This window comes from Rhizobium sp. BK316, from assembly GCF_014193695.1.
GTDB lineage: Bacteria > Pseudomonadota > Alphaproteobacteria > Rhizobiales > Rhizobiaceae > Rhizobium.
The window spans coordinates 57,672-114,376 of the sequence record NZ_JACHZR010000002.1 but is presented as its reverse complement, the minus strand read 5'-3'; the positions used below and the strand labels follow the sequence as shown (position 1 = coordinate 114,376).

The 56,705-nt window shown below is 61.1% G+C and carries 55 protein-coding genes, 1 other RNA gene and 1 pseudogene (2 of these 57 cut by a window edge); 43 read left to right on the top strand and 14 right to left on the bottom strand.

Annotated elements, in window-relative coordinates; genetic code table 11:
- The 7 genes from FHT87_RS09060 to FHT87_RS09030 all read left to right on the top strand — a co-directional run.
- Positions 1 to 399 carry the 3' portion of a hydrolase gene (locus tag FHT87_RS09060; protein ID WP_183801238.1) on the top strand. Its footprint begins 174 nt before the window's first position, so the window shows 399 of its 573 coding nt (coding positions 175-573); the start codon falls outside the window, past its left edge; it ends in the stop codon at positions 397 to 399.
- A 216-nt stretch (positions 400 to 615) separates the two neighbouring features.
- Positions 616 to 1,623 (top strand): penicillin-insensitive murein endopeptidase, encoded by a 1,008-nt coding sequence (mepA, locus tag FHT87_RS09055; protein WP_183802640.1) that lies wholly within the window; start codon positions 616 to 618, stop codon positions 1,621 to 1,623.
- Between the two features lie 104 nt (positions 1,624 to 1,727).
- Positions 1,728 to 2,108, top strand: coding sequence for a methylglyoxal synthase (locus FHT87_RS09050; RefSeq protein ID WP_183801235.1), 381 nt, complete (start codon positions 1,728 to 1,730; stop codon positions 2,106 to 2,108).
- Between the two features lie 28 nt (positions 2,109 to 2,136).
- Entirely contained in the window at positions 2,137 to 3,153 is a 1,017-nt protein-coding gene (locus tag FHT87_RS09045) for a glucokinase (RefSeq protein WP_183801232.1), read from the top strand.
- Positions 3,154 to 3,305: 152 nt separating this feature from the next.
- A complete protein-coding gene (locus tag FHT87_RS09040; RefSeq protein ID WP_183801229.1) occupies positions 3,306 to 5,093 on the top strand; it encodes an ABC transporter ATP-binding protein in 1,788 nt (595 codons plus the stop codon).
- Between the two features lie 17 nt (positions 5,094 to 5,110).
- Positions 5,111 to 5,935 (top strand): 4-hydroxy-tetrahydrodipicolinate reductase, encoded by an 825-nt coding sequence (dapB, locus tag FHT87_RS09035; RefSeq protein WP_183727558.1) that lies wholly within the window; start codon positions 5,111 to 5,113, stop codon positions 5,933 to 5,935.
- A 22-nt stretch (positions 5,936 to 5,957) separates the two neighbouring features.
- The gene (locus FHT87_RS09030; protein ID WP_183727556.1) at positions 5,958 to 6,593 is read left to right on the top strand and encodes a 2,3-bisphosphoglycerate-dependent phosphoglycerate mutase; all 636 of its coding nucleotides are present in this window, start codon (positions 5,958 to 5,960) and stop codon (positions 6,591 to 6,593) included.
- A gap of 52 nt (positions 6,594 to 6,645) precedes the next feature.
- On the opposite strand, the gene phnF is transcribed toward FHT87_RS09030, so the two are convergent.
- Positions 6,646 to 7,383 carry a phosphonate metabolism transcriptional regulator PhnF gene (gene phnF / locus FHT87_RS09025; protein WP_183801226.1) on the bottom strand — a complete coding sequence of 246 codons (738 nt, stop codon included), beginning with the start codon at positions 7,381 to 7,383 and terminating at the stop codon, positions 6,646 to 6,648.
- Between the two features lie 117 nt (positions 7,384 to 7,500).
- Between phnF and phnG the strand changes: the two genes are divergently transcribed.
- The 15 genes from phnG (at position 7,501) to FHT87_RS08950 (ending at position 20,131) form a co-directional block, all read left to right on the top strand.
- Positions 7,501 to 7,977: a phosphonate C-P lyase system protein PhnG gene (phnG, locus tag FHT87_RS09020; protein ID WP_183802637.1), complete on the top strand. Its 477-nt coding sequence runs from the start codon at positions 7,501 to 7,503 to the stop codon at positions 7,975 to 7,977.
- Positions 7,977 to 8,585, top strand: a complete 609-nt coding sequence (phnH, locus tag FHT87_RS09015) for a phosphonate C-P lyase system protein PhnH (protein ID WP_183801223.1) — start codon at positions 7,977 to 7,979, stop codon at positions 8,583 to 8,585. The genes phnG and phnH overlap by 1 nt, the downstream gene beginning before the upstream one ends.
- Positions 8,586 to 8,589: 4 nt before the next feature.
- Positions 8,590 to 9,696 carry a carbon-phosphorus lyase complex subunit PhnI gene (locus tag FHT87_RS09010; protein WP_183801220.1) on the top strand — a complete coding sequence of 369 codons (1,107 nt, stop codon included), beginning with the start codon at positions 8,590 to 8,592 and terminating at the stop codon, positions 9,694 to 9,696.
- Complete coding sequence (locus FHT87_RS09005; RefSeq protein ID WP_183801217.1) at positions 9,693 to 10,568, top strand: alpha-D-ribose 1-methylphosphonate 5-phosphate C-P-lyase PhnJ; 876 nt, start codon at positions 9,693 to 9,695, stop codon at positions 10,566 to 10,568. Before FHT87_RS09010 ends, FHT87_RS09005 begins: the two co-directional genes overlap by 4 nt.
- A complete protein-coding gene (gene phnK, locus FHT87_RS09000; RefSeq protein ID WP_183727541.1) occupies positions 10,565 to 11,341 on the top strand; it encodes a phosphonate C-P lyase system protein PhnK in 777 nt (258 codons plus the stop codon). The genes FHT87_RS09005 and phnK overlap by 4 nt, the downstream gene beginning before the upstream one ends.
- 12 nt (positions 11,342 to 11,353) lie before the next feature.
- A complete protein-coding gene (gene phnL / locus FHT87_RS08995) occupies positions 11,354 to 12,064 on the top strand; it encodes a phosphonate C-P lyase system protein PhnL (protein WP_183801214.1) in 711 nt (236 codons plus the stop codon).
- Entirely contained in the window at positions 12,061 to 12,678 is a 618-nt protein-coding gene (locus tag FHT87_RS08990) for an acetyltransferase (RefSeq protein WP_183727537.1), read from the top strand. The genes phnL and FHT87_RS08990 overlap by 4 nt, the downstream gene beginning before the upstream one ends.
- A gap of 118 nt (positions 12,679 to 12,796) precedes the next feature.
- Positions 12,797 to 13,642: a phosphonate ABC transporter ATP-binding protein gene (gene phnC, locus FHT87_RS08985; protein ID WP_183729146.1), complete on the top strand. Its 846-nt coding sequence runs from the start codon at positions 12,797 to 12,799 to the stop codon at positions 13,640 to 13,642.
- An 87-nt stretch (positions 13,643 to 13,729) separates the two neighbouring features.
- The gene (gene phnD / locus FHT87_RS08980) at positions 13,730 to 14,638 is read left to right on the top strand and encodes a phosphonate ABC transporter substrate-binding protein (RefSeq protein WP_007813929.1); all 909 of its coding nucleotides are present in this window, start codon (positions 13,730 to 13,732) and stop codon (positions 14,636 to 14,638) included.
- A 66-nt stretch (positions 14,639 to 14,704) separates the two neighbouring features.
- A complete protein-coding gene (gene phnE, locus FHT87_RS08975; RefSeq protein ID WP_183801211.1) occupies positions 14,705 to 15,670 on the top strand; it encodes a phosphonate ABC transporter, permease protein PhnE in 966 nt (321 codons plus the stop codon).
- A 7-nt stretch (positions 15,671 to 15,677) separates the two neighbouring features.
- Positions 15,678 to 17,024 carry a phosphonate ABC transporter, permease protein PhnE gene (gene phnE, locus FHT87_RS08970; protein ID WP_183801208.1) on the top strand — a complete coding sequence of 449 codons (1,347 nt, stop codon included), beginning with the start codon at positions 15,678 to 15,680 and terminating at the stop codon, positions 17,022 to 17,024.
- A gap of 138 nt (positions 17,025 to 17,162) precedes the next feature.
- Entirely contained in the window at positions 17,163 to 17,858 is a 696-nt protein-coding gene (locus FHT87_RS08965; protein ID WP_183801204.1) for a DUF1045 domain-containing protein, read from the top strand.
- Between the two features lie 13 nt (positions 17,859 to 17,871).
- On the top strand, positions 17,872 to 19,011 hold the full coding sequence (locus tag FHT87_RS08960) for an alpha-D-ribose 1-methylphosphonate 5-triphosphate diphosphatase (protein WP_183801201.1): 1,140 nt from the start codon (positions 17,872 to 17,874) through the stop codon (positions 19,009 to 19,011).
- Complete coding sequence (phnN, locus tag FHT87_RS08955) at positions 19,011 to 19,607, top strand: phosphonate metabolism protein/1,5-bisphosphokinase (PRPP-forming) PhnN (RefSeq protein ID WP_183802634.1); 597 nt, start codon at positions 19,011 to 19,013, stop codon at positions 19,605 to 19,607. The genes FHT87_RS08960 and phnN overlap by 1 nt, the downstream gene beginning before the upstream one ends.
- 11 nt (positions 19,608 to 19,618) lie before the next feature.
- A complete protein-coding gene (locus FHT87_RS08950) occupies positions 19,619 to 20,131 on the top strand; it encodes a GrpB family protein (RefSeq protein ID WP_183801198.1) in 513 nt (170 codons plus the stop codon).
- Positions 20,132 to 20,146: 15 nt separating this feature from the next.
- Here FHT87_RS08950 and FHT87_RS08945 read toward each other — a convergent pair whose 3' ends face one another.
- On the bottom strand, positions 20,147 to 22,528 hold the full coding sequence (locus FHT87_RS08945) for a DNA translocase FtsK (RefSeq protein WP_183801196.1): 2,382 nt from the start codon (positions 22,526 to 22,528) through the stop codon (positions 20,147 to 20,149).
- Between the two features lie 275 nt (positions 22,529 to 22,803).
- Entirely contained in the window at positions 22,804 to 25,803 is a 3,000-nt protein-coding gene (polA, locus tag FHT87_RS08940; protein ID WP_183727521.1) for a DNA polymerase I, read from the bottom strand.
- A 425-nt stretch (positions 25,804 to 26,228) separates the two neighbouring features.
- Between polA and FHT87_RS08935 the strand changes: the two genes are divergently transcribed.
- The gene (locus FHT87_RS08935) at positions 26,229 to 26,645 is read left to right on the top strand and encodes a MarR family transcriptional regulator (protein WP_183801193.1); all 417 of its coding nucleotides are present in this window, start codon (positions 26,229 to 26,231) and stop codon (positions 26,643 to 26,645) included.
- A gap of 2 nt (positions 26,646 to 26,647) precedes the next feature.
- Here the strand turns inward: FHT87_RS08935 and FHT87_RS08930 are convergent, their stop codons facing one another.
- Positions 26,648 to 29,032, bottom strand: a complete 2,385-nt coding sequence (locus FHT87_RS08930) for an EAL domain-containing protein (RefSeq protein WP_183801190.1) — start codon at positions 29,030 to 29,032, stop codon at positions 26,648 to 26,650.
- Positions 29,033 to 29,217: 185 nt separating this feature from the next.
- Between FHT87_RS08930 and FHT87_RS08925 the strand changes: the two genes are divergently transcribed.
- From FHT87_RS08925 to FHT87_RS08900, 6 genes and pseudogenes are all read left to right on the top strand, one after another.
- The gene (locus FHT87_RS08925; RefSeq protein WP_183727516.1) at positions 29,218 to 30,606 is read left to right on the top strand and encodes a M20/M25/M40 family metallo-hydrolase; all 1,389 of its coding nucleotides are present in this window, start codon (positions 29,218 to 29,220) and stop codon (positions 30,604 to 30,606) included.
- A gap of 464 nt (positions 30,607 to 31,070) precedes the next feature.
- Positions 31,071 to 31,493 (top strand): annotated as a pseudogene (locus tag FHT87_RS08920) (SH3 domain-containing protein); the annotation flags it as partial.
- 501 nt (positions 31,494 to 31,994) lie between these two features.
- Complete coding sequence (locus tag FHT87_RS08915; RefSeq protein ID WP_183727514.1) at positions 31,995 to 34,304, top strand: transglycosylase domain-containing protein; 2,310 nt, start codon at positions 31,995 to 31,997, stop codon at positions 34,302 to 34,304.
- A 305-nt stretch (positions 34,305 to 34,609) separates the two neighbouring features.
- On the top strand, positions 34,610 to 36,520 hold the full coding sequence (gene dnaK, locus FHT87_RS08910; RefSeq protein ID WP_183727512.1) for a molecular chaperone DnaK: 1,911 nt from the start codon (positions 34,610 to 34,612) through the stop codon (positions 36,518 to 36,520).
- A gap of 81 nt (positions 36,521 to 36,601) precedes the next feature.
- Positions 36,602 to 37,732, top strand: coding sequence for a molecular chaperone DnaJ (dnaJ, locus tag FHT87_RS08905; protein WP_183727502.1), 1,131 nt, complete (start codon positions 36,602 to 36,604; stop codon positions 37,730 to 37,732).
- Positions 37,733 to 38,038: 306 nt separating this feature from the next.
- Positions 38,039 to 38,245, top strand: a complete 207-nt coding sequence (locus FHT87_RS08900; RefSeq protein ID WP_183727500.1) for a hypothetical protein — start codon at positions 38,039 to 38,041, stop codon at positions 38,243 to 38,245.
- A gap of 32 nt (positions 38,246 to 38,277) precedes the next feature.
- Here FHT87_RS08900 and FHT87_RS08895 read toward each other — a convergent pair whose 3' ends face one another.
- Positions 38,278 to 38,643 carry a helix-turn-helix transcriptional regulator gene (locus FHT87_RS08895; protein ID WP_183727498.1) on the bottom strand — a complete coding sequence of 122 codons (366 nt, stop codon included), beginning with the start codon at positions 38,641 to 38,643 and terminating at the stop codon, positions 38,278 to 38,280.
- A gap of 275 nt (positions 38,644 to 38,918) precedes the next feature.
- On the opposite strand from FHT87_RS08895, the gene FHT87_RS08890 reads away from it, so the two are divergent.
- The 4 genes from FHT87_RS08890 (at position 38,919) to FHT87_RS08875 (ending at position 41,611) form a co-directional block, all read left to right on the top strand.
- Complete coding sequence (locus FHT87_RS08890) at positions 38,919 to 39,119, top strand: hypothetical protein (RefSeq protein ID WP_183727496.1); 201 nt, start codon at positions 38,919 to 38,921, stop codon at positions 39,117 to 39,119.
- Between the two features lie 76 nt (positions 39,120 to 39,195).
- The gene (recF, locus tag FHT87_RS08885; protein ID WP_183801187.1) at positions 39,196 to 40,320 is read left to right on the top strand and encodes a DNA replication/repair protein RecF; all 1,125 of its coding nucleotides are present in this window, start codon (positions 39,196 to 39,198) and stop codon (positions 40,318 to 40,320) included.
- A complete protein-coding gene (locus FHT87_RS08880) occupies positions 40,317 to 41,141 on the top strand; it encodes a molybdopterin-synthase adenylyltransferase MoeB (protein WP_183801180.1) in 825 nt (274 codons plus the stop codon). Before recF ends, FHT87_RS08880 begins: the two co-directional genes overlap by 4 nt.
- Positions 41,138 to 41,611, top strand: a complete 474-nt coding sequence (locus tag FHT87_RS08875) for a GNAT family N-acetyltransferase (protein ID WP_183801177.1) — start codon at positions 41,138 to 41,140, stop codon at positions 41,609 to 41,611. Before FHT87_RS08880 ends, FHT87_RS08875 begins: the two co-directional genes overlap by 4 nt.
- Before the next feature lie 120 nt (positions 41,612 to 41,731).
- Here FHT87_RS08875 and FHT87_RS08870 read toward each other — a convergent pair whose 3' ends face one another.
- Positions 41,732 to 42,733 carry a D-glycerate dehydrogenase gene (locus FHT87_RS08870; RefSeq protein WP_183727488.1) on the bottom strand — a complete coding sequence of 334 codons (1,002 nt, stop codon included), beginning with the start codon at positions 42,731 to 42,733 and terminating at the stop codon, positions 41,732 to 41,734.
- Between the two features lie 177 nt (positions 42,734 to 42,910).
- Here FHT87_RS08870 and FHT87_RS08865 point away from each other — a divergent pair, with 177 nt between their 5' ends.
- Entirely contained in the window at positions 42,911 to 43,453 is a 543-nt protein-coding gene (locus FHT87_RS08865) for an SH3 domain-containing protein (RefSeq protein WP_183727486.1), read from the top strand.
- Here the strand turns inward: FHT87_RS08865 and FHT87_RS08860 are convergent.
- Positions 43,446 to 44,438 (bottom strand): adenosine kinase, encoded by a 993-nt coding sequence (locus tag FHT87_RS08860; protein WP_183801174.1) that lies wholly within the window; start codon positions 44,436 to 44,438, stop codon positions 43,446 to 43,448. The two genes, FHT87_RS08865 and FHT87_RS08860, sit on opposite strands and share 8 nt — an antisense overlap.
- 404 nt (positions 44,439 to 44,842) lie before the next feature.
- Between FHT87_RS08860 and FHT87_RS08855 the strand changes: the two genes are divergently transcribed.
- Positions 44,843 to 45,790 carry an AEC family transporter gene (locus FHT87_RS08855; protein ID WP_183801172.1) on the top strand — a complete coding sequence of 316 codons (948 nt, stop codon included), beginning with the start codon at positions 44,843 to 44,845 and terminating at the stop codon, positions 45,788 to 45,790.
- 56 nt (positions 45,791 to 45,846) lie between these two features.
- On the opposite strand, the gene FHT87_RS08850 is transcribed toward FHT87_RS08855, so the two are convergent.
- Entirely contained in the window at positions 45,847 to 46,419 is a 573-nt protein-coding gene (locus FHT87_RS08850; protein ID WP_183727480.1) for a cytochrome c family protein, read from the bottom strand.
- A gap of 154 nt (positions 46,420 to 46,573) precedes the next feature.
- Here FHT87_RS08850 and FHT87_RS08845 point away from each other — a divergent pair, with 154 nt between their 5' ends.
- Entirely contained in the window at positions 46,574 to 47,329 is a 756-nt protein-coding gene (locus FHT87_RS08845) for a 3-deoxy-manno-octulosonate cytidylyltransferase (RefSeq protein ID WP_183727478.1), read from the top strand.
- A 12-nt stretch (positions 47,330 to 47,341) separates the two neighbouring features.
- Positions 47,342 to 48,196, top strand: coding sequence for a prephenate dehydratase (locus FHT87_RS08840; protein ID WP_183727476.1), 855 nt, complete (start codon positions 47,342 to 47,344; stop codon positions 48,194 to 48,196).
- A gap of 73 nt (positions 48,197 to 48,269) precedes the next feature.
- On the opposite strand, the gene FHT87_RS08835 is transcribed toward FHT87_RS08840, so the two are convergent.
- From FHT87_RS08835 to FHT87_RS08815, 5 genes are all read right to left on the bottom strand, one after another.
- Positions 48,270 to 48,638, bottom strand: a complete 369-nt coding sequence (locus FHT87_RS08835; protein WP_183727474.1) for a VOC family protein — start codon at positions 48,636 to 48,638, stop codon at positions 48,270 to 48,272.
- 139 nt (positions 48,639 to 48,777) lie between these two features.
- A complete protein-coding gene (locus FHT87_RS08830) occupies positions 48,778 to 48,999 on the bottom strand; it encodes a hypothetical protein (protein WP_183727472.1) in 222 nt (73 codons plus the stop codon).
- 71 nt (positions 49,000 to 49,070) lie between these two features.
- Positions 49,071 to 49,766, bottom strand: a complete 696-nt coding sequence (locus FHT87_RS08825; RefSeq protein ID WP_183729140.1) for a YafY family protein — start codon at positions 49,764 to 49,766, stop codon at positions 49,071 to 49,073.
- A gap of 61 nt (positions 49,767 to 49,827) precedes the next feature.
- Positions 49,828 to 50,787: an NAD(+) diphosphatase gene (nudC, locus tag FHT87_RS08820; protein WP_183727470.1), complete on the bottom strand. Its 960-nt coding sequence runs from the start codon at positions 50,785 to 50,787 to the stop codon at positions 49,828 to 49,830.
- Positions 50,784 to 51,194 carry an HIT family protein gene (locus FHT87_RS08815; RefSeq protein ID WP_183801169.1) on the bottom strand — a complete coding sequence of 137 codons (411 nt, stop codon included), beginning with the start codon at positions 51,192 to 51,194 and terminating at the stop codon, positions 50,784 to 50,786. The genes nudC and FHT87_RS08815 overlap by 4 nt, the downstream gene beginning before the upstream one ends.
- An 89-nt stretch (positions 51,195 to 51,283) precedes the next feature.
- On the opposite strand from FHT87_RS08815, the gene ffs reads away from it, so the two are divergent.
- The 4 genes from ffs (at position 51,284) to FHT87_RS08795 (ending at position 54,302) form a co-directional block, all read left to right on the top strand.
- An RNA gene (gene ffs, locus FHT87_RS08810) (signal recognition particle sRNA small type) lies at positions 51,284 to 51,381 on the top strand.
- 44 nt (positions 51,382 to 51,425) lie between these two features.
- Positions 51,426 to 53,294, top strand: coding sequence for a DNA polymerase III subunit gamma/tau (locus tag FHT87_RS08805; protein WP_183801166.1), 1,869 nt, complete (start codon positions 51,426 to 51,428; stop codon positions 53,292 to 53,294).
- Between the two features lie 19 nt (positions 53,295 to 53,313).
- Positions 53,314 to 53,637, top strand: a complete 324-nt coding sequence (locus tag FHT87_RS08800; RefSeq protein ID WP_183727464.1) for a YbaB/EbfC family nucleoid-associated protein — start codon at positions 53,314 to 53,316, stop codon at positions 53,635 to 53,637.
- A 53-nt stretch (positions 53,638 to 53,690) separates the two neighbouring features.
- Positions 53,691 to 54,302, top strand: coding sequence for a LysE family translocator (locus FHT87_RS08795; protein WP_183729137.1), 612 nt, complete (start codon positions 53,691 to 53,693; stop codon positions 54,300 to 54,302).
- Between the two features lies 1 nt (position 54,303).
- Here the strand turns inward: FHT87_RS08795 and FHT87_RS08790 are convergent, their stop codons facing one another.
- Positions 54,304 to 54,921: an MOSC domain-containing protein gene (locus FHT87_RS08790; protein ID WP_183727462.1), complete on the bottom strand. Its 618-nt coding sequence runs from the start codon at positions 54,919 to 54,921 to the stop codon at positions 54,304 to 54,306.
- A 57-nt stretch (positions 54,922 to 54,978) separates the two neighbouring features.
- On the opposite strand from FHT87_RS08790, the gene recR reads away from it, so the two are divergent.
- Entirely contained in the window at positions 54,979 to 55,584 is a 606-nt protein-coding gene (gene recR / locus FHT87_RS08785; protein WP_112542843.1) for a recombination mediator RecR, read from the top strand.
- Positions 55,585 to 55,757: 173 nt separating this feature from the next.
- Positions 55,758 to 56,705 carry the 5' portion of a lytic murein transglycosylase gene (locus tag FHT87_RS08780; RefSeq protein ID WP_183801163.1) on the top strand. Its footprint extends 324 nt past the window's final position, so 948 of the gene's 1,272 nt are visible here — the first part of the coding sequence; it begins with the start codon at positions 55,758 to 55,760; the stop codon falls past the right edge of the window.

The window sequence follows — 56,705 nt, the reverse complement described above, 5'->3', positions numbered from 1 at the left end:
TCCCCGGACTATGCCGATGCTGTCAACCAGCCGGTGGACGAACCGGCGGTTTTCCCCGAAGGCGGTCTTTCGGAGGCCGCGCTTGCGGCACCGGTGGAAATCGCTGCGCTCGCAGCCGATGTCCATATCGTCAAGCATCAGTGGAGCGCCTTCTACGGCACCGAGCTGGACCTCCAGCTTCGCCGCCGCGGCATCAAGACCGTGATCCTGACGGGCATCGCCACGAATTTCGGCGTCGAGGCAACGATCCGCGATGCATTTGCCCATAATTACGGTGTCATCGCCGTCGAGGATGCGATGAGCTCCTTCACCGCCGAGATGCACGCGCTGTCCTGCGAGCGCATCCTGCCGCGCCTGTCGCGCGTGCGCAAAACCGCGGAGGTTCTTTCCAACGCGTGACGCTGCGGCGATCCGTCCCCGCGCCGCCTGCCAAAACATCGATTCACCAAAATTGCTTTTCACGGTAGATTCGATTGCAAATCACTTCGGCAGGCGCGGCAAGGAAACGGCATGGCATTCAGCTTGGTTCAGGCTTTCAAGGCCCAGACTCTCAGAACTCTCGGCAAACTGACGCTTGGTTTCAGGACGTTTGGCAAGCTGACGCTTGCCGGGGCAATGGGCGCAAGCCTTGTCGCCGGCGATGTCGGCGCACAGCAGAAGACGCCGAGCCCCGGCAGCGCCAAGGCGATTTTCGGTTCCGAGAAACTGCCGACGCAGGGGCCGGCGCAGCCGATCGGCTTCTACGCCAAGGGCTGCATGACCGGTGCCGAGGCGCTGCCGACCGACGGGCCGACCTGGCAGGCGATGCGCCTGTCGCGCAACCGGCGCTGGGGCAATCCGGCGATGATTTCGCTTCTGGAAAAATTCTCGCAGGATGCGCGCACCAAGATCGGCTGGCCCGGCATCCTCGTCGGCGATATCGCCCAGCCGCGCGGGGGGCCGATGGCCAACGGCCATGCCTCGCACCAGATCGGGCTGGATGCCGATGTCTGGTTTACTCCCATGCCCTCGCAGCGCATGAGCTACGAACAGCGGGAAGACCTGCCCTTCACCACCATGTTGCAGAAAGACAAATTTCTGACCGTCGACCCGAAAGTGTGGAGCAAGCAGCGGGCGGAACTCCTGATGCTGGCGGCAAGCTATCCGCAGGTCGAGCGCATCTTCGTCAACCCGGCGATCAAGAAGAAAATGTGCGATACCTGGACGGGCGACCGCACCAATCTCGGCAAGCTCAGGCCCGTATACGGGCACGATTCGCATTTCCACATCCGCATGAAATGCCCTGTTGGTGCCAAGGGCTGCACAGGGCAGGCGCCGGTGGCGGCCGGCGACGGCTGCGACAAGTCGCTCGCCTGGTGGTTTACGAAAGAGCCGTGGGCGGCACCGAAGCCGAGTGCAAAGCCGCCGAAGCCGCCGCGTGAGGTCATGGTCTCCGACCTGCCGAAGGCCTGCTCTGCCGTTGTCGATGCCCCGTCCGTCGCCTCTACGGAAGCCGGGACCTATGGCGGCCCTTCCGCGGCGAGCGCGCTGACGGCAGCCCCGGCGGCGGCACCCCCTGTCGATACCGGCAGCGCGCTTCCTTCCGTCGGCCCGGTTCCGAACGACAAGCCGGTCGTGCAATAGGCTTGATAGGCTGAACAGGCGGGCGGGCGGCTGTCTTTCAAATCACAAACGCCTGGTGTAGAAGCGGTCAAATCGATTGAATTACGCGCATGGAGAACCCGTTCATGGCCGGCGACAAATGCCTCGCATTGATTGCGCATGACCAGAAGAAGGACGAGATGGCGGAGTTTGCCCGCCGCAACAGGGATCTCCTCGCCCAATGGAAAATCGTCGCCACCGGCACGACGGGCGGGCGCGTGCTCGACGCGGTTCCCGACCTTCACGTGACGCGGCTGAAGAGCGGCCCGCTCGGCGGCGACCAGCAGATCGGCGCACTGATCTCTACCGGCGAGGTCAGCGCCCTGATCTTCTTCGTGGACCCGCTGACGCCGATGCCGCATGATGTCGATGTGAAGGCGCTGATGCGGCTTGCGATCGTGTACGACATTCCGATGGCGCTGAACGAGTCGACAGCCGAAAAGCTTCTCCCTACCCTCAACGCCTGATTTCTCGGGCTACAGCACGGAACCGGCCATGACTGCATCCTCTACTCCTTTGCCCTTTCCGATCCTGATCGGCGACATCGGTGGCACGAATGCCCGCTTCTCCATCCTGACGGATGCCTATGCGGAGCCGAAGCAGTTTCCCAATGTGCGCACGGCCGATTACGAGACGATCGACGAGGCGATCCAGAAGGGTGTGCTCGACAAGACTTCCGTGCAGCCGCGCGCCGCGATCCTTGCCGTCGCCGGCCCGATCAAGGCCGATGAAATCCCGCTGACCAACTGCCCTTGGGTGGTGCGCCCGAAAAGGATGATCGAGGGCCTCGGCCTCGTTGATGTGCTCGTCGTCAACGATTTTGAAGCGCAGGCGCTGGCGATCGCGGCACTTTCCGACGACAATCGCGAACGCATCGGCAACGCTTCGGGTGACATGGTGGCCTCCCGCGTCGTTCTCGGACCCGGCACCGGCCTCGGCGTCGGCGGTCTGGTCCATACCCAGTCGACCTGGATTCCGGTTCCGGGCGAAGGCGGGCATGTCGACCTCGGGCCGCGCAGCAAGCGCGACTATGAAATCTTCCCGCATGTCGAGACCATCGAGGGCCGCATTTCGGCCGAGCAGATCCTTTGCGGCCGCGGCATCGTCAATCTTTACCGCGCCATCTGCACGGCCGACGGTATTGAGCCGACCATGAGCGACCCGGCGGACATCACGTCGCATGCGCTCGTCGGCAGCGACAAGGTCGCCGTCGAAACCGTCTCGCTGTTTGCCACCTATCTCGGCCGCGTGGCGGGCGATATGGCGCTGGTGTTCATGGCCCGCGGCGGCGTCTACCTGTCGGGGGGCATCTCCCAGAAGATCCTTCCGGCACTGAAAAAGCCTGAATTCCGGGCCGCATTCGAAGACAAGGCGCCGCATTCGGCCTTGCTGCGCACGATCCCGACCTATGTCGTGACGCATCCGCTGGCTGCTCTTGCCGGGCTTTCTTCCTATGCACGCATGCCTGCAAACTTCGGCCTTTCGACGGATGGACGGCGCTGGCGAGCCTGAGCCTGAAGCATAGTTTCAAGGCGTTAGAGCGCCCTTTGCGCGCCCCGATGGGGCGCACGGCGCTCTAGCCAAAGCCCCCTCAACTCTTTATAGAGCCCGCGCATATGCGCGCCGCGCCTGTGGCATGCAGCCCCGAGACAGGAAGCCTATTTTTGGAAGCCGCCGACAGCAGAAAGCCACACGTCAACAGCGATACCGTGACCGGAATCCTGAAACGCATCATTGCGGAAAACGGCCGGGACCATCTCTGGGGCTATGTTTTCGCGATCTCCTGCCTTGTCATCGTGGCACTTTCGACGGCATTTACCGCCTGGATTATGCGGGCGATCATCGATGAGGCCTTCGCCAACCGGCGCGCGGACGTCGTCTGGATCATCTGTCTTTCCATTTTCATCGCCTTCATGCTGCGCGGTTTTGCGAGCTACGGACAGGGTGTGGCGCTGTCGCGGATCGGCAACGACATCGTCGCGCGCTACCAGCGCCGGCTCTATTCGCACCTGATGACGCTTTCCGTCGGCTACTTCAACGAGGCGCGCTCGGCCCAAATCGCCGCACAGGTCAGCCAGAATGTCAGCGGCATCCGCGACGTGCTAAACCTCACCATCACCTCGACGGTGCGCGATCTCCTGACCTTCGTCTCGCTGATCGGCGTCATGGTGCTGCAGGATCCGCTGCTGAGCCTTGCCGTCTTCATTCTGGCGCCGCCGCTGCTTTATGCACTGCGCTACGTTTCCAAACGCCTGCGCTCGGCCACCCGCGAGGCCGTCGACCTCAACAGCCACGTTCTCGGCGCCATGCAGGAGACGATCCAGGGCATTTCCATCGTGAAGGCCTTCACGATGGAAGAGGCGCTGGAGAACAAGGTCAACAAGCTGATCGGCGCCGCCGAGGGCCGGGCAAACCGCATCGCGCGGCTTTCCGAGCGTACCTCGCCGCTGACGGAGAGCTTTGCCGGCTTTGCCGTCGCGAGCGTGCTTGCCTATGCCGCCTATCGCTCGATCTATCAGGGCGTACCGCCAGGCGCCTTCTTCTCCTTCGTCACGGCATTGCTTCTCGCTTACGATCCGGCCCGGCGCCTTGCTCGCCTGCAGGTGCAGATGGAGCGCGCCGTCGTCAACGCCCGGATGATCTACGAACTGCTCGACATGGAACCGCGCCAGCGCGACCTGTCGGATGCCAAGCCGCTTGTTGTCACCGAAGCGAAGATCGAATTCCGCAACGTCTCCTTCGCCTATGGCAATGAAAGCGTGCTTGACGGCGTGACGCTGACGGCCGAAGGCGGCAAGACGACGGCGCTCGTCGGTCCTTCGGGCGCCGGCAAATCCACCGTCATCAGCCTCATTCCGCGCTTCTACGATCCGAAGGAAGGCGAGATCCTGATCGACGGACAGGATATCGCCCATATCACCAAGCAGTCGCTGCGCCGGCAGCTCGCCTATGTCTCGCAGCAGCCCTATCTCTTCGAAGGCACGATCCGCGACAATATCCGTTACGGCCGTCCGGAAGCGACCGACGAGGATATCGAGAAGGCGGCGCGGCTTGCCTATGCGCATGACTTCATCCTCGCGCAGCCGCAGGGCTACGATACGCCCGTCGGCGAAAACGGCGTGACGCTTTCCGGCGGCCAGCGCCAGCGGCTTTCGATCGCCCGTGCGCTGGTGCGCAACGCGCCGATCCTGCTTCTCGACGAGGCGACCTCGGCACTCGATACGGAATCGGAAGCGGCCGTGCAGAAGGCGCTCGACGAAGCCATGACCGGCCGAACGGTCGTCGTCATTGCTCATCGGCTTTCGACCGTCGTGCGCGCCGACAAGATCATCGTGATGCAGCAGGGCCGTGTCGTCGAAGAAGGCAATCACGAGACGCTTGCGAAGGTCAGCAACGGACTTTACGCTCGCCTCAACAATCTGCAGAGGCCTTCGGCTTCTGATTCATACTGATCGGGATATGGACTGACATGAGCTACGCTGCGATGAAACTGGTGGTGGTTGGAGCAGCGGGGCGCATGGGTCAGACGCTCATCCGTCTCATCCATTCCATCGACGGTGTGACGCTGCACGCAGCGATCGAGCGTCCCGGCTCGCCCTTCATCGGCACGGATGCCGGTGAAATCGCCGGGCTCGGAGCAACCGGCGTCATTGTCGGCGACGATCCGCTGTCAGCATTCCTGCATGCCGAGGGCGTGCTGGACTTTACCTCGCCCGCCGGCTCCATCGAATTTGCCGGTCTCGCTGCGCAGGCCCGCATCGTTCATGTCGTCGGTACGACCGGCTGCTCGCAGGAGGACGATCAGAAGATTGCGGCGGCCGCGCGCCATGCCCGCATCGTCAAATCTGGCAATATGAGCCTCGGCGTCAATTTGCTCAGCGTCCTCGTGCAGCAGGCCGCACAGGCGCTCGACCCGGCCGACTGGGATATCGAGGTTCTCGAAATGCATCACAAGCGCAAAGTCGATGCGCCCTCGGGTACGGCATTGCTGCTCGGCGAGGCGGCGGCGAAGGGCCGCAACATCGATCTTGGCTCAAAATCGGTACGTGTGCGTGACGGCCATACCGGCGCGCGGGAAGCCGGCACGATCGGCTTTGCGACATTGCGCGGCGGTTCCGTCATCGGCGAGCATTCCGTCCTCTTTGCCGGCGAAGGCGAGACCGTCACTCTGTCTCACAGTGCGACCGACCGTTCGATCTTTGCGCGTGGCGCCATCAAGGCAGCCCTTTGGGCGCGCGACAAGAAGCCGGGGCTCTATTCCATGCTCGACGTTCTCGGGCTTTCTTCCCATTGACCATTTCTCGGAGGCATTTTTCATGAGCGGTACCCTCGTCCTCGTTCGTCACGGCCAGAGCGACTGGAATCTCAAGAATCTCTTCACCGGCTGGAAGGACCCCGATCTGACCGAGCTCGGCATCCAGGAAGCCACGGCCGGCGGCCAGGCGCTTGCCGACTACGGCATCAAGTTCGATATCGCCTTCACCTCTGCGCTGGTGCGCGCCCAGCACACGCTGAAGCTCGTCCTCGACAAGGTCGGCCAGCCCGATCTCGAGACGATCCGCGACCAGGCGCTGAACGAGCGCGACTACGGCGATCTCTCCGGCCTCAACAAGGATGACGCGCGTGCCAAGTGGGGCGAAGAGCAGGTGCATGTCTGGCGCCGCTCCTATGACGTTCCGCCTCCGGGCGGCGAAAGCCTGCGCGACACCGGCGCCCGCGTCTGGCCTTACTATCTGACGGAAATCCTTCCGCGCGTCCTGCGTGGCGAAAAGGTGCTGGTCGCCGCGCACGGCAATTCGCTTCGTTCGCTCGTCATGGTTCTCGACAAACTCACCCGCGAGCAGGTTCTGTCGCTCAATCTCGCGACCGGCGTGCCGATGGTCTACAAGCTGAAGGCCGATTCCACCGTCGCTTCCAAGGAAGTGCTCGGCGACATGTCCGGCGCGCACTGATCGCGATCAGGCATCGATAGAGTTCAAGGCCGGGTTCGCGGCCTTTTCATTTTCAGTTTTCGATGGTGAACTGGACGCGATCGGCGGCAAAACGGCTGATCGAATATTGCACCGGCACGCCCTCCAGATCGGTGTTCAGTGCCTTGGTGATCAGGAGGACCGCACCCGGCGTCAGTCCCAGATCGGCGATATCGCCGGAATCGGCGTGAGCGGCAGTGATCTCCGTCGTGGCGCGCACATAATCCGACAAGCCGAGGGCGACAAAGGCCTTGGTGATGGATCCCGCCGTCCGGTAGGCTTCGCCGATACCGGCAAAGCGCGCGGCCGGGAACCAGCTCGTGGCGCGGGAAACCGGACGTTTATCTGCTTCGCGCACCGTTTCCAGCCGGATCACCGGCGTGCCTTGCTCCAGGTGCAGCCAGCGGGCCACCTCTGAATCCGCCTCCTCCTCGGCATGGCCAAGCAGGAGCGAGCGCGTCTCGCGCGCCTGATCCCTGATACCATCGGTGAAGCGGGTGCGGCGGCTGATCGGAAAATTCAGGCGTTCCTTGCGCTCGATCAGCGTGCCACGACCCTGCACCGCGCGTACGATGCCCTCCTGGGCAAGCGCGGCGAGCGCGCTGCGCACGGTATGCCTGTTGACCCCGAACTGCAGCGCCAAGACCGTTTCCGGCGGCACCATGCCCGTTTCGTCATAGGTCCCGCTGCCGATTGCCTCGCGGATCCTGTCGGCGATCTGCCGCCAGAGCGCCACGCCCGTCTGCCGCTGCACCTGCTTTATTCCTGCCATTGCACCCCACCCAGCCAATTCGGGCGCGCCGTGTCACACGCTTGTCACTTCGCCGATTTAGGGATAGGTATAGCTTGTATGGTTGTCTATATCAATAGACATTTCGAGGAAAAGATGATGGCGACAGCGGAGAAGACAGAAGCGGCAGTGCAGGCGGAAGGCGGGCGCAAACGCACCGTCGATCTGCTCGCCCGTGCAGAAACACAGGAATTGCTGGCAGCGTGGGATGCGCTGGCGGAAAAGCCGATCGTTCAGCCGGTGCGCGGCCCGGAGACCGGCCTCGTCATGGTCCGCGGCCGCGTCGGCGGCGGCGGCGCGCCCTTCAATCTCGGCGAAGTGACGGTGACGCGCGCAACAGTGCGCCTCGCCTCCGGCTCGGTCGGTCACGCTCAGGCACTCGGCACCGACCGCGAGAAGGCACGGCTTTCGGCGATCTTCGACGCGCTCTGGCAGGAAGAGGCGACCAGGGGCTTCGTCGAGGAAAGGCTGCTGTCGCCGATCGCCCGGCGGATCGCCGACGATAACAATCGCAAGGCGGAAGAAACGGCTGCGACCCGCGTCGACTTCTTCACCATGGTTCGGGGAGAAGATTGATGAGCGCCAAGACCGATGTTCTGACCGGCGGCTTCGCTGAGCCGGTTTTCAATGCGCAGAGCGTGTTCAAGATGCTGATGGACGGCATGGCGCGGCCCGGCACGATCCAGTCTGTCGCACCTGACGTTACACCGCCGGCCCCACTCGGCATCGCCGCCGGCGCGATCGGCCTGACGCTTTGCGACCATGATACCTCCGTCTGGCTTTCTGCAGGGCTCGCCAAGTCGGCAGTTCCGGAATGGCTCGGCTTCCATGCCGGCGCACCCCTGACCGCCGAAAAGGCTGAAGCGCGCTTTGCCTTCGTCGAAGCCGGCATGACGCTTTCCACTTTCGGCCTGTTTGCATCAGGCACGCAGGAATATCCCGACCGTTCCACGACTGTCGTGATCGAGCTTGCCGACCTCGAAGGCGGACGCCGGCTCGCTTTGATGGGTCCGGGTATCCAGAGCGTGACCGAAATCGCGCCTGTCGGCCTGCCGGAAACCTTCCTGCGCCTCTGGACGGAAAACCGCGCACTCTTCCCGCGCGGCGTCGACATCGTGCTGACGGCGGGCAAGCGTTTCCTCTGCCTGCCGCGCACCACCAAGATCACAGCAACGGAGATCTGAGCTCATGTATGTTGCCGTCAAGGGTGGCGAGGCCGCCATCGCCAATGCCCACCGCCTACTCGCCGACCGCCGGCGCGGTGATCGCTCCGTGCCTGCCATCGGCATCGAGCAGATCGTCGAACAGCTGGCGCTCGCCGTCGACCGCGTCATGGCCGAAGCTTCCCTCTATGACCGGACGCTCGCCGCACTTGCCGTGCGCCAGTCGCGCGGCGACATGATCGAGGCGATCTTCCTGCTGCGCGCCTATCGCACGACGCTGCCGCGCTTCGGTTATTCGAAGCCGCTCGATACGGCCAATATGCAGATCGAGCGCCGCATCTCCGCGACCTACAAGGACCTTCCGGGCGGCCAGCTGCTCGGCCCGACCTTCGACTACACGCACCGCCTGCTCGATCCCTCGCTACTTTGGGACGAGGCCGTGGAAGAGCCGGCGCAGCGCGAGGCGGAGAGCGGCCGCGTCATACGCGTTTCCGAAATCCTCGGCCAGGAAGGGCTGATCGAGAACGACGGCGAACTCCCCGAGGACCACGAGACGGGCGACCTGACGCGCGAACCGATGGAATTCCCGATGACCCGCGATCTTCGCCTGCAGGCGCTTGCCCGCGGCGACGAGGGTTTCCTGCTGGCGCTCGGCTATTCCACCCAGCGCGGCTATGGCCGCAACCACCCCTTCACCGGTGAGATCCGCATCGGCGAGGTCGAGGTGGAATTCGACGTGCCGGAACTCGGCTTTGCCGTTTCGCTCGGCACGATCCAGCTTACCGAATGCCAGATGGTCAACCAGTTCAAGGGTTCGGCCAAGGCTCCGCCGCAGTTCACCCGCGGTTATGGCCTCGTCTTCGGCCAGAGCGAGCGCAAGGCGATGGCCATGTCGCTGGTGGATCGCGCGCTGCGCGCCGAAGAGCTCGGCGAGGACATTACCGCGCCGGCGCAGGACGAGGAATTCGTCATTTCCCATTCCGACAATGTGCAGGCGACCGGTTTCGTCGAGCACCTGAAGCTTCCGCACTATGTGGATTTCCAGGCCGAACTCGACCTCGTCCGCCGCATGCGCCGCGAATTCGAAGCCGCCCGCAACAGCGGCGAGACCCAAAAGGAGGCCGCCGAATGAGTGATCTCGCCACCTACAATTTCGCCTATCTCGACGAACAGACCAAGCGCATGATCCGCCGCGCCATCCTGAAGGCGATCGCCATTCCCGGCTATCAGGTGCCCTTTGCCTCGCGCGAAATGCCGATGCCTTATGGCTGGGGCACCGGCGGCGTGCAGGTGACTGCCTCGATCATCGGACCCGACGACGTCCTCAAGGTCATCGACCAGGGCGCCGACGACACGACGAACGCCGTCTCCATCCGCGCCTTCTTCCAGAAGGTCGCCAATGTCGCGGTCACGACGCACACCAAGGATGCGACGATCATCCAGACGCGTCACCGCATCCCCGAGGAGAAACTCGCAGAAGGCCAGGTGCTCGTCTATCAGGTGCCGATCCCGGAACCGCTGCGCTTCCTCGAACCGCGCGAGACCGAGACACGCAAGATGCATGCGCTCGAGGAATACGGCCTCATGCATGTGAAGCTCTACGAAGATATCGCCCGCAACGGCCGTATCGCCACAACCTATGCCTATCCGGTCAAGGTTCACGGCCGCTACGTCATGGATCCCTCTCCGACGCCGAAATTCGATAATCCGAAGATGCACAGGTCGGACGCGCTGCAGCTTTTCGGCGCCGGCCGCGAAAAGCGCATCTATGCCGTGCCGCCCTATACCGATGTCGTCAGCCTGGACTTCGAGGACCATCCCTTCGAAATCCAGCGCTTCGGCAAGCCCTGCGCGCTCTGCGGCGCCGAGGACGTCTATCTCGACGAGGTGATCCTCGACGACAAGGGCGGGCGCATGTTCGTCTGCTCCGATACCGACCATTGCGAAGACCGCCGCGCACACGGACATGCCGGCGAAATGCTGGCCCGGGAGGCTGCAGAATGACCGAAACACCGCTCCTCAAAGTCAACGACCTCTCGAAGTTCTACGGCAACCGCATCGGCTGCCGGAATGTCTCCTTCGAGCTGTGGCCGGGCGAAGTGCTCGCCATTGTCGGCGAATCCGGCTCGGGCAAGACGACGCTGCTGAACTGCATCTCCACCCGGCTGATGCCGACCACCGGCAGCGTCGAGTACCATATGCGCGACGGCAACTACCGCGACCTCTACCATATGAACGAGGCCGAGCGCCGCTTCCTGATGCGCACAGACTGGGGCTTCGTGCACCAGAACCCGGCCGACGGACTGCGCATGACGGTGTCTGCCGGCGCCAATGTCGGCGAGCGGCTTATGGCGATCGGCGACCGGCACTACGGCAAGATCCGCTCCACCGCCATCGACTGGCTGAAGCGAGTCGAGATCGATACCGGCCGCATCGACGACCAGCCGCGCGCGTTCTCCGGCGGCATGCGCCAGCGCCTGCAGATCGCCCGCAACCTTGTCACCGGCCCGCGTCTCGTGTTCATGGACGAGCCGACCGGTGGTCTCGACGTTTCGGTCCAGGCGCGTCTTCTCGATCTGGTGCGCAGCCTCGTCAACGATCTCGGGCTGTCGGCCATCATCGTCACGCACGACCTCGCCGTCGCCCGCCTCCTCTCCCACCGCATGATGGTGATGAAGGATGGCTTCGTCATCGAGCAGGGTCTGACCGACCGGGTGCTGGACGATCCGCGCGAGCCCTACACCCAGCTCCTCGTTTCCTCGATCCTGCAAGTTTAAGAAAGAAGAACCATGGCAACGCCTCTCGTCGCTTCAGAAGTCGCCAAGAGCTTCACCATGCACCTGCGCGACGGCATCAAGCTGCCTGTCGTCTCCGATGTCTCCTTCTCGGTGGCTTCGGGCGAATGCGTCGTGCTCGGCGGCCCCTCGGGCATCGGCAAAAGCTCGCTGCTCAAGATGATCTACGGCAATTATGCCGTCGATACCGGACAGATCCTCATCGACCACAAGGGCAAGATCGTCGATCTCGCCACCGCCGATCCGCGCACCATTCTCGATGTACGGCGCCAGACGCTCGGCTATGTCAGCCAGTTCCTGCGCACCGTACCGCGCGTGGCGGCACTCGATGTGGTCGCCGAACCGCTGCTTGCACGCGGTGAAGCTGCCGCAAGCGCCAGGGAAAAGGCCGCGGCACTGCTCGAAAAGCTCAACCTGCCGGAAGCGCTCTGGCAGCTGCCGCCCGCCACTTTCTCCGGCGGCGAGCAGCAGCGCGTCAACATCGCCCGTGGCTTCATCACGGACCATACGATCCTGCTGCTCGACGAGCCGACCGCCTCGCTCGACGCAAAGAACCGTGCCGTCGTCGTCGGCATGATCGAGGAAAAGAAGAAGGCGGGCGTCGCGCTGCTCGGCATCTTCCACGACGAGGAAGTGCGCGAGGCCGCCGCCGACCGCATTCTCGACGTTCAGCAATTCTCCCCGCGAAAGGCAATCGCAGCATGAGCCGCAAGCTGGGCATCGAGCCCTATTTCCACGAGACCGCCTCGGTCTCCAATTCGACCTTCGGCCGCTATACGGAAGTTTCCGAGCGCTGCCGCATCAGCGAGGCGGAGTTCGGCGACTATTCCTACATCATGCAGGACGGCTCCATCTGGTGCGCGACGATCGGCAAGTTCGTCAACATCGCCGCTGCGGTGCGCATCAATGCGACCAACCATCCGACCTGGCGCGCGACGCTGCATCACTTCACCTACCGCGCCGTCGACTACTGGCCGGATGCCGACATGGAGAGCGAATTCTTCGAATGGCGCCGCTCCAACCGGGTCGTCATCAGCAATGATGTCTGGATCGGTCATGGCGCCACGATCCTGCCCGGTGTGACCGTCGGCAACGGAGCCGTCATCGGCGCGGGGGCCGTCGTCTCGAAGGATGTCGCTCCCTACACCATCGTCGGCGGCGTGCCTGCCAAGCTCATCCGCGAACGCTTCCCGAAAGAGATCGGCGAGCGCATGGACAGGCTTGCCTGGTGGGACTGGGAACACGACCGGCTGCGCGACGCATTGCCTGATTTCCGGGCACTTGGGGCTGAAGACTTCCTCTCCCGCTACGGCGGCTGAGCTGAATATTGCGGCGCAGAGTTTTGTGACAGGACTTACACAAAACTGACACGCGAGGTTCATGAAGCGGGACTAATGCGATCCCATAAGCAAGCCTGAAATGCGAGGGAAGAGCATGATGTTCGAACTGAAGAATGTCACACGCCGGTTCGGAAAGAAGCTCGCTGTCGACTCCGTGACGCTGGACATTCCTCAGGGCCAGATGGTCGGCATCATCGGCCGTTCCGGCGCCGGCAAGTCCACGCTCCTGCGCATGATCAACCGCCTGCAGGAGCCTTCCTCCGGCACGATCCATTTCGGTGGTGTCGAGGTTTCCGGCCTTCGCGGCCAGGCGTTGCGCAACTGGCAGCGCGACTGCGCGATGATTTTCCAGCAGTTCAACCTCGTGCCGCGTCTCGACGTGCTGACCAACGTCATGCTCGGCCGTCTGAACCATCGCTCGACGATCCTTAGCCTGCTCAACGTCTTCAGCCGCGAAGAGCGCATCCACGCGATTGCTGCATTGGAACGTCTCGGCATCGAGCAGACGGCGCTGCAGGCGGCCGGTACGCTCTCGGGCGGCCAACAGCAGCGCGTCGCCATAGCACGCGCGCTGATGCAGAAGCCGAAGATGGTTCTCGCCGACGAGCCGATCGCCTCGCTCGACCCGCTGAACGCCAAGATCGTCATGGACGCCCTGCGTGACATCAACGAGCGCGAAGGCATCACCGTCATCACCAACCTGCACACGCTCGATACGGCCCGCAACTACTGCGAACGCATCGTCGGCATGGCTGGCGGCCGCGTCGTTTTCGACGGAAAACCGTCCGAACTGACCGCCGAGGCCGTGAAGGAAATCTACGGCACGGACAAGGACGGCGCGGGCATCGACGAGACGATGACCTCGACCGCGATCAACATGGTTCCGAAAGGAGCCGAAAACCAATCCGCCGGCAACCAACCGCTGGCGCTGGCCGGTCTGTGAGAGGGACGGCCGTGATCGAATGCCCGCGTCAAGGGCAGATTTCTTCGTAACAGACGACCGGGCGCCCGGTCATTCAGGAGAGAACCCATGTTGAAGAAAGCACTTTTTGCGGCTACGGCGATCCTGTCGCTCGCAGCCGGCGCGGCCAATGCCGCTGACCTCAAGGAATTCCGCGTTGGCATCCTCGGCGGCGAAAACGAAACCGACCGCCTGCGCAACTATGCCTGCCTTGCAGACCACCTGAAGCAGGAATTCGGCTTCGAGAAGGTTTCGCTCTTCCCGGCTGCCGACTATGACGGCGTTATCCAGGGCCTCCTCGGCGGCACGCTCGACTTCGCCGAACTCGGCGCTTCCGGCTACGCATCCGTTTACATCAAGGACCCGAAGGCTGTTACGCCGATACTGACGACGCAGCAGAAGGACGGCTCCACGGGCTACTACTCGATCGGTCTCGCCCTGAAGTCTTCCGGCATCAAGACGATCAAGGACGCCAAGGGCAAGAAGCTCGGCTACGCTGATCCGGACTCCACCTCGGGCTACCTCGTTCCGCTGACGCAGATTCCGAAGGACACCGGCATGCCGAACGACAAGTTCTTCGCTTCCACGCAGTTCAACGGCGGTCATGAGAACAACCTTCTCGCCGCCTATGACGGCAAGGTTGACGTTGCTGTCGACGATAGCTCGGGTATCGGTGACTTCAAGGACGGCTACACCTCCGGCACCTTCCGCAAGGAAGTCGACAAGGGCGCCGTCGACCCGAACAAGCTGGTCGAAGTATGGCGTTCGCCGCTGATCCCGAACGGCCCGCTCGTCGTTCGCAACGCTCTCGGCGAAGAGTGGCAGAAGAAGCTCACTGCCTTCTTCACGGCCCTGCCGGAGAAGGACCACAAGTGCTTCGCAGCCATCGAAGGCGGCGACTACAAGGGTTACGCCCCGGTCAAGCACGACTTCTACAACGCAGTCGTAGAAGTTCGTAAGGCTGCTATCGGCGGCTGATTGCGCCATCCGTATACGGGGCGGCCGGCAACGGCCGCCCTTTTCTTGTGACCAGGCGAGGCGTTCATGACTATTGCCGATACACAGCCGCATGTGCCGATGCAGAGCACGAAGGAAATCGCCACCGCTTGGGATAGGATGATCGCCAGGCGGCGTTTCTATACCGCCCTTGGTCTGGTGATCCTCATCGTCGCCTTCGTCAGCTCCGTGCGCTTTGCCGACGAGAGCAATGCCGGTCACTTCTTCGAGCGCCTGCCGCATCTCTTCGATTTTCTGAGCTGGCTCATTCCCAAAGACTGGACCGATGTCTGGCGCGCGCTTTTCGATATTGCGAGCCCGAATGACAAGGGCGGCGAGGAATTCAATTTCGCCAATGGCCGCGTCTATGTCTGGGGCAGCTTCTACATTCCGGAATATTTCGAGCTGATGATCATCACGATCAATATCGCGCTCGTCTCGACCATCATCGCCTTCATCTTTGCCGTTCCGCTCAGCTTCTTTGCCGCACGCAATCTCACAAAGAACTGGCCGCTGCGCATCTTTACCAAGCGCATCATGGAATTCCTGCGCGCCTTCCCGGAAATCGTCATCGCCGGCCTGTTTTCGGCGATCCTCTCGATCGGACCGGTAGCCGCCATCATCGCGATCACGCTCCATACGATCGGCGCACTCGGCAAGCTCTTCTACGAAGTCGCCGAAAACATCGACATGAAACCGGACGAAGGCATGCGGGCCGTCGGCGCGAACTGGCTGGAGCGCGTGCGTTTCGCCGCGCTGCCGCAGGTCATGCCGAACTATGCGTCCTATGCGCTGCTGCGTCTCGAGATCAACGTGCGCGCATCGACCATCATCGGCGCCGTCGGCGGCGGCGGTATCGGTGAAGAGCTCAAGCTCTCCATCTCCCGTGGTTTCGGCGCCAAGACCGTGGCGCTCGTGCTGCTGCTCTTCGTGACGATCGTCGCGGTCGACCAGTTCTCCGCCTGGCTGCGCCGCCGTCTCGTCGGCGAACACGCCTTCCTCCTGCAACATTGAGGCCGCCATGACGGTAATCGACGCAAACCGCATGCATGAGATCGAAACGCGCTATTCGGAATGTTTCCACCGGTCCTTCCGCCAACGTTTCGGCGGCCTTCTGATCGTGCTTACGACCATTCTTTACGGCATTTATGCCGTCTGGTTCTTCGACCTGCCGAAGCTCATTGCCGAAGCCCACTGGGAACGCTTCGGCATCTATATGAGCCAGTGGATCAGCTATGACGTGCAGCCGGAATTCCGTATCCAGGACGATGGCACAATCCAGACGCGCTATCCTCGCTTCTCACCGCTTGGCGACGATCCGCATCCGGATTGGCTGAAAACCAATGCAGATGGCAGCATCACGGTTCTCGTCAGCGGCAGCGGTCGCACGGTGACGGTCAGCAAGAGCCAGACGACGATCGTTGCCCATGGCATGACGGTGCCGGTCGATGTTTCCAGCGGCGCGCCGAAAGTCGTCGGTCCGGTTCCGGGCTGGATGACGGTCTATGATGACAACGTGCTCGCCAATCTCGGCTTTGCAGGGGATGTCAGCATTTCCGTCGACCGTGTGAAGGTGCGCAAGCGCTTCATCGGCTGGGCGAACTTCGTCTTCGATACGCAGTCGCCCTTCTTCGACAAGCCGGCAAGCGAGGTCATCAGTCTCATCGTCTCCGGCCCGCGGATCCATCCCGATCAGTCGAACCTGTCGCTCGCTTTCGACAATATCTGGAACAACAGCGAATGGCAGCATGGCGACGTCTGGACCAAGCTGTTCCAGACGATCGTGATGGCCTTCCTCGGCACGCTGCTCGGCTCGCTTGCCGCCTTCCCGCTCGCCTTCATGGCGGCGCGCAACATCACGCCGAACAGGTTCCTCAATCAGGCTCTGAAGCGCTTCTTTGATTTCCTGCGCTCGGTCGACATGCTGATCTGGGCGCTTTTCCTAACGCGCGCCTTCGGCCCCGGCCCGCTTGCCGGTTCCGGCGCCATTTTCCTCACGGAGACGGGCACGCTCGGCAAACTTTACTCGGAAGGTCTCGAGAATATCGACAACAAACCGCGTGAAGGCGTGAAGTCGACGGGCGCCTCGACCGTGCTGGTGCATCGCTACGGCATCATGCCGCAGATCGTTCCCGTTATCGTCAGCCAGACGCTCTATCAGTGGGAATCGAACGTGCGCGGCGCGACGATCATCGGCGCCGTTGGCGCCGGCGGTATCGGTCTCAAGCTCTGGGAAGCCATGCGCACCAATTCCAATTGGGAAAACGTCGCATACATGGTCATCCTGATCCTGATCGTCGTCTTCCTGTTCGATACCGCATCGAATGCGCTGCGCCATCGCCTGATGGGCACCAAGGCGGGACACTAAGCCCGATCAAAAGATGATGACTGCCTGCCGTCATCATCATTCTGTCATGGAAATCTTTTAGCCGGAGCGTGCTTGCGGTTCACCGCCAAATCACTGCACATTGCTCTCCCCGTTCGGACGATCTCCAGGATAAAAGCCTTGCGCTACGCTCTCTATTTTTCGCCGTCTAAGGATCATTCCCTGACGGATGCGGCCTCTGTCTGGCTCGGCCGCAATGCCTTTACCGGCGAGACCTATCCTGCACCCGAATACAAGACATTGCCGGCAAACGAACAATTCGAACTGACGGCCGATCCGCGCCGCTACGGTTTCCACGCGACGATCAAGGCGCCCTTCGAGCTTGCCTCCTCCGTGACCGAAAAGGATCTGATGACGGTTGTCGAAGATTTTGCCGCCAACACGCCTGCCTTTGAAATCCCGGAGCTGGTGCTCGGCCAGCTTGGTCGCTTCTTCGCGCTTGTGCCCGGTTCGCTGCATCAACCGCTTCAGGATTTCGCGGCAAAGGTGGTAAAGTCTTTCGAGCCATTCCGGGCGGCACTCTCCGAGGCCGATATTATCAGGCGCAAACCGGAAAGGCTCTCCGAGAGCCAGCGCAATAATCTCATGCGCTGGGGCTATCCATATGTCATGGATGACTTCGGCTTCCATATGACGCTGACCGGCCAGGTGCCGGAAGAGCGCGCGGACGTGATGAAGGCGATCCTGACGGAGCGTTTCGCAGCTTTCACCGGCAGGCCGCTTCATATTTCCGGCCTTGCCGTCTTTAGCGAGGAGGCGCGCGGCGCGCCTTTCAAAGTCCACACATGGCTGCCTCTTGCTGGCGCCAGAAGCTGAAAGATTTTTTGACATGAGCAAAGAAACCGTTCTTTCAAACGCCCGTATCGTTCTCGAGGACGATATTCTTTCGGGTTCCATTCTGATCCGCGACGGCAAGATCGCCGACATATCGGAAGGCAATTCGGTAGCCGGCGAAGATTTCGAGGGCGATTACATCATTCCCGGTCTCGTCGAGCTTCATACGGATCATCTGGAGGGCCACTATTCACCGCGTCCTGGCATCCGCTGGAACAAGACGGCGGCCATACAGGCTCATGACGCACAGATCGTCACCTCGGGCATCACCACGGTCTTCGACTGCCTGCGCATGGGCGCGGATGAAGACGGCGGCTTCGAGCATGGGGAGATGCGCGAGATGGCCGACGCCATCCAGTCCGCCGAAAAGGAAGGGCGCCTGCGCGCCGAGCATCTCATCCATCTCCGTTGCGAGGTTTCGGCCGACAACGTGCTGCAGCACTTCGCCGATTTCGAGAACGATCCCTATGTCCGGCTCGTCTCGCTGATGGACCACGCGCCCGGCCAGCGCCAGTTCCAAACAATGGACCAGTACATCTTTTACTATCAGAAGAAGCGCGGTCTTTCCGACGAGGAATTTGCCCGTTTCTGCGCCAGACGCATCGCCGAGTCCGATCGCAATTCGACACCAAATCGCGACGCGATCTCCAAGGTCTGCGCCGAACGCGGCATCACCGTCGCAAGCCATGACGATGCCACATCTGCCCATGTCGATGAGGCGATCGAAAACGGCGTGCGCCTAGCCGAATTCCCGACCAGTATTGACGCAGCCCGGCTGTCGCATGAAAACGGCATGAGCGTTCTGATGGGCGCACCGAACATCGTGCGCGGCAAATCGCACTCCGGCAATATCGCCGCACGCGATCTGGCGCAGCTCGGCGTTCTCGACGTGCTTTCGTCCGATTATGTGCCGCTCAGCCTGCTGCATGCGCCCTTCATTCTTGCCGACGAGGTTGAGGGCATTACCTTGTCGAAGGCAATTGCAATGGTGACGGCAACGCCGGCGCGCACCGTCAGCCTCAACGATCGCGGCCGCATCGAAACCGGCCTGCGTGCCGATCTCGTCCGCGTTCACCGTTCGCATGGCGTGCCGGTGACGCGTTCCGTCTGGCGCGAAGGACGCCGTGTCGCATGATGATGTCACACGAGCCCCATCCGGGCGCCGGTGCCGAACGTGGCATCATGGTCGTCGTCGTCGGTCCGAGCGGTGCCGGCAAGGACACGCTGATGAACCTTGCCGCCCGGCATTTCGATCGCCGGGAGGACGTGCATTTTGCCCGCCGCGTCATCACTCGCGAAGGCGATGCCGGCGGGGAGGATCACCTCGCCGTTTCGGATGCGGGATTCGCATCGATGGAGCAGTCCGGTGCCTTTGCCGTGTGGTGGGAGGCGCATGGTCTCAAATACGCCATTCCGGCAGAAGTTTCCGTCTCGCTCGCCAGGGGCCACATTGTCGTTGCGAACGGTTCGCGTTCGGCGCTGCACCGTTTCCAGGCTGCCTTCCCGCGGCTGAAGGTCATCAATGTGACGGCCCGCCCGGAAGTGCTGGCCGGCCGCCTGGAAGCGCGCGGCCGCGAGACGCACGAGGACATCATGGCCCGCCTCGCCCGCGGCCCGCTGACGGTGCGCGGCGACTACGATGTCGTGGAACTCGACAACAGTGACTCGCTGGAAAAGGCCGAGCGCAAGATGATCGACATCCTGGATGGTTTCCTGAAGGAAATCGTCTGAACGAGACAGGGATGAGAATGGCCATTCGTGTCGTTGACTATGATCCGGAATGGCCGTCTCTCTTCCGTCAGATCGTCGGCGAGCTTAAGCCGATTCTCGCCGATCTCACCCCCGTGTTTCATCACGTCGGCAGCACGTCCGTCCCCGGACTGGCGGCCAAGCCGAAGATCGATCTGCACGCGGCCTTTGAGAATGCGGATGTGCTTCCCGAGGCGATCGAACGTGTGCAATCGCTCGACGCCTACACCTTCCATGGCGACAAGTACCAGCAGCAGACCTGGACCTTCACCAGCGGCAAGGGCTCGTACGGTGCGCGGCTCTATCTATGCACGACTGACAATGCCGTGCTGCGAGACCGGATCGCGTTTCGCGATTATCTGCGTTCGCATCCGGAAAGAGCAAAGGCTTATGCCGCTCTCAAGCTAAAGCTCATGGGCGAGGCCAATGGTGACTGGGATTATTATACCGGCGGCAAGCGCGACTTCGTGCTGAAGACGCTGCGGCTGGCCTTCGAGGAAGGGTAACCAGCCGCGCTCCGATTATTCGTTGTCACCGCGCCCCGAGACGATCTCGCGTTTGCCGACGTGATTTGCCGGGCCGACCAGCCCTTCCTTTTCCATGCGCTCGACCAAGGAGGCGGCTCTGTTATAGCCGATGCCCAGACGGCGCTGGATGTAGGACGTCGAGCACTTCTTGTCGCGCATGACGACCTTGACGGCCTGCTGGTAAAGCTCGTCTCCATCCTCGGCGCCCATGGCGCTCTTGTCGAAGACGGCGCCGTCCTCTTCATCCTCGGCTTCTTCGTCCTCGCCGGCCGTGACCGTATCGAGATATTCCGGCCGGCCCTGCGTCTTCAGGTGTGCCACGACCTTCTCGACCTCCGCGTCGGAAACGAAGGGGCCGTGGACACGGGCGATGCGGCCGCCGCCCTGCATGTGCAGCATGTCGCCCTGGCCGAGCAGTTGTTCCGCGCCCTGTTCGCCGAGGATCGTGCGGCTGTCGATCTTCGAAGTCACCTGGAAGGAAATGCGGGTCGGGAAGTTCGCCTTGATCGTGCCGGTGATGACATCGACCGATGGACGCTGGGTTGCCATGATGAGATGGATACCGGCGGCACGCGCCATCTGCGCCAGACGCTGGATCGCGCCTTCGATCTCCTTGCCGGCAACCATCATCAGGTCGGCCATTTCGTCGACGATGACGACGATATAGGGCATCGGCGCAAGGTCCAGTTCCTGCTGCTCCTCGATCGGCGCACCGGTGCCCTTATCGAAGCCGGTCTGGACCATGATGTGGATGGTCTCACCCTTCTCGCGGGCCAGGGAGACGCGGCCATTGTAGCCGTCGATGTTGCGCACGCCGAGGCGCGACATCTTGCGGTAACGCTCTTCCATCTCGCGCACTGCCCACTTCAGCGCCATGACGGCCTTCTTGGGATCAGTGACAACAGGTGTCAGCAAGTGCGGAATGCCGTCATAGACAGAGAGCTCCAGCATCTTGGGATCCACCATGATGAGGCGGCATTGCTCGGGGCTCATGCGGTAGAGTAGCGACAGGATCATGGTGTTGATGGCGACGGACTTGCCCGAGCCGGTCGTACCGGCGACCAGGAGATGCGGCATCTTGGCAAGCTCGGCGATCACGGGTTCGCCGCCGATCGTCTTGCCGAGGCCGAGCGCCAGCTTGTAGCCGCTCTTGTCGAAATCCTCGCTCTCGATCATTTCGCGGAAATAGACGGTCTCGCGCGTCGCATTCGGCAGTTCGATGCCGATGACATTGCGGCCGGGGACGACAGCTACTCGGGCGGACAGGGCCGACATGGAGCGGGCGATATCATCCGCAAGACCGATGACGCGGGACGACTTCACGCCCGGCGCCGGCTCGAATTCATAGAGTGTAACGACCGGACCTGGGCGGACATGGATGATCTCACCCTTGATGCCGAAATCCTCCAGCACGCTTTCCAGGAGGCCGGCATTCTGCTCCAGCGTTTCTTGCGACATGATCTCGCCGAGCCGCTCCGGAGGCTCCTGCAACAGGGCACGTGGCGGGAATTCGTAGCCGGAAGCGTCGACCTTATCGACGACAATGCGTGACGGCCGAACCGGGGATAGGACCGGCGCTGCAACCGCGACACGCGGCGCGGGCGGCAGATCCGGCTGCGGCTGCACCACCGGGCTCTGGGCGACCAGCGTCTCGCTGGTCGGCGTCTCGGTGATCGGGGTCTGGGCGACCGGAGGCTGGGCGACGGATGCTATGACAGCCGGCGGACGAGCGGTTCTGACCGGGGCAGCGGCAACGGGTGCGCGCGGCATTACCGGCGCCGGATTATGCCGGCCCGGACGCCATTCCATGATCCGGAAGCGCGAGGTGATCGATTCAGGTTCGGCCTGCGGCAATGCGATGACTGGGGCAATGACCTGAACACGCGATGGCTCGGCATCGGTCTCCTCGAACGCCATGACTTCCCAGAAAGCAAAATCCGAAATGGAGGAAAGCTCGGACGCTGCGCGCAGCGCAGTTTCGACAGGCGCTGCGGCAGCGGGCTGCAGCTGAGGTTCCGGCTGCGGCGCGACGATCGGTTCGGCCACTTCGGGCAGATAGATATCGAAGGGTACGTTCACCGTGATCGGCGCGCGCATCTGCGGTGCTGCTGAGGGTTGCGGCGCTGCTACGGCCTGCGGGGGTGGTGCAACGACCTCCGCACGAACCGGCTCTTCCGGCGCGCGGCGCTTGCTGATCAACGTTTCCGGTGTGCGGGTGAAGCGGACGTTCGGGGCGAGCGAGAAATTGCTCTGCCAGAGCGGCGGCACCGGCTTTTCGCCTTCATATTCCACGGGGGCATTTTCCACGCGATGTTCAGCTTCCAGTCCGGAAGAGAAATCTCCGGCATCCGTCAAATTGGTTCTGGGAAAACGCATGCGACAGCTACTCACTCATGCCTAGTAAATTCGGACATCCTTCCGGATAGAAAATGAAGGTTAATAAGTTCCTTCCAGCCGTTCCGTTCCGGGACGGCTAAAAAGATGAAACATCATCAATTTCAGAGACTTGCTAAGAAAGGAAAAATCTTTTGCCGAATGAGACAAAGCACCCAAAGCGCGTCGCGATCTTTCAGATTCGCTTGCCGCACTTTGGGGTTTCGTTTTCGCATGTCGTTACCGCAAAACCGCGACACACTTTTGCGCGACATGCCTTAGTGCGCTTCGTCCCAATTGGTGGCAGCGCGTGCGTCGACCCGAAGCGGCACGCGCATTTCCAGCGCCGGCGAGGCGGCGTTTTCCATGACCGAAACGATTGTCGGCATCGCCTTTTCGACATCCTCGTCTTCGACCTCGAAGATCAATTCGTCATGCACCTGCAAGAGCATGCGCACCCGATCGGCAAGGCCTGCCTCGGCGAGCGCCGGCTCGATCTTGATCATGGCGCGGCGGATGACGTCGGCGGCCGAACCCTGGATCGGCGCGTTGATGGCAGCACGTTCGTTGAAGGCGCGGACGGAAGGATTGGACGAGCGAATTTCCGGATAATTGATTCGGCGGCCGAAGATCGTCTCGACATAGCCCTTGTCGCGGGCCATCTGCTTGCGGCTTTCCATGTAATCGCGGATGCCGGGAAAACGTTCGAAATACTTCTTGATATAGTCGCCGGCTTCCGAGCGCTCGATGGAAAGCTGGTTGGCGAGACCGAAGGCGGAAATACCGTAGATGATGCCGAAGTTGATCGCCTTGGCGCGGCGGCGCACCTCGGCCGGCATGCCCTCGACGGGAACGCCGAACATTTCGGAGGCGGTCATGGCGTGGATGTCGATGCCGTCTTCGAAAGCGCGCACGAGCTGCGGGATCTCAGCGACATGAGCGAGCACGCGCAGCTCGATCTGGCTGTAGTCGGCCGAGATCAGCTTGTGGCCGGGCGATGAAATGAAGGCCGTGCGAATCTTGCGGCCTTCGGCGGTGCGGACCGGAATGTTCTGAAGGTTCGGCTCCGAGGAGGAAAGGCGGCCTGTCGTCGTCGATGCCAACGAATAGGAGGTGTGCACCCGCTTCGTTTCCGGATGGATGTAACCCGGAAGCGCATCCGTATAGGTGGATTTCAGCTTGGTGAGCTGGCGCCAGTCAACGATCTTGCGGGGCAGCTCGAAGCCGGCCGCCGCCAGGTCTTCCAGCACGCTTGCCGAGGTCGACCATTGGCCGGTCTTGGTCTTGCTGCCGCCGGCAAGGCCCATCTTGCCGAACAGAATGTCGCCGAGCTGCTTGGGAGAGCCGATGTTGAACCTCTCGCCGGCAAGCTGATAGATTTCATCCTCGAACCTGGCTGCACCCTGAGCCAGTTCGCCCGACAGGCGCGACAGAATCTGGCGGTCGACCGTGATGCCGCGTTCTTCCATGCGCGCCAGAACAGATACGAGCGGACGTTCCAGACGCTCATAGACACGCGTCAGCTGAGTAGCTGCAAGGCGCGGCTTCAGCACCATCCAGAGGCGCAGCGTCACGTCGGCGTCTTCGGCGGCGTAGTGGGTCGCGCGCTCGATATCGACGAGGTCGAAGGTGACGTTCGACTTGCCGGAGCCGGCAACATCCTTGTAGGCGATCGGTGTGTGGCCGAGGAATTTTTCGGACAAGGGGTCCATGCCATGCGCGCCGGTGCCGGCGTCGAGCACGTAGGATATCAGCATCGTATCGTCGAAACTCTTCGTCTCGATGCCGTAGCGCTTCATCAGCAGGTAGTCGTATTTCAGGTTCTGCGCCACCTTGAGGATCGATTCATCCTCCAGCAGCGCCTTCAGTCGCGACAGCGCATCGCCCATCGGGATCTGGTTATCGGCAAGGCCGCCGCCGAGCAGGTCGCCAACGCCCGTCTTGTGGCCGATAGGTACATAGGCGGCGCGGATGCGTGTGCCTGTCGGATCGGCAGTGTTATCGGCAATCGCCAGGGAGAAGCCGACGAGTTCGGCCTGCATCGCATCGAGCGAGGTCGTTTCCGTATCGAAGGCGACGAGGCCGGTGTCCCGCGCGTCGGCGATCCACCGATCGAGGGTCGCAAGGTCGCGGATCGTCACATAGGAGGAATGGTCAAACGGCAGGGTCGCAAAGGCCTCCGCGCGCGCCTTGGCAAGATCGGCCGGCGCAAACGTGCCTTCGACCGCAGTTTTCGCCTTTGCACGCGGCGGAACCGCGACGGCTTCGCCACTTACGTCAGGGACAGCGCCCGCGACAGGCTCCGGCTCGGCTGCATCGAGATCCGGGCCATGCGCTTCCGCACCCCATTCGATCTTCACGAAGGCAGGCTCGATCTCGCTGGCATCGCAATTGCAGACTTCCGCGACACGGCGCGTCAGCGTCGTGAACTCCATGGTCTTCAGGAAGCCGATCAGCTTGGGGCCGTTCTGCGGCTCCAGGATGAGCGCGTCGAGGTCAAGCTCCAGCGGCACGTCGGTGCGCAGGCGCACCAGCTCGCGGGAGAGCTTTGCCTTGTCGATGTTTTCGAGAATCGTCTGGCGACGCTTTTCCTGCTTGATCTCGTGGGCACGCTCGAGAAGCGTATCGAGATCGCCATATTCGGCGAGAAGCTGGGCGGCCGTCTTGGGACCGATGCCTGGAATGCCCGGAACATTGTCGACGGAATCGCCGGTCATGGCCTGCAGGTCGATCATCTTTTCCGGCGGCACACCCCATTTCTCGATGACATCGGGGATGCTGATCTGCTTGTCCTTCATGCTGTCATACATGTGGACATTGGTCGTGACGAGCTGCATCAAATCCTTGTCGGAGGAGACGATCGTCACGTCGGCGCCGACGGCTTCGGCTTGGCGGGCATAGGTGGCGATGATATCGTCGGCTTCGAAACCTTCCGTCTCGATGCAGGGAAGATTGAAGGCGCGCGTCGCCTCGCGGATCAGGCCGAACTGCGGCACCAGCTCTTCGGGCGGCGCCGAACGGTTCGCCTTATACGCGTCATAGAGATCCTTGCGGAAGGTCTTCGACGAATAGTCGAAAATGACGGCAAGATGGGTCGGCGTGGCGGCCACATCGGTGCTGCGTGCATCTCTCAGCAGCTTCCAAAGCATGTTGCAGAAACCCGAGACGGCGCCGACCGGCAGGCCGTCGGATTTGCGCGTCAGCGGGGGCAATGCATGAAAGGCCCGGAAGATGAAGCCCGAACCGTCGACAAGGAAGAGATGATCGCCTTTTTTCATGGCAGCATGGATAGCGCGGCGGTTCTTCGAGGTCCATATAAACTTGGTTGTGCAAAAAGATTCCGCCTCACCAAACTGTTACCAATTTGTAATAGGCGGTTTTTTCCCTTTCCCTTGAAAAACCACAATCTCAATCACAAATCTGGCTTACCGGCGTTTGATCGCGCCGCGGGTCTGATAGCCGGCTTGTCCCCCGCCCGCGTCAGGCTTGGACAAAGGCCTCATCCCCCTCTCCGGGCCTTTGTCCTCATTTTCAAGCCGCCATGGCCTTCCTCCAGGCCGTGGCGGTTTTGTTTTTTCAGCCATTCGCTGCAGCACTCAAAAATTAAGGGCTTCGTTCCTATGTTTTGATGGATCGTATGCGATTTGTTACATTGTCTACTGCACGATTTTGAGCCTAACTTACAATCATGGGATTTAATCGAATGGAATCCGGCGCCTACCTTGCCAGCCAGCTGGCCAAGGGTTTTGCCCGCTCGCTGCATCAGCGCGCGGCAGGGCTCGGCTTTTCTCCCGGCCAGTTCCCGATACTTCTAGAGCTTTGGGCCGAAGACGGGCTGACCCAGAAGCAGCTTCTGGAGCGCGTCGATATCGAGCAGGCGACGATGGCCAACACGCTCTCGCGCATGGCGCGTGACGGGCTGATCGAACGGCGCCCGCATCCCACCGACAAGCGCGCCCAGCTGATCTTTCTGACCGAGAAAGCCAAGGCGATGGAAGCGGAAGCCATCGATACGGCGCGCGAGGCCGATCTTGCCCTATTCAAAGGATTCCGGGCCTTCGAGCGGGAACTGATGCTCGAATATATCCGGCGCCTCATCAACAACGCAAAGGCGCTCTAAGCTCACTCCGCGGCGGCGGGGCGGCGCGTGGGTTTTTCCGTCTGCGCATCGACATGCTCCGAGAGAAAGTTTTCGGGGGTGGCGAGCTTGATGCTCGGCTCGATATCGGGCTTGCCGAGCAGCAGCCCCTGCACCTGGGTACAGCCTTCCTCAACGACGATCTGACGCTGCATTTCCGTTTCCACGCCCTCAGTGACGACGGGCATGCCAAGACTGTGCCCCAGACCGATGATGGCCCGCACGATCGAGCGGGCGCCTGCATCATGTTCCAGAACGCCGGTGAAACTGCGATCGACCTTGATCTTGTCGAAGGGGAAAGAGCGCAGGTTGGACAGCGATGAAAAGCCGGTGCCGAAATCATCCATGACGATGCGCACGCCGAGACCGCGCAAGCGCTGAAGTGTGTTCATGACCCGGTTGCGATCACGCACGAGTGCGGCTTCGGTGATCTCCAGCTCCAGCCGTTCCGGCGCGAGGCCCGCTTCCTTCAGAATCTCAGCCACTCGTTCGCAGAGATTGGGCAGCAAAAACTGTACCGGGGAGACATTGACCGCAATCGTCAGCGGCTGCGGCCAGCGGGCCGCCTCCATGCAAGCCTCACGCAGGATCCATTCGCCGAGCTGGACGATGGAGCCGCTTTCCTCGGCGATCGGAATGAAGATTTCCGGTTCGCTCATGCCGTGGCATGGCCTGTTCCAGCGCATGAGAGCTTCGTAACCGTTGATCTCGCCGCTGCGCGCGTCGAGAATTGGCTGATAATTGACGTGAAGCTGCTTGCGGTTGATGGCGTGGCGAAGCTCGTGCTCGATCTGGCGACGGGTACGCACCGACTCGTCCATTTCCGCATCGAAGAAGCAGGCTGCACCACGCCCTGCATGTTTGACGCGATAGAGGGCGGTATCGGCGTTGTTGCAAAGCTCTTCGGCAGATTTTCCATCTGCAGGATACAGCGCAATGCCGATGCTGGCGCCGACGGCCGTCGGATCGCGGGCGGTATCCATCTCGGCCGCGAATTCATCGATGATGCGGCGTGCCAGACGGCGCGCCGCATCGGGCTGCCGCTTGCCCGGCTGGATGACGGCGAATTCATCACCGCCAAGCCGCGCGATCGTATCGTCATGATCGACGCAGCGTTTGAGGATCGAAGCAACCTTGCGCAGGATGCGGTCGCCTTCGGCGTGGCCGAAAATATCGTTGACGGCCTTGAAGCGATCGAGGTCGATGCAGAAGACGGCAACCTGCGCCCGCTTGCGCTCCGCGACCTGCAGAGCCTGGCGAATGCGGGTGTCGAAAAGTAAACGGTTCGGCAGGTCCGTCAGAACATCGTAATGGGCGAGATGCTCGATCAGCTCTTCGGCGCGTTTACGCTCGGTAAGGTCACGAACGACGAGAACATCGCAATGGCGCCCGCGATAGACGATCCGCCGCGTGACGACCTCGACAGGGATTTCCCTCTCGTCTTTGACGATCAGCAGCATTTCCTTGTGAGCCCTCTCCTGCTCCGCATGGACGAGCGCCAATACGGCCGAAGGAGCGTTGTCCGTGAGCTCGGAGAGCTTCCAGCCGGACAGGGCCAGGAAGCGTTCATTGGTGTCGATGATCTTGCCGTCACGCAGGATAACGAGACCGTCCTGCGAGACGTTGGCGAGACCGCGAAGGTCGGTCAGATGACTTTCGAGGAAGACCGCGCCAAAGGCCATGAGGATGAGGCCGGTCGAAACGGCCATGACGATCGCGGCAAGCACCTCAGGCGCAAGCGCCATCGCTGCTACGTCACGCATGGGGTCCGGCACCAGGGTGATGCTGCTCATCGAGATGAAATGGAGCGCACAGATTGCCAGCACGAAGGCAGTCGACGATGCGGCGAAGCGTTTCATGCCCTTCAGCTTGAAGAAGGCGAGGAAGGCGACGGAAGAAAGCGCCGCGCAGGAGGAGAAAGCGACGACTATCGTTGGAGCATCATAGACGACGACGGCCTGCGCCTCGACCGCCTGCATGCCGGTAAAATGCATGGCCGTGATACCAAGTGCCATCAGCACGCCGCCGAAAGCAAAAGAATAAGCGGTTCGGCCCTCCGAGGCGATCAGGATCGCCACCCACGAGCCGAAGATCGACAGGATCACCGAGAGAGAAGTCGGGCCGAGATCGTAGCTGATCGGCATGCCGCCATCATAGGCGAGCATGGCGATGAAATGCGTTGCCCATACGCCGACGCCACTGGCAAAGGCTGACGTGCCGATCCAGAGCTTGCGCTGGCCGACGTCGCATTCCTGGGCACGGAAGAGAAGAAGCATCGTCGTCAGGCTGCCAACGAGGCAGACGACTGCGGCCGCGATGACCAGCCGCCAGTCATGGTTGTCCCTGATACAAGCAATAACGGAGAACATTCGCCACCTCGAAAATCGACCTCGAGGCGAGATTATTTAGAGTTTGCTAAATAACTGTAAATTGCATTAGGCATCTCTACTTCATCCGTTGCAGCATTTGGCACCACATAACATCTTGAAAATTTGACGCTCGAAACCGCAGCCAATTGGGTCTATCGTCCGGCCGAATTTCAAAGGAGTCGGAAATGACCGAACTAAATCCTGTCCTTGCGCGTGCGGACCAGAATCTTGATTCAAGCCTTGAAAGGCTGTTCGAGCTGTTGCGCATCAAGTCGATCTCGACCGATCCGGCCTATAAGGCCGAATGCCGCAAGGCGGCCGAGTGGCTCACCGCCTATCTGAAGACACTGGGCTTTGACGCCTCGGTTCGCGACACGCCCGGCCATCCGATGGTGGTCGCCCATCATGAAGGCGACTCGGCTGATGCCCCCCATGTCCTCTTCTACGGTCACTATGACGTACAGCCGGTCGATCCGATTGAGCTCTGGGAAAACGATCCTTTCGATCCCGCCGTCAAGGATGCCGGCAATGGCCGCAAGATCCTGACCGGCCGTGGTACTGCCGACGACAAGGGTCAGCTCATGACTTTCGTCGAAGCCTGCCGCGCCTACAAGGAAATCAATGGCGCACTTCCATGCCGCGTCACCATACTTTTCGAGGGCGAGGAAGAATCCGGCTCGCCGTCGCTGAAGCCGTTCCTCGAAGCCAATGCTGCCGAACTCAAGGCCGACTATGCCCTCGTCTGCGACACCAGCATGTGGGATCGCGATACACCGGCAATTGCGGCTGCGCTTCGTGGTCTTGTCGGCGAGGAAGTCGTGGTGACGGCTGCCGACCGCGACCTGCATTCCGGCCTTTTCGGCGGGGCGGCCGCCAATCCGATCCATATTCTCGTAGAAGCGCTTGCCGGCCTGCATGACGAGACCGGGCGCATCACGCTCGACGGTTTCTACAACGGCGTCGAGGAAACGCCCTCCAATATCAAGGCTTCCTGGGAAACGCTCGGCAAGTCGGCCGAAAGCTTCCTCGGCGAAGTCGGCCTCTCCATCCCCTCAGGCGAAAAGGGCCGCTCGGTCCTGGAGCTCACGTGGGCACGGCCCACGGCCGAGGTCAACGGTATCTGGGGCGGCTATACCGGCGAAGGTTTCAAGACCGTGATTGCCGCCAAGGCATCGGCGAAAGTTTCCTTCCGCCTCGTCGGCACACAGGATCCGGCAGCGATCCGCGAAAGCTTCCGCAATTACGTTCGCTCGAAGATCCCGGCCGACTGCTCGGTCGAGTTCCATCCGCATGGTGCCTCGCCGGCCATCCATCTTTCCTATGACTCGCCTGTTCTGACCAAGGCGCGGACCGCGCTTTCGGATGAATGGCCGAAGCCTGCCGTCGTCATCGGCATGGGCGGCTCGATCCCGATCGTCGGCGATTTCCAGAAGATGCTCGGCATGGAATCCCTGCTCGTCGGCTTCGGTCTCTCAGACGACCGCATCCATTCGCCAAACGAGAAATACGAGCTTGCCTCCTACCACAAGGGCATCCGCTCCTGGGTGCGCATCCTGACTGCACTGAAGGCCTGAAACGAAAAAGGCGTGCCTGCGGTCTGCGCGGCACGCCATCCGAAATCTGCAAACAAAAAGGCCGGTTCGAACCGGCCTTCCGTTATCCGCCTCATCTCAGTGCCAGTACATCCGTGGTCAAAGGAGAAGCAGATAATGCACAGCCAGAGTGATCCTTAGGGATTAACGACCGGTAAACGATCCATCCAACCAGATCTCGGAAACGGTATCACCGACAGGGCGCACAACATTTCCGGGCTGCGATTTCTTGAACCTTATATCGGAAGCCGCCTTTTACATTTCAAGGCCTCGTACAAAGCTTGACCGCCGTTCAAGCTGCGTTCATCCGACTGTCCCTATAAGCCTTTGAAAGACAAAGTGAAAACTGCGCCGCATGACCTATGCCGCAGGCGCTCTATCTTTGCCCCGCCAGGGAATGTCGCTCCCGACGCCCGGCATCCGTCGTTCATTGCGAGGAGTAAAAGGTGAAACATATTCTTCTGAAAATTGTCGCGGGTGGTCTCTTGCTGCTGGCGCCCGCCATTGCCGAAGCCGCGCAGGGCATTTCGACTGCGAACGTGAACATGCGTGCCGGCCCGAGCACGCGCTATCCTGCCGTCGCCGTCATTCCAAACGGCACGCCGCTGCAAATCCGCGGCTGCCTTGCCGATACGCCCTGGTGCGATGTGGAATTCTATGGAGGCCGGGGCTGGGTTTCCGGCCAATATGTCCAGGCGACCTATGAGCGGCGTCGGATCTATGTCGGCCCGCAATATTACCGTCCGCTCGGTATTCCGACAGTGACATTCAGCGTCGGCCCATATTGGGATCGCTACTACCGCAACCGCGATTTCTATCGTGATCGCGACCGCTGGCGCCGCGGGCCGGACTATTATTATCGCGATCGTGGTCCCTATCGTCCCTAAAGAAAAGGACCCGACGTATCTGGTGATACGCCGGGCCTGATATTGATCGGCGCGTGTTGAGGGGAGACGGCCGATCTGAGCGGGACGTGAGGGGTATGTCCCGCTTTCGATAAAACTACCACGAAGCCTATTGGTTCCCTCACCAGCCAGAAGATGTGCGACGCTGGGTCGCCAGCAGGTCGCGCATCTCCGCATGGGAGCCAAGGAGCATCCTCAGCCGGCTCTCCTCTACCTGGATATTGCGCATCCGCTTCCTGGGCGAGCGGAAGTCGCGGCGATATATGTCGGTTTTGTGACGGCCTCAACGAATGGCAGCCATGCGGGAAACTCGCGGCTGGTTAACGGAGAAAAGGCAGGCAGGCGGGGTACTTGGTCGTATTGGTGTTGTTCTTAACAGCCCGTTAATTCGCCGCATTTACAGTTCAGTCGAATAAAACCGTTGCTCTGGGGCGCGGTCTTATAACAAGGGTCAACCGCTCCACGATGGTAGCCAGACGCAGATCAGACGACAGGATCGAACCGTCCTTCAACGGCCGTGGCGGCAGTGAGGAGGATGACGAATTCGCGCTCGATGACGACGACCGCATCGACGGGCGGCACGGCTCCAAACGTACATCGAAATCTCCCGCTCCCCGCCGCACGCCAGCGAAGCGCCGTCCCGAGCCTCGAGAACGCGAAGGCGGTGGCCTATTCGCATTCCTGCGCAGGGTCGTCTACTGGTGCATCTTGCTTGGCATCTGGGCCGGCATCGGTGTTGCCGGCCTCGTGTTCTATTATGGTTCGCGCATGCCGAGCGCCAGCACCTGGGCAATCCCCGAGCGGCCGCCGAACGTCAAGATCACCGCCGTGGACGGCAGCGCGATCGCCAACCGCGGTGCGACCGGCGGCGAAGAGCTCTCCCTGGAGAACATGTCTCCCTATATTCCCGAAGCGATCGTCGCCATCGAAGACCGACGCTTCTATTCGCATTTCGGCGTCGATCCATTCGGGCTGGCGCGCGCCTTCGTCAACAATGCGACCGGCCAGCCGATCCAGGGCGGCTCGACGCTGACGCAGCAGCTTGCCAAGAACCTGTTCCTCTCGCCCGAGCGCACGCTCGAGCGCAAGGTGCAGGAGGTGCTGCTCTCCTTCTGGCTGGAACAGAAATACACCAAGGACCAGATCCTTGCGATGTATCTGAACCGCGTCTATTTCGGCTCGAATGCCTATGGCGTGGAAGCCGCGGCGCGGCGCTATTTCAACAAGTCGGCGCGCGATGTGAACCTCGGCGAAGCAGCCCTGCTTGCGGGCCTTGTGAAAGCGCCGTCCCGCCTTTCGCCGGCCCGTGATCCGGAGGCAGCAAATGCCCGCGCGCAGATCGTGCTGCAGGCCATGCGCGACCAGGGCTATATCAGCGACGGCGAGATCAAGACGGCGATGTCGCAGACGCCGGCTTCAGCCCGCAGCTACTGGTCGGGCGCCGGACAATATGTTGCCGATATGGTGATGGACGAGCTGCAGGGGCTGGTCGGCGACGTGAAGGAAGACGTCATCGTCGATACGACCATCGACAAGAATCTCGAAAGGAAAGCCGAACAGTCGCTGGTCGACGTACTCAACAAGGAAGGCGGCAAGTTCGATGCATCGCAGGCCGCTCTTGTCTCGATCGACGGTACGGGCGCCATCCGCGCGCTCGTCGGCGGCAGGGACTATGCGACGAGCCAGTTCAACCGTGCCGTCAAGGCCAAGCGCCAGCCGGGCTCCTCCTTCAAGCCTTTCGTCTATGCCGCTGCGCTCGAAAAGGGCCTGACGCCGGATTCCGTCTTCAACGACGCGCCGATCCGCATCGGCGACTGGACGCCTGAAAATTACGAGAAGAAATACAACGGCGAAGTGACGCTCAGGACAGCGCTCGCCAAGTCGCTGAACACGGTGGCCGCCCAGCTCGTGATGTATGACGGGCCGGATCAGGTGATCAAGCTCGCCCATCGTCTCGGCATCGAATCAGACCTGCAACCCAATGCCTCGATCGCACTCGGCACCTCGGAAGTATCCCTCATGGAGCTGACGTCCTCCTATGCCGCCTTCATGAACGGTGGCTACAAAGCGACGCCGCATGTGATCCGCCGGGTGACCACCGCTGATGGCAAGGTGCTTTACGAGAACACCTACGACAATCCGCCGCGCGTGCTTTCCGAGCAGATCGTGGCCGAAATGAACATGATGATGATGGGCGTCATCAACGGCGGCACAGGCTCGAGCGCCAAGCTTCCCGGCTGGCAGGCGGCCGGCAAGACCGGCACGACGCAAAACTCGCGCGACGCATTGTTCGTCGGCTTCACCAGCAACCTGACGACGGGCGTGTGGTTCGGCAATGACGACGGCAAGCCAATGAAGAAGGTGACCGGCGGCGGGCTTCCGGCCAAAGCCTGGAAAGAATTCATGGTCGCCGCGCATAAAGGGCTTTCTCCGGCGCCGCTTTTCGGCATGGGCCAGACACTCCCCGACTCTGGCTCCAACCCCGGCGACGGCCAGCTCATGGTGCAGGCGCAGCCGGCTCCCGAGCAGCCTTCGACGGTCGGCAGCATCATTTCCGGTGTCTTCGGTGGGAATGCCGACCTAAACCGTTATCCGCCGGCGCCCGGACAGTCGCGGGCGGCGACGCCGGTGAATGGCGGACCTGTGCCGCCCGCCGATGTTGCCGACGGCGGTTACGACGACATGGTGCCGCCCGGTGATGTGGGCGGTCCGCAGGCAACGTCAGGGGCGCAGCCGCGACGCACGACCCTGCTCGATCTCATCATGGGGCAGTAGACAGTATTGGAACGGGATATGAAGACCTTTCGGGAGCACGTCCCGCGCAAGGCTCGGCATGCAAGATTTGCGTGGTTCGACGGTGCAAAGCAGACCCTTTTCCGGCTACTGTAAAAATTGAATGCAACACATTCGTTTTGCTGGATTCCGGGCCATTTCTCGCCTTGCAGTCCAGAAATCCGCTCCTTATATACGCCGCATCACCGCAATCACGATTGCGTAATCTTAGTAGACCCATCCCGTAAGGGGCTGTCAGGGAAATGCCTTACCGGGGTTCCGACAGCTTGCTTCAAGGAGAGAATGACATGGCAAAAGTAATTGGTATCGACCTTGGAACGACAAATTCCTGCGTCGCAGTCATGGACGGCAAAGACGCAAAGGTCATCGAGAATGCGGAAGGCGCGCGTACGACCCCTTCCATGGTGGCATTTTCCGATGACGGCGAACGCCTCGTCGGCCAGCCGGCCAAGCGCCAGGCGGTCACCAACCCGACGAACACGCTCTTCGCCGTAAAGCGCCTCATCGGCCGCCGTTACGAAGATCCGACCGTCGAGAAGGACAAGCACCTCGTTCCCTTCACCATCGTCAAGGGTGACAACGGCGACGCCTGGGTCGAAGCCAACGGTAAGGGCTACTCGCCCGCACAGATTTCCGCGATGATCCTTCAGAAGATGAAGGAAACCGCCGAGTCCTATCTCGGTGAAAAGGTCGAAAAGGCCGTCATCACCGTTCCCGCGTACTTCAACGACGCGCAGCGTCAGGCAACCAAGGATGCCGGCAAGATCGCCGGTCTTGAAGTGCTCCGCATCATCAACGAGCCGACCGCTGCTGCGCTCGCCTACGGCCTCGACAAGAAGGACGGCAAGACGATCGCCGTTTACGACCTTGGTGGCGGTACCTTCGATATCTCGATCCTTGAGATCGGTGACGGCGTCTTCGAAGTGAAGTCAACCAACGGCGATACTTTCCTCGGCGGTGAAGACTTCGACATGCGCCTCGTCGAATATCTCGTTGCCGAGTTCAAGAAGGACAACGGTATCGACCTGAAGAACGACAAGCTCGCTCTGCAGCGCCTCAAGGAAGCTGCCGAAAAGGCAAAGATCGAGCTGTCCTCTTCGCAGCAGACCGAAATCAACCTGCCGTTCATCACGGCCGACGCTTCCGGTCCGAAGCACCTGACGCTGAAGCTGACCCGCGCCAAGCTCGAAAGCCTGGTCGACGATCTCGTTCAGCGCACGATCGCTCCGTGCAAGGCAGCTCTCAAGGATGCCGGCGTCACCGCAGCTGAGATCGACGAAGTCGTTCTCGTCGGTGGTATGAGCCGCATGCCGAAGGTCCAGGAAGTCGTCAAGCAGCTGTTCGGCAAGGAACCGCACAAGGGCGTCAACCCGGACGAAGTCGTTGCTCTCGGCGCCGCCATCCAGGCCGGCGTTCTGCAGGGCGACGTCAAGGACGTTCTGCTTCTCGACGTGACCCCGCTGTCTCTCGGCATCGAAACGCTCGGTGGTGTCTTCACCCGTCTGATCGAACGCAACACGACGATCCCGACGAAGAAGAGCCAGACCTTCTCGACCGCCGACGACAACCAGCAGGCCGTCACCATCCGCGTCTCGCAGGGCGAGCGTGAAATGGCTGCCGACAACAAGCTGCTCGGCCAGTTCGACCTCGTCGGCCTGCCGCCGGCACCGCGCGGCGTTCCGCAGATCGAAGTCACCTTCGATATCGACGCGAACGGCATCGTGCAGGTTTCGGCCAAGGACAAGGGCACCGGCAAGGAACAGCAGATCCGCATCCAGGCTTCCGGTGGTCTCTCCGACGCCGACATCGAAAAGATGGTCAAGGATGCCGAATCGCATGCCGCCGAAGACAAGAAGCGCCGCGAAGGTGTGGAAGCCAAGAACCAGGCCGAAAGCCTGATCCACTCCACGGAAAAGTCGCTCAAGGATTACGGCGACAAGGTTTCCGAAGCCGATCGTACCGCAATCTCCGACGCGATTGCCGCTCTGAAGTCCGCAACCGAGGCAACCGAAGCCGACGCCGAAGACATCAAGGCCAAGACCCAGACGCTCATGGAAGTTTCCATGAAGCTCGGCCAGGCGATCTATGAAGCCCAGCAGGCCGAAGGCGGCACGACCGACGCTTCGGCCGAGGATGACAATGTCGTCGATGCCGACTACGAAGAAGTCAAGGACGACGACCGCAAGAAGTCCGCGTAATCGTGGGCTGGCGGCTTTCGCTAGACGATAGACATCCGGCTGCTCACCATGGCAGCCGGAAATCCATTTCCGGGGCTTAAATTGGCAAAAGCGGACTTCTACGAAACTCTGGGTGTAGCCAAGACGGCGGATGAAAAAGAGCTGAAGAGCGCCTTCCGCAAGCTGGCAATGAAATACCATCCGGACAAGAACCCGGATGACAAAGATGCCGAACGCAAGTTCAAGGAAATCAACGAAGCCTACGAAACGCTGAAGGACCCGCAGAAGCGCGCGGCCTACGACCGTTACGGCCATGCGGCCTTCGAGCATGGCGGCATGGGTGGTCCCGGCGGCGGCGGATTTGCCGGTGGCGGTTTCTCCGACATCTTCGAGGATATTTTCGGCGAGATGATGGGCGGCGGCCGTGGACGGCAACGCTCTTCGGGCGGCCGCGAACGCGGCGCCGACCTTCGCTACAACATGGAAATCTCGCTGGAAGAGGCTTACTCCGGCAAGACGGCGCAGATCCGCGTTCCGACGTCGATTACCTGCGACGTCTGTTCCGGCTCCGGCGCGAAGCCCGGCACGCAGCCGAAGACCTGCGGCACCTGCCAGGGCTCGGGCCGCGTGCGCGCAGCACAGGGGTTCTTTTCGATCGAACGTACCTGCCCGACTTGCCATGGTCGCGGTCAGATCATTCCCGATCCGTGCCCGAAGTGCCACGGCCAGGGCCGTGTGACCGAAGAGCGTTCGCTTTCGGTCAACATCCCTGCTGGCATTGAGGACGGCACCCGCATTCGCCTGCAGGGCGAAGGCGAAGCCGGCATGCGCGGCGGCCCGGCGGGCGATCTCTATATCTTCCTGTCGGTGAAGCCGCATGAGTTCTATCAGCGCGACGGAGCCGATCTCTATTGCGCCGTGCCGATCTCCATGACGACGGCAGCGCTCGGCGGCACCTTCGATGTGGCAACGCTCGACGGCACCAAGTCGCGCGTCACCGTTCCCGAGGGTACGCAGGCCGGCAAACAGTTCCGCCTGAAGAGCAAGGGCATGCCGGTGCTGCGTTCCAGCCAGACCGGTGATCTCTACATCCAGATCCAGATCGAGACGCCGCAGAAGCTTTCCAAGCGCCAGCGCGAGCTTCTGCAGGAATTCGAACAGCTCTCCTCCAAGGAGAACAATCCGGAATCGACGGGCTTCTTTGCCCGGATGAAGGAATTCTTCGAGGGCTGATCTCGATATCTCTACAGCATCGGCCCGAAAATCGGAATCGATTTTCGGGCCGATGCTGTAGATTCAAAGAGTTAGAGCGTCCTTTGTGCGTCCGAACGGACGCACGGCGCTCTAAGGTTACAAAAGCCGGAGGTTCCGCCTCCGGCTTTTTTCGTGCGCGCCCCAATCCGGGACACGTGTATCAGGCCGGGACGCAGGTCGACACGCAGACGTTTTGTGTTAACGCAGAGACCGGATGATGCTTGCAAGTTCCTGAAATCCATACTGTCTTTGGCCCGCAGTCCGGGACTAACAGAGGGTATATCCATGTCGGCAACGAACTTTTCCAACTGCCTGTCCGAAGATGTCGATGCGCTGGCAGGTGCGCTCTATACGTGGTGCGCCGAACGCAACATCAAGCTCCGCAGCCAGCAGGGCCTTTCGATCGCCAGCATCGCGATCGACCTCTATCATGCCGGCCATCAGACACAGGATGCCCTGCTCGTTGCGCTGCACGAGCGCGAGCTTCACTGAATCTCGATAGTTTCAAGGATGCTTGGAACGCTTCAGGCGGCGTTTTCGGTCGCCTGACCGCTCATGAGATTGAGGATCGTCTTGACCGCCTGCTTGCCCGCAGACGAACTCAACCTGTCATAGCTGACCGCCAGCTCATAAGCCTCGGGGCTCAGCTCAACACGATTGGTGAACTGGGAAATGCCGGTACCTTCGAAAAGCTCGGAAATATCCACTCCAAGGAAGACCGCTATCTGATGCAGTTTGCTGGCAGAGACGCGGTTCGTCCCCTTCTCGTATTTCTGAATCTGCTGGAATGTAAGACCTAACGCTTCACCGAGTTCCAGTTGAGAAACACGTCGGCGAGCGCGAAGTTGTCTCACGTTGCGACCGACAATGATATCAACCGGATCTGGCACTGCAGCATTCTCTCCCGATAAACCCTTTATTTACCATATAGCGTCAGCTGAATATCTCAACCCGGAAGTTGCAAATTTCAACCGACTTTTTTTGGGCATTATACCGCCTAAAGAGTTGTCTCCTTGAAAATTATACAACCTTAATTCCTCATTTGATCCCTTAATGGCGATATCGCAAAAAATTGAACACCCTTTAGTTGACTTCATTGCATGCGGCGATAGTTAGTCGCGCCGACCCCCTATAACGCGTCCGACAAGAGGCTTCGAATACTGCGATGACATCCGCTCCCACCGGGAAATCTGATGCCGACAGTATCGTCATCGATATGCGCCGCCAGAGGCTGACGATGATCCTCGACTCGTTGAAATCCTTGCGCGGCTCGATCGAAGACCGACCGGATCTTCTCCACTGGATCGAAAAGGCGATTGCGGAGGCCGAAGCGCAGCTTGAGGCTCCCGTCCCTCGTAGGCATTAGAGACATAAGCAGCTCTCAGCCTTGATATCCTGATGGCTTCGGCTTAGCTGTCAGCCCTAATGATTCCGGATATCCGATGCCGCACAAGGTTTCCCTTTCCCGCCTGAAGCTGACCGATTTTCGCAATTACGCATCGGCCTCGCTTTCGTTCGACGGGCGGCATGTGGTGCTGACCGGTGACAACGGCGCCGGCAAGACCAACCTCATGGAGGCTGTCTCCTTCCTCTCGCCCGGACGCGGGCTGCGCCGCGCCGCCTATGGCGACATCACCCGCGTGCATGCGACGGGTGGGTTTTCTATCTTTGTCGAACTCGATGGCATGGAAGGCGATGTCGAGATCGGCACCGGGATCGATGCCAGCGACGAGACGACCACGCGCCGGCTGCGCATCAATGGAACGACCGCGAAAACGGTCGACGAGTTGACGGACCATTTGCGCGTACTCTGGCTCACTCCGGCCATGGATGGGCTCTTTACCGGCGGCTCGTCCGAACGCCGGCGGTTCCTCGACCGGCTGGTGCTGTCCCTCGACCCTGAACATGGCAGGCGGGCCAGCGATTTCGAACGCGCCATGCGCAGCCGCAACAGGTTGCTCGACGAAGGCCGTTTCGATCCGTCCTGGCTTTCCGGTATCGAGGAGCAGATGGCAAGCCTCGGCATCGCCATGGCGCTCGCCCGGCAGGAGATGCTCGGCCTGCTGACGCGGCTGATCGAAGAAAGCCGCGAGACCTCCCCCTTCCCATCGGCATCGCTGCAGCTCTCGGGCTTCATGGACGGCCAGTTCTCCAGGCCTTCGGTCGATCTGGAAGACGAATATGCGGCGACACTCGCCGCCAACCGTTATCGCGATGCCGGCGCCGGACGCACCCTGGAGGGGCCGCATCGCGCCGATCTCATCGTGCATCATCGCGAGAAGCAGATGGAAGCAGCGCGCTGCTCGACCGGTGAGCAAAAGGCCCTGCTGGTTGGCCTCGTGCTTGCCCATGCGCGGCTCGTCGGCAATCTCACGGGCCATGCGCCGGTTCTGCTCCTGGACGAGATCGCCGCCCATCTCGACGAGGGGCGTCGTGCTGCACTGTTCGACCTCATAGACGGGCTTGGGGGCCAAGCCTTCATGACCGGAACGGACCATCAGATGTTTGCGGCACTTGGCGAGCGGGCGCAGTTTTTCACGGTTGCCGACGGAAGGGTTTTCGAATGAGCGATAGTGCTTCTCCTGCCGGTTCGGGGCGTGATAGCATCAGACCCATGGAACCTCTGAGCCCGGACGAAATTGCGCGTTATCATCGTCATATCCTGCTGCCGGAAATCGGTGGCGCGGGTCAGCAGAAGCTGAAGGCCGCGCGCGTGCTGGTGATCGGCGCCGGAGGGCTTGGTGCGCCGATCCTGCAATATCTGGCCGCCGCAGGCGTCGGCACGCTCGGCATTGCCGATGACGACCGCGTTTCGCTCTCCAATCTGCAGCGGCAGGTTGTCCACGATTCCGGCACGATCGGCGAGCTGAAGACGGAGAGCGCAGCGCAAGCGATTACGCGACTGAACCCGCATATCAAGGTCATCCGGTTCACCGAGCGCTTTTCGGCAGACGCTGCGCGCCGACACCTTTCGGGCTTCGATCTCTTGATCGACGGCTCCGATAATTTCGACACGCGTTATGCGGCTGCCGATGCAGCCGAGGAAGCGCACATCCCGCTCGTCACCGGTGCCGTCGGCCGCTTCGACGGATCGCTGACCGTACTGAAACCCTATGAGACTACCGAAGACGGCACGGCCAATCCCGGCTATCGCGATCTCTTTCCGGAGGCGCCGCCGGCCGGACTGATCCCCGCCTGCGCGGAAGCCGGGATCATCGGCGCACTGACGGGCGTGATCGGCACGCTGATGGCCATGGAGGCGATCAAGCTCATTACCGGTGCCGGCGAACCGCTGATCGGCCGGCTGCTGCTCTATGATGCGCTATCGGCCCGTTTCGATACGATCCGCTACAAGCGTCGGCGCGCGAAGCAGAGCAAGACTGCATGACGCCTTTCCGCATCGATGAGAGCTTTGCCCGCTGGAGCGAGTTGCTCGATCTCGTTCTCGCATCTTTCGCCTATATGGAAGGCCGCATCGATCCGCCCTCGTCCGCAATCCGCCTGACGGTGGAATCGCTCGCGGAAAAAGCAAAGGCAGAAATCGCCTATGCCGTGGAGAATGACGGACGGCTCGCCGGATGCATTTTCCTGCGTCCGGAGACGGACTGTCTCTATGTCGGAAAGCTTGCGGTTCTGCCATCGGCACAAGGCAAAGGCATCGGCCGTCGCCTGCTTGATATCGCCGAGAAGACGGCGTGCGATCTCGGCCTTCCGGCATTAAGGCTCGAGACGCGGATAGAACTCGTCAGCAATCACTCGACTTTCGCCGCCTGGGGCTTTGCCAAGACCGCAGAGAAGTCCCATCCGGGCTTTGTGCGTGCGACATTTATCGAGATGCGGAAAGCGCTTGCCGGCTAAGGATGGGAGGCCTCTGCATAATTCCTTAAATCGGAATCGATTTAAGGGCAAAATTATGCAGAAACTCAAAGTGTTACAGCGTCCTTTGCGCGTCTTAAAAGACGCGCGGCGCTGTAGCCCTCACCGTCCGGGCAACACCCGGTTCGGCGGCCGGTGACCGTCCATGAAAGCGCGGATGTTGATGATGACCTTGTCGCCCATCTCCGCACGTCCCTCGATCGTCGCCGAACTCATATGCGGCAACAGCACGACCTTGCCCTCGTTGGCGAGCTTCACCAGCTTCGGATTGACCATCGGTTCGTTTTCGAAAACATCGAGGCCGGCGCCGGCGAGCTTTCCTTCTCGCAGGCATTTGATGAGAGCCGCCTCGTCGATCACGTCACCGCGGGCGGTGTTGACGAGATAGGCCGTCGGCTGCAGCAACGCCAGGCGTCGTGCCGAGAGCAGATGGAAGGTCGCCGGTGTCGAGGGGCAATTGACCGAGACGATATCGACGCGGGCGAGCATCTGATCGAGGCTTTCCCAGTAGGTCGCCTCCAATTCGTCCTCGGTTGCCGGATTGACGCGCTTGCGGTTGTGATAATGGATCGACAGGCCGAAGGCCTTGGCGCGTCGCGCAACAGCCGTGCCGATACGGCCCATGCCGACGATGCCGATGCGCTTTCCATGCATGCGACGGCCGAGCATCCAGGTTGGCGACCAGCCGGCCCATTCGCCGGGCCTGTCAGTCAGCACGCGTGCACCCTCGCCAATCCGGCGCGGTACGGCAAGGATCAGCGCCATGGCCATGTCGGCGGTGTCCTCGGTCAGCACATTCGGCGTGTTGGTGACGGTGATGCCTTTACGCGCCGCCGCCTCCACATCGATATGATCGGTGCCGTTCGAAAAGCTGGCGATCAGCTTCAACTGCGGTCCGGCATGTTCGATGAGTGCTGCGTCGATCCGGTCCGTTACGGTCGGCACGAGCACGTCGCAGCTCTTGACGGCTTCGGCAAGCTCAAGGGCGGATCGCGGCGTGTCGTCGATATTCAACTCGGCATCGAAAAGCTCGCGCATACGGGTTTCGACGACATCAGGCAGCTTTCGGGTTATGTAGACCTTCGGTTTTTTCTTCGTTGTCATAGCAGCTTGCGGTGCCTTGTTCAGAGGTCTTTAACCAAGTTGGACGATCATTTCCCCATTACGGGCATTTTCTACCAGACCCGCACGCGAAGACAAACAAAACTCGCGAGGCGACCGGGGAATCCCGGAAAGCGAGCAGGCAGGACCTGCTTCGAATTCGAGCCAACGGAAGCTTCCATGCGTCGCACTGTTTTAAAGTCCTGCCTCGCCCTGGCGGTTGCCTTTGCCGTATCGGCAGGCACAGTTGAATTTGCGCAAGCCCAGGCGGCGGCCAAGGGGCCGAGCGGCCTGCCGCTGCCGCGTTTCGTGACGCTGAAGTCCAAGCGCGTCAATCTGCGCATCGGACCGGGAACGGATTACGCCGTTTCCTGGCTCTATCTGAAGTCGGGATTGCCGGTCGAAATCATTCAGGAATATGACAACTGGCGCCGCATCCGCGATGCGGACGGAACCGAGGGCTGGGTCAATCAGTCGCTGCTGTCAGGCCAGCGCGCCGCTATCGCCGCGCCGTGGATGAAGGGCAAGGGCAAGAGCGTCTATGTCAACCTCCGCCGTGAAGCACAGCCTTCTTCCAGCATCGTCGCCAAGTTGGAACCCGGCGTGATGATCACGATCGGTGAATGCAGCGGAGAGTGGTGCTTCGCAAAGACCGACGGCGCCGAGGGCTGGGTGGCGCAGTCGGAAATCTGGGGTGCCTATCCGGGCGAGGCCTTTAAATAAGGCCTGCCTCCTTTGCGGCTTCGGACAGCGACTTCATCGGCCGCGGGCCGATTTGCTGGATTACGATGCCGGCGGCAAGGCAGCCGAGCTTGCCGCAATCTTCCAGCGTGCGGCCCTGGGTATAGCCGTAGAGGAAACCTGAGGCGAAGAGGTCGCCGGCGCCGGTCGTATCGACGACTTCGTTGATCTTGATTGCATCGACGTAATGGCGCTCGTTGCCCTTCAGGATCACGGCACCGTTCTCGCTCATAGTCACGGCGGCGATCCTGCAATCCTTGGCGATCTTGTTCAGCGCTTCTTCGAAATCGTCGGTCTCGTAAAGCGACAGCACTTCCTGGCGATTGGCGAAGACGATGTCGATTTTGCCGGACCGCATGAGATCCAGGAACTCACCGCGATAACGGTCGACGCAGAAGCTGTCGGAGAGCGTCATCGACATTTCGCGGCCGTTCTCATGGGCGATGCGGGCGCAATCAAGGATCGCCTCCTTGGCGCGCGGCGGATCCCAAAGATAACCTTCGAAATAGGTCACCTTGGCATCGGCCACGACATCTGCTTCGACATCTTCAGGCCCGAGTTCGACGCAGGCGCCGAGATAGGTGTTCATCGAGCGTTCGCCGTCATCGGTGACGAAGATCATCGAACGCGCAGTCGGGGGAAACGTGCCCTTGGCCCTAGTCCGGTAATGGACGCCCTGGGCACGGATATCATGCGCGAAGATCTCGCCGAGCTGGTCTTCCGCGACCTTGCCGAAATAGGCGGCCTTGCCGCCGAGGCTTGCAACGCCGGCGGCCGTATTGCCGGCGCTGCCGCCGGACGCTTCAAGCGCCGGCCCCATGCGGGAATAGAGCAGTTCGGCACGGTCGGCATCGATGAGGTTCATCGCCGCCTTGGTGATCTTGTTGTCAATGAGGAACTGGTCGTCGCAACGGGCGATGATGTCGACGATTGCGTTGCCGACTGTCAGAACATCGAATTTTGTCATGAAATGGAAAGTCCCGGATTTGTGATAGCCGGTAGTCGGTGTTAGCGAAATTTGCCGGCATTGAAAGGATAAAGAGCAGATCACGCTCTAAGTCTTCGTAAAATTGCCGTTTATCCTTCATGCCGCTGTCACTTTGCCTGCCTAAAAACAGTGTTGGCAAAACCGGCATGCAGGTATCTCGTACGGCCGGATATGGGAGGGATGATCCCTTCAGTCATACCGGAACGATGCTGACCACGGATGAACTGGCAGTATCGTGATCGGGTATCCGGCCTTGCCGGATGCGGAAAAGCGGGCTGAGCCCGTTTTTTTTGTTGCGGCGCGAAAAAAATCGTATCCGCTGCATTTGTCATGGCCGGCAATTTGCTGTTAGACCTCGGCATTCCCGCGCAGAGCAGCAGTTCATGTCAGCCATCATCTTCGACGTTCTTCCGATCTTCCTTCTCATTCTCATCGGCTGGCTGATCGTCCGCGTCGGAGTGCTGACCGCAAATGTCGGCGATGCCTTGAGCGAGTTCGTCTTCAAGATCGCCGTGCCTCTGCTGCTTTTCCGCACCATCGCCGAAGCCGATTTCCATGGCGCGTCGCCTTTCCGGCTCTGGATCGTCTATTTCTCCGGCGTCGCGGTGACATGGACGGCCGGGCACATCGTCGCTACGCGCTTCTTCGGGCGCGATGAGCGGATTGGCGTGCTTGCGGGCGTATCCTCGGCTTTCGCCAACAACATCTTCATCGGTCTGCCGCTGGTCGAGCGCACCGTGGGCAGCGAAGGGCTTGTTGCCCTTTCCATCCTGCTTGCCGTGCATCTGCCGATCATGATGGTGGCGGGCACAATCATGATGGAACATGCCGAGCGCAAGATTTCCGGCAAGAGCGACCGCAGCATGACACTGGTGCTGAAGCAGATCGGCCTGAACCTGCTGCACAACCCGCTGGTCATCGGCATCGCGGCAGGCGCTCTCTTTCACGTCTCTGGCCTGACCATGCCAGCAACGATCAGTTCAGTTGTCGGCCAGATCGCCGGCACGGCCGGTCCGGCGGCACTGATTTCGCTCGGCATGGCGCTGCGGAAATACGGAGTCTCCGGCAATGTCGGGATCGCCAGCGCAACCTCAACCTTCAAGCTGCTGCTGCTGCCTGGCTGCGTGTGGGCAGCAAGCCATCTTTTCGGCCTCAGCAACGAATGGGCAGCGGCTCTGGTGCTGACCGCATCGGTGCCGACAGGGGTGAATGCCTGGCTGATCGCCAACCGCTTCGGCGTCGGCCACAGCCTTGCCGCGTCGACGATCACGGTGACCACAGCGCTCGGCGCCATCACTGTTTCCTTCTGGGCCTATATTCTCGGCGCCTGAGGCAGCAAAAAGCCCGGCTTTTGACCGGGCTTCTTCTCGGAAACAACTCGTCGTTCTTACTGCGTTGCAGTCGGAGCATTCGGATCCGGCAGCGGAGCCGGTGAATCTGCCAGCGTGTGCAGATAGAGGATGACGTTGGCGCGATCCTGATCTTTCGGCAGACCGGCAAAGCCCATGGCGGTGCCTGGAACGTCCTTCTTCGGCGCCAGCAGGAACTTGTTGAGGTTCTCGAAGGTCCAAAGTTCGCTGCTGCCCTTGGAGAAGTCCTTCATGGCAGAAGAATAGGCGAAGCCTTCATGCGAGGCGATCGGGCGATCTACGACACCAAAGAGATTCGGGCCGACCTTGTTCGGTCCGCCTTTGGTGCCGTCGTGACAGGCCTGACACTTCTTGAATACGGTTTCGCCGGCCTTGGCATCGGCGCTGGCAAGAAGCTTTGCGATCGGAACGGCAACAGCAGCAGGTGCGCCTTCACCGCCGGCGGCGGGTGCCTCCTCGGCGACGATGGCAAAACCTTCCTTCTCCGGCGCTTCCGAATGGAAGATCCCCTCGGAGGCAATGGAGACCGACATCAGAACGAAGATCGTTCCCAGCAGCGCCCCCACGGCCGTATTGACGTATGAATTCATCTGCAATGCTCCCCTTGCAGCCGGCAGACCAGAAACCGGACCATCTTGAAATTGCGCGGAACCTATGTCTTTTGGCTATTCGTTGCAACTGTCTAAATGGTCTTGTGCATGAGACTTTTTGCCACTTTTCAGCCCGGATTAGAAGGCCCGAACAATGACTGATTCAAAATTAGATGAAGTGCTGGTGTTGATCCCCGCACGCATGGCCTCTACCCGCCTTCCGGGCAAGCCGCTGGCCGATATTTGCGGTTTGCCGATGATCGTCCAAGTGGCGAAACGAGCGCAGGAAGCGGAAATCGGGCGCGTCATCGTGGCGGTCGACGACCAGGACGTTTTCGACACCGTTGCGGCAGCGGGCTTTGAGGTGATCATGACGAGCAGGGATCATCAGGTCGGCTCGGACCGTATCTTCGAAGCGCTGACGATTGTCGACCCGGACAAAAGGGCGAAAATCATCGTGAACGTCCAGGGCGATCTTCCGACGATCGATCCGGAAACGGTGCGTGCAGCATTGCGTCCCCTCGATAACCCCGAGGTCGATATCGGCACGCTGACGACTGAGATCGACACAGAGGAGGACAAGACCGCACCGCACATCGTCAAGGTCGTCGGCACGCCTGTCTCAGAAAGCCGTCTGCGCGCGCTTTACTTCACGCGTACGACCGCGCCGTACGGCGAAGGGCCGCTCTATCACCATATCGGGCTCTACGCCTATCGGCGCGCCGCACTGGAGCGCTTCGTCTCCCTTGACCGTGGGACGCTGGAAAAACGCGAATCACTGGAGCAGTTGCGGGCGCTCGAAGCCGGCATGCGCATCGATGTCGAGATCGTTGACACCGTTCCGCTCGGTGTCGATACTCCAGCCGACCTCGAAAAGGCGCGGCGCATTCTCTCCGCGATGGCCAACTGACGGATTTTCTTCATGAACATCAAGACCAACAGGATCGCCTTCCAGGGCGACTTCGGCGCCAATTCCGACATGGCGAGCCGCGACATGTTTCCGACCATGGAGCCGCTGCCCTGCCAGACCTTCGAGGATGCCTTCACGGCGGTCGACAATGGTGACGCCGATATCGGCATGATCCCGATCGAAAACACAATCGCGGGCCGCGTTGCCGACATCCACCACCTGCTGCCGGAATCACGCCTGCACATCATCGGCGAATATTTCATGCCAATCCGCTTCCAGCTGATGGTACTGCCGGGTGTGACGAAGGACGAGATCCGCACCGTTCACAGCCATATCCATGCACTTGGCCAATGCCGCAAAATCGTTCGCGCCAATGGCTGGAAGCCTGTGATCGCCGGCGATACGGCAGGGGCTGCCAAGCTCGTCAAGGAAACCGGCGACCGCTCCATGGCGGCGCTTGCGCCACGCCTTGCCGCCGATCTCTACGGTCTCGATATCATCGCCGAGAATGTCGAGGACACGGAAAACAACGTGACGCGCTTCGTCGTGCTGTCGCGCGATGAGGAATGGGCAGAACGCTCGGCCAGTGACGAGAAGATCGTCACCACCTTCGTCTTCAACGTCCGCAACATTCCGGCCGCCCTCTACAAGGCGCTCGGCGGTTTTGCGACAAACAACATCAACATGACGAAGCTCGAGAGCTACCAGCTCGGCGGCAAATTTGTAGCGACGCAGTTTTATGCCGACATCGAGGGCCATCCGAACGACGCGAATGTACGCCGGGCCTTGGAAGAACTGCGCTTCTTCTCCGAGAAGGTCCGCATCCTCGGCGTCTACAAGGGCCATCCGATGCGGGGACTTCTTTAGGCGCTGCGGCCAGCAACGCAACAAACCTCTCCGGCGCAGAGGCCGGAGAGGTTTTTCAAGCATGATCCGCTATTTATTTATCCGGCTCACAAACACGCAACCGGTGTCCATCCGGATCCAGCACGACGAAGGTCGGACCGAAGTCGAGTTCGGTCAGTTCCTGGGCGACGGGCAAGCCGCGATTGCGCCAGTCTTCGTAATGCCTGGCGACGGCGTTTTCGCCATCAACCATGAAGGCAACCTCGCCACGATTGCCGATGGCAGACGGTTGAGGCTCGACCTTGCTGCGGCGCCAGAGGCCGAGGGTGAAGCCGCCATCGAGCGGGAAGGCGACGAAATTCGGCGCTTCCACGGCCGGCTCACGGCTCAGGATATTGCGGTAGAAGGCGGCGCTTTCGGCAGGATCCTTGACATAGAGGATAATGAGATTGGGGCTGGCCATTTCGGCTCTCCATTAGGGTTGAAAGATACCCGGCCGAAAGCTGCTGCTGTCAATTTGTGGCAGCAGCCCTCCTATGACGGCGCTGCTGGGAGCGCCGCTTCGTTACCGGGAAGAATATCGATAGTGCCGGCGTGCGGCCTCAGCGGAAGAGATCATCGCCAACACGCCAGTCCTGACCATCCATCAGGCCGAGATCGCGCTTGCGCCATGACGGCATCGTTTCGAGATCAAGCCGCGGACGGCGCAACGACGGCGTTACGAACCGATCCGCAAACAGGCGCACCAGACGAGAGCGAAGGGTTTTTCCGGCTTCGGCGGAAGTACGACGGCCGGCATATTGAACAACTTGAGACATTCCCATGATCAGTACTCCTTTCCTGCTGGACTGGTACTGATAATAGCGCTTCCTGCTGACAGTTTATGGCAGTAGCGTTAGTGCTCGATCGGGGTATCCTGCGTGTCCCGCCATTCCTTCAGGAGGACGGTGCGGCGGCGCGGATAACGCGTGTCGTGGATCGTCATATCGATGATGCGATCGGTGCGGAAATGACGGAAATCCTGACGCAGCTCGCACCAGGCCATGATGATGCGCACATGCTCGAAATAGCCAAGCGCGAAGGGCCAGACACGACGGCGGGAGATACGCCCCTGCTCGTCGCCATAATGCAATTCAAGGATACGCTCCAGGCGGATCGCCTTGCGAATGGCCGAAACATCCGCCCTGTCCTCATCCTGCCGCTTTCTGCCGACAAAAAGTGTGGCCGAATCGACCATGTCGCGCATGTCGGGCGGCAGCACGGCGGCAATCTTTGCCAGCGCATCGGCGCCGGCATTGGCAAGGCGCGGTTCGGCGGCGCGCGCTACCCAACGGGAGCCAAGCACCAGTGCTTCCAACTCTTCCTCGGAAAACATCATCGGCGGCAGCATGAAGCCGGGTTTCAGCACATAGCCTATGCCGGCCTCGCCCTCGATCATGGCGCCTTGCGCCTGCAGGCTCGCAATATCGCGGTAGAGGGTGCGCAGGCTGACGCCGGTTTCCTCGGCGAGCACAGTGCCGGTAACCGGCCGCCGGTAGCGCCGGAGCGTCTGAAGCAGGGTCAGCAGCCGTTCGGAGCGGGCGACCATAATTATATCCTCATGCAGACAAGCCGGACCAGGTAACGATCATCCGTCCGCTCCGGCTTCTTGCTCACCGTTTCCACTCGACCCAATCGCGCATCAGTCGATGGGCAATCGCGCCCTTCGGCGGCGATGCCTTGCCATTGGCGCCAGGACGCTCCAGCATTTCGATGGTTTCCTCGCGGGTGAACCAGCGGCAATCCTCGAGCTCGGCCTCATCGCGGTGGATATCGCGCGACTTTGCCTCGGCATAACAGCCGATCATCAGCGAATGCGGCATCGGCCAGGGCTGAGAGGCATGATAACGGATGCGCCCGGTCCTGATGCCGGATTCTTCCAGCGTTTCACGGCGAACCGCATTTTCAATGGTCTCGCCAGGCTCCAGGAAGCCTGCCAGGCAGGAATACATGCCCGGCGCGAAATGCGGGCTGCGACCGAGCAGGCAGAGATCGCGCTCTTCATCGATCGTCAGCATGATGACCACGGGGTCGGTGCGCGGGAAGATCATGTGCTCGCAAGCGGTACAGACGCGCTTGTAGCCGCCGATATGGATTTCCATCCCCGAACCGCAGCGGCCACAGAAACGGTTGTCGCTGTTCCAGCGGATGAGGCTCGCAGCCTGCGCAAACTCGCCAAGCAAGATCTCATCGACCAGTTCGTCTCGGAAGAGCGAACGGCCGTCGACCGGCTTGTACTGACTCGCCATGTCCTCGACATCGACATCCACCGGCACGGCAAGGCGCGGCTCACCGGTCTTGCGATAGCCGAGCAGCACGGTCTCGTCCCAGTTCGGCTTCAGCTCCTGCAGCTCGTAGCGGGCAAAGAGCGGATCGAGCACCTGGCCGTCATGCTTCAAAACCAACTTGTCCTTGGCGAAGGCGAAGATATGCGTCCCTTCACGGGCAAGCGCCTTCTCGACCGAGCCTTCGTCGCGATGTTCGCTGTCTCGGTTCAGGTCGTTGGCGGCAAAGGCGGTGAGATTGCTGGGTTCCGGATGCGGCACATCCGAATCGAAAAGCGAATGACTCATGGTGAAAGGGCTTCCCGCAGCTTTGCTATGAATTCGTTTCTTGTTCCGTCCTCGTAAGGCTCGGCCTTGCCAAAACCCCAGACAGGCCCCGGCCAGTTCGCATCGCCTTCGGAACGCGCAATGATATGAACATGAAGCTGGCGGACGATATTGCCAAGTGCCCCGACATTGATTTTTGTCGCACCGGTGACCTTCTTGAGCGCAGCAGAGACGAGCTCGATCTCAAAAGTGAGCAGCACCTGATCGAGCGGAGTCAGCTCGAAGATCTCCGTGATCTCTGCCCGACGCGGCACAAGGATCAGCCAGGGCCAGCGAGCATCCTTCGACAGCCTGACATCGCACAGGCCGATCACCATGATGCTTGTGCTGTCGTTTTCGAGCCTGGGGTCGAGCACGAAATCGCTCAAGGGCATTCTCCTCATGTTTTCCAATGGACTAGCAGTTTTTTTGGAGCTTGGCTTGCTTTTGATGACGTTTTTGCCGATATGTGCATCCGGGAGGTTGGTGGTGGACGAGCCACTCGCCAACCGGGTCAGGTCCGGAAGGAAGCAGCCCTAACGAGCCCCGGCACGGGTCATCGTGCCAGCCTCCCACCTTCTCTTCCAAGAAGCCCGGCATTTTCGGGCACAAGCAGGGCGATGAGCGACACCGAGCGACAATCACAAGATGCCGCCTCGACGGGCACCGGATACCGGGTGCTGGCACGCAAATACCGCCCCAAGGATTTTACGGACCTGATGGTCGGCCAGGAGCCGATGGTCCGCACGCTCACCAACGCCTTCGAGACGGGCCGCATTGCGCAGGCCTATATGCTGACCGGCGTTCGCGGTGTGGGCAAGACGACGACGGCGCGCATCCTTGCGCGGGCGCTGAACTACAAGACGGCCGATATCGACAAGCCGACGATCGACCTTCGTGTGCCCGGCGAACATTGCCAGGCGATCATGGAAGGCCGCCATGTCGACGTGATCGAAATGGACGCCGCCTCGCATACCGGCATCGACGACATCAGAGAGATCATCGAGCAGGTACGCTACCGGCCGGTTTCGGCGCGCTTCAAAGTCTATATCATCGACGAAGTGCACATGCTTTCGACGCAAGCCTTCAACGGGCTGTTGAAGACGCTCGAAGAGCCGCCGGAGCACGTGAAGTTCATTTTCGCGACGACGGAAATCCGCAAGGTTCCGATCACCGTTCTCTCGCGCTGCCAGCGCTTCGACCTGCGCCGTATCAGCGCGTCCGATCTCGTCGGCCTGTTTTCGACCATCGCCGCCAAGGAAGGCATCGAGGCGGAGCCGGATGCGCTGGCGATGATCGCGCGCGCTGCGGAAGGTTCGGCCCGCGACGGCCTGTCGCTGATGGACCAGGCGATCGCCCATGGCGGCGGCGTGGTACAGGCGGAGGCTGTGCGCGGCATGCTCGGCCTTGCCGACCGCGCCCGCATCGTCGACCTATTCCAGCATATCGTGCGCGGCGATGTCGCAAGCGCGCTCAATGAGTTCCAGAGCCAGTACGAGGCCGGGGCCAACCCGGTCGTGGTGCTGACGGATCTCGCCGATTTCACGCATCTGGTGACCCGGCTGAAATATGTGCCTGATGCGGCAAACGACCCCTCGCTCAGCGAAGTGGAGCGCACCAAGGCAGTGGAATTCGCGCAAGGGGTTGCCGTCACCACGCTCTCGCGCATCTGGCAGATGCTGCTGAAGGGCATTCCGGAAACGGAAAACTCTTCCCGTACGGCAGGTGCCGCCGAGATGGTGTTGATCCGGCTGGCGCATGCGGCGCATCTGCCAGCGCCGGAAGACGCGGCGCGGCGGCTAGCGGAATTTTCCAATGAAGGCGGTGGGCCACGACCGTCCTCGCCCGTGCCTTCGGGCAATGGCGGCGGCACGCGCGTTCCCTACCAGACAAATGTGCAGGCGCGGGCTCCGGAACCTGCTCCGCGGCCGCAACCATCAGGACCGACCGCCATGTTACGTGCGGTGCCCAATCCGGAGCCGCAGAATATCGGCCGGGTCGAGACGAAGCCGGCGGAAGCGCCGAAACCCCTGGTACCGGTCAATTCGATCAGCGATATCGTCGACCTCGCTGCCGAAAAACGCGACGTCAAGCTGAAGGCATTGGTGCGCAACTTCGTGCGGCCGGTGCGCATCGAGCCCGGCCGACTGGACGTAAACCTCACCGAAGGCGCACCAGGCACATTGCTCAACGAGCTTGCCGTCAAGCTCAAGGAATGGACCGGAATCCACTGGATCGTCAGCACCAGCCGCGAAGAAGGCGGGCCGACGATGGTGGAGGCGGAAGCCAAGGCGCAGGAACAGCGCGTCAGCGATGCACGTCAGGATCCTGATGTCGCTGCAATCCTCGCCCAGTTTCCGGGCGCCAAGATCATCGACGTGCGCGTGCGAGCGCCGACACCGGACGAGGAAGCGGAGGAGGTCAAGCCGCCTGCCGTCGCCGAATCCGAAGAGGGCGATATCCTGCCCGGCGACGATATAGAATTCTGATTTCAAGAAGGAGAAGACGATGCGCGACATCATGGGCATGATGGGCAAAGTCAAGGAAATGCAGGCCAAGATGGAGCAGATGCAGGCGGAAATCGCCGAACTGACCGCCGAAGGCAAGGCTGGCGGCGGGCTCGTCACCGCCATCATCTCCGGCAAGGGCGAACTGAAGAGCCTGAAGATCGATCCTTCGCTCTTCAAGGAAGACGACGTCGAAATCCTCGAAGACCTGATCGTTGCCGCTCACAAGGACGCCAAGGACAAGGCGGAAGCCATCGCCGCCGAAAAGACCAAGGCGCTGACGGCCGGCCTGCCGATCCCGCCCGGTTTCAAGCTGCCGTTCTGATTTTGGCGACTGGTCCGGTAATCGCCTAGCCCCGGAAGAGGAGACGGGCAATGATGACGGTAACGACACTGCTGGTTTTCGCCGGCGCTCTTTTTATTGCCGCGGGGACGCCGGGGCCGAGCGTTGCGGCGCTGGTCGCCCGCGTTATCTCGAAAGGCGCGCGTGACGTGCTGCCTTTCCTATTCGGTATGTGGGCTGGAGATGCGATCTGGCTCACCTGTGCCATTGCCGGCCTGTCGGCGATCGCCGAAAGCTTCTACCACGTCTTCGTCGTCATCAAGTGGCTCGGCGTGCTCTATCTCCTCTATCTCGCCTGGCGCATGTGGTTTGCCAAAGCCGATGTCGAGGAAGAAGAGTTGCCGCAGGAACGCTCACGTGGGCGTATGTTCCTGACCGGCCTGGCTATTGCGCTCGGCAATCCAAAGATCATGATGTTCTACGTGGCACTTCTGCCGTCGATCATCGACATCCCCTCGGTGTCGCTCGCCGGTTGGACCGAACTCGTCGTCACGCTGTTCATCGTTCTCGCTATTGTCGATTTCAGCTGGATGTTCCTTGCCGCAAAGGCTCGCGGTTTCCTGAAGAGCCGGCGCGCAGTGCGGATCGCCAACCGGGTAAGCGCGGGAACGATGGCGGGGGCTGCCGTCACCATCGCCGTGCGCTGAACTATTGCTGTGCTTCCAGCTCAGCTCGCAGCTTGTAATGAACGGGCGCTGCCAGATAGCGCTCGCGGTCTGCGGCTGAAAGCCGCCGTCCGAAGGTCTCCATCATTTCCGGCATCGTGACTGGGTCGCCCGGAAATGGCTCATACTCGACCGGCATTCCGGCTTCCACGATCCCATCGGCGATCACACGGCAATAAATGCCGGGACGTGCCGCCTTGGTATAGCGCTTGACGAATTTCGGATCGTTCATCCTTGCTGCGAAGGTGGCGCAGGGAATGCGGCAGGACGTTACTTCAAGGATCAGTTCGCCGGCGATAAAGCGGTCGCCAACGGCGACATCTCGGTTATCCAACCCCTCAATGACAAGGTTTTCACCGAAGGTGCCGGGCTCGACGGGATGTCCGAATTCCTTCGCCCACCAGTCGAGGCTGATCGAACCCTCCAGATAGACGGCCTGATCGATGCCGCCGTGATGTTTCCTATTGCAGATGGCATCACCGACGAGACCTTCGGCATCGATCATGACGCCGCCGCTGACGGCATGCTTGAAAATACCAGTCTTGTAGTTTTTTCCAGGCAGCCTTTCGGCTGCGCCGCGACAGACGGCGAGGATTTTCATTGGCGCAGCGATCCTTCGGCGATTCCGTTTTCGTTCCATATCAGTTAAGAACGGCGCATGGCAAAGCGAGTCACCGGCCCCGAAATTGAAAAACTGATCCAGCTTCTGGCGAAAGTGCCGGGCCTTGGGCCACGCTCGGCGCGACGGGCGGCACTGCATCTGATCAAGAAGAAGGACCAGCTTCTCGGTCCGCTGTCGCATGCGATGGGCGAGGCCTATGACAAGGTCAAGATCTGCTCGCGCTGCGGCAATGTCGATACCGTCGATCCCTGTACCGTCTGCACCGATGCGCAGCGCGACCAGTCCGTCATCATCGTCGTCGAGGATGTCTCCGACCTCTGGGCGCTGGAGCGCGCCGGCGCACTGAACGCCGCCTATCACGTACTCGGCGGCACGCTCTCGCCGCTCGATGGCGTCGGGCCTGACGACCTCAATATCCGGGGGTTGATCAATCGCGTCGGCGAAGGGGGCATCAAGGAGATCATTATCGCTGTGAATGCGACTGTCGAGGGACAGACGACGGCGCACTACATCACCGACCAGCTTGCCGATCTCAATGTGAAGATCACGCGGCTGGCGCATGGCGTGCCCGTGGGGGGTGAGCTCGACTATCTCGACGAGGGTACGCTGTCGGCGGCACTTCGAGCGCGGACGGCAATATGAGGGACCTGAGGATGTGGCGACTTACCCCCCTCTGCCCTGCCGGGCATCTCCCCCACAAGGAGGGAGATCACGAGCGGCTCGGGTCCCCCTCCTCACGAACGGCTTACCCCGTCGAGACGTCGAAAGCTGGCGAAGAATGGCGCGCCCAGCCAATCTCCCCACCTGTGGGGGAGATGCCCGGCAGGGCAGAGGGGGGTATTTTGCGGCGGCTGCGGATATTGGCATTCGTTTTGGCAACCGCACTTCTCCCCCTCCCCTCTTACGCAGCGCCTTCGAAAGCCGATGTAGAAGCGCAATTCGAAAAATGGGTGCAGGCCGATCTCTGGCCGGACGCGAAGAAGAACGGCATATCGGAAAAAACCTTCCGCGCCGCTTTTGCCGGCGTCGAACTGAACTGGACTTTGACCGATCTCGCCCCTCCCGGCTTTCCGCCGCCGAAGGAACGGGCACAGACCCAGGCGGAATTTTCCTCGCCCGGCCCCTATTTCAACGAGGATCGGCTGAAGCGGCTTGCCATGACCGGGCGTGGCCTTGCCTCGCAATATGCCTCGACGCTCAGCCGCATTGAAAAGACCTATGGGGTGCCGGGCTCAATCGTGCTGGCAATCTGGGGACGCGAGACCGGCTTCGGCGCGGCGAAGATACCCAATTCGGCGGTCGAGATTTTAGCGACCAAGGCGTTCATGTCGACGCGCAAGGACATGTTCCGCATGGAGCTGATCGCTGCGCTGCATATTCTCGACGGCGGCGACGTGACCCCTGCAGACTTCAAGGGATCGTCGGCGGGCGCGCTTGGCCAGCCGCAATTCATGCCGACGAGCTATCTGAAATATGCCATCGATTTCGATGGTGACGGACATCGCAACATCTGGACCTCGGTTCCCGATACGCTCGCTTCGATTGCCAATTTCCTCGTGAAAAAGGGCTGGCAGCGTGACCGAGACTGGGGGTTCGAGGTGACGATCCCGCAAGCCGTCTCCTGCGCACAGGAAGGGCCTGATCTTGCCAAGCCGCTCTCCCACTGGGCGTCACTCGACATCAAACGTATTTCCGGCAAGGGCTTTCCATCCGGAGAGTTGAAGGCACAGGGCATGATGCTGGTGCCGGCCGGGCGCGACGGG

Coding starts and splice junctions, on each gene's coding strand:
- mepA (WP_183802640.1), top strand. CDS start 616: ATGGGCGCAAGCCTTGTCGCCGGCGATGTCGGCGCACAGCAGAAGACG.
- FHT87_RS09050 (WP_183801235.1), top strand. CDS start 1,728: ATGGCCGGCGACAAATGCCTCGCATTGATTGCGCATGACCAGAAGAAG.
- FHT87_RS09045 (WP_183801232.1), top strand. CDS start 2,137: ATGACTGCATCCTCTACTCCTTTGCCCTTTCCGATCCTGATCGGCGAC.
- dapB (WP_183727558.1), top strand. CDS start 5,111: ATGAGCTACGCTGCGATGAAACTGGTGGTGGTTGGAGCAGCGGGGCGC.
- FHT87_RS09030 (WP_183727556.1), top strand. CDS start 5,958: ATGAGCGGTACCCTCGTCCTCGTTCGTCACGGCCAGAGCGACTGGAAT.
- phnF (WP_183801226.1), bottom strand. CDS start 7,383: ATGGCAGGAATAAAGCAGGTGCAGCGGCAGACGGGCGTGGCGCTCTGG.
- phnG (WP_183802637.1), top strand. CDS start 7,501: ATGGCGACAGCGGAGAAGACAGAAGCGGCAGTGCAGGCGGAAGGCGGG.
- phnH (WP_183801223.1), top strand. CDS start 7,977: ATGAGCGCCAAGACCGATGTTCTGACCGGCGGCTTCGCTGAGCCGGTT.
- FHT87_RS09010 (WP_183801220.1), top strand. CDS start 8,590: ATGTATGTTGCCGTCAAGGGTGGCGAGGCCGCCATCGCCAATGCCCAC.
- FHT87_RS09005 (WP_183801217.1), top strand. CDS start 9,693: ATGAGTGATCTCGCCACCTACAATTTCGCCTATCTCGACGAACAGACC.
- phnK (WP_183727541.1), top strand. CDS start 10,565: ATGACCGAAACACCGCTCCTCAAAGTCAACGACCTCTCGAAGTTCTAC.
- phnL (WP_183801214.1), top strand. CDS start 11,354: ATGGCAACGCCTCTCGTCGCTTCAGAAGTCGCCAAGAGCTTCACCATG.
- FHT87_RS08990 (WP_183727537.1), top strand. CDS start 12,061: ATGAGCCGCAAGCTGGGCATCGAGCCCTATTTCCACGAGACCGCCTCG.
- phnC (WP_183729146.1), top strand. CDS start 12,797: ATGTTCGAACTGAAGAATGTCACACGCCGGTTCGGAAAGAAGCTCGCT.
- phnD (WP_007813929.1), top strand. CDS start 13,730: ATGTTGAAGAAAGCACTTTTTGCGGCTACGGCGATCCTGTCGCTCGCA.
- phnE (WP_183801211.1), top strand. CDS start 14,705: ATGACTATTGCCGATACACAGCCGCATGTGCCGATGCAGAGCACGAAG.
- phnE (WP_183801208.1), top strand. CDS start 15,678: ATGACGGTAATCGACGCAAACCGCATGCATGAGATCGAAACGCGCTAT.
- FHT87_RS08960 (WP_183801201.1), top strand. CDS start 17,872: ATGAGCAAAGAAACCGTTCTTTCAAACGCCCGTATCGTTCTCGAGGAC.
- phnN (WP_183802634.1), top strand. CDS start 19,011: ATGATGTCACACGAGCCCCATCCGGGCGCCGGTGCCGAACGTGGCATC.
- FHT87_RS08950 (WP_183801198.1), top strand. CDS start 19,619: ATGAGAATGGCCATTCGTGTCGTTGACTATGATCCGGAATGGCCGTCT.
- FHT87_RS08945 (WP_183801196.1), bottom strand. CDS start 22,528: ATGCGTTTTCCCAGAACCAATTTGACGGATGCCGGAGATTTCTCTTCC.
- polA (WP_183727521.1), bottom strand. CDS start 25,803: ATGAAAAAAGGCGATCATCTCTTCCTTGTCGACGGTTCGGGCTTCATC.
- FHT87_RS08935 (WP_183801193.1), top strand. CDS start 26,229: ATGGAATCCGGCGCCTACCTTGCCAGCCAGCTGGCCAAGGGTTTTGCC.
- FHT87_RS08930 (WP_183801190.1), bottom strand. CDS start 29,032: ATGTTCTCCGTTATTGCTTGTATCAGGGACAACCATGACTGGCGGCTG.
- FHT87_RS08925 (WP_183727516.1), top strand. CDS start 29,218: ATGACCGAACTAAATCCTGTCCTTGCGCGTGCGGACCAGAATCTTGAT.
- FHT87_RS08915 (WP_183727514.1), top strand. CDS start 31,995: ATGGTAGCCAGACGCAGATCAGACGACAGGATCGAACCGTCCTTCAAC.
- dnaK (WP_183727512.1), top strand. CDS start 34,610: ATGGCAAAAGTAATTGGTATCGACCTTGGAACGACAAATTCCTGCGTC.
- FHT87_RS08900 (WP_183727500.1), top strand. CDS start 38,039: ATGTCGGCAACGAACTTTTCCAACTGCCTGTCCGAAGATGTCGATGCG.
- FHT87_RS08890 (WP_183727496.1), top strand. CDS start 38,919: ATGACATCCGCTCCCACCGGGAAATCTGATGCCGACAGTATCGTCATC.
- recF (WP_183801187.1), top strand. CDS start 39,196: ATGCCGCACAAGGTTTCCCTTTCCCGCCTGAAGCTGACCGATTTTCGC.
- FHT87_RS08880 (WP_183801180.1), top strand. CDS start 40,317: ATGAGCGATAGTGCTTCTCCTGCCGGTTCGGGGCGTGATAGCATCAGA.
- FHT87_RS08875 (WP_183801177.1), top strand. CDS start 41,138: ATGACGCCTTTCCGCATCGATGAGAGCTTTGCCCGCTGGAGCGAGTTG.
- FHT87_RS08870 (WP_183727488.1), bottom strand. CDS start 42,733: ATGACAACGAAGAAAAAACCGAAGGTCTACATAACCCGAAAGCTGCCT.
- FHT87_RS08865 (WP_183727486.1), top strand. CDS start 42,911: ATGCGTCGCACTGTTTTAAAGTCCTGCCTCGCCCTGGCGGTTGCCTTT.
- FHT87_RS08860 (WP_183801174.1), bottom strand. CDS start 44,438: ATGACAAAATTCGATGTTCTGACAGTCGGCAACGCAATCGTCGACATC.
- FHT87_RS08855 (WP_183801172.1), top strand. CDS start 44,843: ATGTCAGCCATCATCTTCGACGTTCTTCCGATCTTCCTTCTCATTCTC.
- FHT87_RS08850 (WP_183727480.1), bottom strand. CDS start 46,419: ATGAATTCATACGTCAATACGGCCGTGGGGGCGCTGCTGGGAACGATC.
- FHT87_RS08845 (WP_183727478.1), top strand. CDS start 46,574: ATGACTGATTCAAAATTAGATGAAGTGCTGGTGTTGATCCCCGCACGC.
- FHT87_RS08840 (WP_183727476.1), top strand. CDS start 47,342: ATGAACATCAAGACCAACAGGATCGCCTTCCAGGGCGACTTCGGCGCC.
- FHT87_RS08835 (WP_183727474.1), bottom strand. CDS start 48,638: ATGGCCAGCCCCAATCTCATTATCCTCTATGTCAAGGATCCTGCCGAA.
- FHT87_RS08830 (WP_183727472.1), bottom strand. CDS start 48,999: ATGGGAATGTCTCAAGTTGTTCAATATGCCGGCCGTCGTACTTCCGCC.
- nudC (WP_183727470.1), bottom strand. CDS start 50,787: ATGAGTCATTCGCTTTTCGATTCGGATGTGCCGCATCCGGAACCCAGC.
- FHT87_RS08805 (WP_183801166.1), top strand. CDS start 51,426: ATGAGCGACACCGAGCGACAATCACAAGATGCCGCCTCGACGGGCACC.
- FHT87_RS08800 (WP_183727464.1), top strand. CDS start 53,314: ATGCGCGACATCATGGGCATGATGGGCAAAGTCAAGGAAATGCAGGCC.
- FHT87_RS08795 (WP_183729137.1), top strand. CDS start 53,691: ATGACGGTAACGACACTGCTGGTTTTCGCCGGCGCTCTTTTTATTGCC.
- FHT87_RS08790 (WP_183727462.1), bottom strand. CDS start 54,921: ATGAAAATCCTCGCCGTCTGTCGCGGCGCAGCCGAAAGGCTGCCTGGA.
- recR (WP_112542843.1), top strand. CDS start 54,979: ATGGCAAAGCGAGTCACCGGCCCCGAAATTGAAAAACTGATCCAGCTT.